The organism is Cedecea sp. Ae19-4, from assembly GCF_059801165.1.
This window is the reverse complement of sequence record NZ_JBCHWG010000004.1, coordinates 228,036-285,295: the sequence shown is the minus strand read 5'-3', so window position 1 is coordinate 285,295 and position 57,260 is coordinate 228,036. Positions and strand designations below refer to the sequence as shown.

The following is a 57,260-nucleotide window of genomic DNA, read 5'->3' as shown; positions in this document are numbered from 1 at the left end:
AAGCTGTCATATTACACATCCTGTGCTGACTGATAATTGAAATGGCGAGACTTTAGCCTCATTTGCGCATTTTTAATACAAGATGACGATGCTAAGGCAGAATAGGTGGCCTGAAAATCATTTATTTAAGAAGAAAGGAAAAAAGAGAATTTTGCCCGATCGGGTAAAAATGACACATGCCAGGCGCAGCGGCTGAACGCCGCTGCGCCTCTTAGTTTTAGTGACGAACGCCGTCGTCGTCTTCGTCCTGATATTCGTCGCCGTCTTCTTCACCCTCTTCGCCGTTCGGGTCTTCGAAGTAGGTGCCCCAGCCGTCGTATTCCACACCGAATTTCTCGGCCAGGTTCAGCAGTTGCTCAACCTGGGCACCGATCAGCTCAGCGTTCAGCGCGCATTCGCTCAGAATGTCGCAGCAGATGACGGTATCACCCTCTTCCACTTCCAGCTCTTCCGGGTCAGTCACTTCATAACCCAGCTTGAACGCTTCAACGGCCGCTTTCTCCAGCGTTTCGAAATCATCCGCAGAAAGGTGGTGTTCGATGGTGTACAGCGCGTCCGGGTCGCTCCCGTCGTCCAGCAGTTCTTCAATGATTAAACGTGTTTCTTCGCGCTGTTCTTCCAGCTGTTCTGGATTTGCCATGGCCCTTTCCTCAAATGTGTCGGCAGATACTCTCATTTTCACACACGCCGGGGTTTGCCTCCACCTTTCACCGCAAAGTTTTAACACACGGGGTTGCAATTGAATATTCATACATATAAATTGAATTTTAATTCAATTAAAGCTTGCACCCTGCGAGGAAAAAATGAGTCACTTCTATCAGAAAAACTTTCTTAAGCTGCTCGATTTTACCCCTGCTCAACTGAACGAATTGCTGACCCTGTCCGCCAAGCTGAAAAGTGACAAGAAAAAAGGAACAGAGATTCAGCACCTTACTGGTAAAAACATTGCGCTCATCTTCGAAAAAGATTCGACTCGTACTCGTTGCTCTTTCGAAGTTGCCGCTTACGACCAGGGCGCCCGCGTCACTTATCTCGGCCCAAGCGGCAGTCAGATCGGGCATAAAGAATCAATTAAAGATACCGCTCGCGTGCTGGGGCGCATTTATGACGGCATCCAGTACCGCGGCTACGGCCAGGATATCGTCGAAACCCTTGCCAGCTATGCGGGCGTACCGGTGTGGAACGGCCTGACCAACGAATATCACCCGACCCAGCTGCTGGCGGATTTGCTCACCATGCAGGAACACCTGCCGGGCAAAAACCTGAATGAGATGACGCTGGTGTACGCCGGGGACGCGCGCAACAACATGGGGAACTCCATGCTGGAAGCTGCCGCGCTGACCGGGCTAGATTTGCGCCTGGTGGCGCCTAAAGCCTGCTGGCCGGATGAAAAGCTGGTCGCCGAATGCAAAGCCATGGCCGAAAAGACTGGCGGAAAAATCACGTTAACCGAAGACGTTGCCGCGGGCGTTAAAGGGGCGGATTTCATCTATACCGACGTCTGGGTGTCGATGGGCGAAGCCAAAGAGAAGTGGGCCGAGCGAATCACCCTGCTGCGCCCTTATCAGGTCAACAGCGCCATGCTGGCGTTAACCGGCAACCCGCAGGTCAAATTCCTGCACTGCCTGCCGGCGTTTCACGACGATCAAACCACGCTGGGTAAACAAATGGCGCTGGAGTTCGATCTGCACGGCGGCATGGAAGTCACCGATGAAGTTTTTGAATCCTCCCACAGCGTGGTGTTCGACCAGGCTGAGAACCGGATGCACACCATCAAGGCCGTGATGGTCGCCACGCTGGCAAACTAGTTTCTTCGCTCCCAGGGCTTCTCCTGGCCCCTCGGCGGCTTTCCGCCCGAGGGGTTTTCTTTTCTCCCGCCTGGTTATTACTAAAAATGTTGCGCGTCTGATGCACGCCCAGCATTTTTTATGCACTAAAAGGACATAACCTCATCTCCCTCTCTTTTTATGCCCCACACAACAGTCTGTTTTCATTAAGATAAAAAGAATAAATCCGCTGCGCTCACAGTTTGCATGCACTGCATTAATAGCAAAATAAAAATAACTATTTTTCCGTGAACTTATCTTCACGGCATTAAACAGATTCCATAATGAATAATCATGCAAACAGAAAATAAAAATCAATGATAATCAATACATTGCGACATTCACCCTTAGGAATAAACTTACATATTTTTAACACACCAAAATAATTAAAAACGATTTATCGTATAATTATGCATTCATCAACCTCAGTTAAATCACCGTTCTCTGACAGCCATCAATTAATAACAAAACAAATAAAAACCACCTTGAGCGCGTGATAAATCTCACATTAAATGGTTGTGAAGAAATTAATATACGCCTCGAAGAAAACTTTACAGGTTAATAAAATCGCGACGCAATATTCATTGCGCCAATGGCACGTCTATCTCCGAATTAATGCAAAGGAATAGTCATGGACAAACATTATGTCGGCTCCGAAATAGGTCAACTACGCAGCGTGATGCTGCATCGCCCAAACCTCAGCCTGAAAAGACTTACCCCTTCAAACTGTCAGGAATTGTTATTTGACGATGTGCTTTCCGTTGAGCGCGCCGGTGAAGAGCACGACGTTTTTGCCAATACGCTGCGCGGCCAGGGCGTGGAAGTTCTGCTGCTAACCGACCTGCTGACGCAAACGCTGGACGTCAGCGATGCCAAGGCCTGGCTGCTGAACACCCAGATTTCAGACTATCGGCTCGGGCCGGCATTCGCCTCGGACGTTCGCGGCTGGCTGGCTGATATGCCACATCGCGAACTCGCCCGTCGCCTTTCTGGCGGGCTGACCTATGGGGAAATTCCGACACACATTAAAAATATGGTCGTGGATATTCATGCCACAACAGACTTTATTATGAAGCCGCTCCCCAACCATTTATTCACCCGAGATACTTCCTGCTGGATTTATAACGGCGTCTCTATTAACCCAATGGCAAAAGCCGCTCGCCAGCGCGAAACAAATAACTTAAGGGCCATTTATCGCTGGCATCCGGCATTCACCGACGGGAAATTCATTAAGTATTACGGCGACGAAAATATTAATTACGATCATGCCACGCTGGAAGGCGGTGACGTATTAGTGATTGGCCGGGGTGCGGTATTAATTGGCATGTCCGAACGAACCACCCCTCAGGGCATTGAGTTCCTCGCTGAATCATTATTCAGGCATCAACAGGCAACACGCGTGATTGCCGTCGAGCTACCGAAGCACCGCTCCTGTATGCACCTCGATACCGTCATGACTCATCTCGATCTCGACACCTTCTCCGTTTACCCGGAAGTCGTCCGCAAAGACGTGCAGTGCTGGACGTTAACCCCTGACGGCCACGGCGGCATCAAACGCCAGCAGGAAACCAGCCTGGTGAACGCCATCGAAAAAGCGCTGGGTATCGATCAGGTCAAGCTCATCACCACCGGCGGCGATGCTTTTGAAGCCGAGCGCGAACAGTGGAACGACGCCAACAACGTGCTGACCGTTCGCCCCGGCGTGGTCATCGGCTACGAACGCAATATCTGGACCAACGAGAAATACGACAAAGCCGGGATCACCGTCCTGCCTATTCCAGGCGATGAACTGGGCCGCGGACGTGGCGGCGCGCGTTGCATGAGTTGCCCGCTGGAACGCGACGGGATTTAAGGGAGGAAAGCATATGCAACAGAAACCCACTCTCGTAGTCGCGCTCGGCGGGAATGCCCTGCTGAAGCGTGGTGAACCGCTGGAAGCCGACCTGCAGCGTAAAAATATTGAGCTGGCGGCAAAAACTATCGCCCAGCTCACCCACGCCTGGCGCGTGGTGCTGGTGCACGGCAACGGTCCGCAGGTCGGCCTGCTGGCCCTGCAAAACAGCGCCTACCAAAACGTAAGTCCTTATCCGCTGGACGTTCTCGGCGCTGAGAGCCAGGGAATGATCGGCTACATGCTGCAGCAGGCGCTGAAAAATCATCTGCCTGACCGCGAAGTCAGCGTGCTGCTGACTCAGGTTGAAGTGGATCCGCAGGATCCGGCCTTTAGCAATCCGACCAAGTACATCGGCCCGGTGTACAGCAAGGAGCAGGCGGATGCGCTGGTACGTGACAAAGGCTGGTCGGTAAAAGCCGATGGCCAGTATTTCCGCCGCGTGGTGCCGTCCCCGCTGCCTAAACGCATCGTCGAGAGCGATGCCATTACGGCGCTAATCCAGCGTGACCACCTGGTTATTTGTAACGGCGGCGGCGGCGTGCCGGTGGTGGAGAAAGCCGATGGCTACCACGGGATTGAAGCCGTCATTGATAAGGATCTTTCCGCCGCATTGCTGGCTCGCCAGATAGAGGCCGACGCCCTGCTGATCCTCACTGACGCAGACGCCGTTTATCTCAACTGGGGCACGCCAGCGCAGCGCCCGCTCACCAGCGTGACGCCAGCCGAGCTTGAAAGCATGAGCTTCGATGCAGGCTCGATGGGGCCAAAAGTGTCCGCCTGCAGTCACTTTGTCGCCAGTTGCCACGGTATCGCCGGGATAGGTGCGCTGGAGGATGGCCCGGCAATTCTGGCCGGGGAGAAAGGCACGTTAATTCGGGAGCCGTGAAAGCCCCCTCACCCTAACCCTCTCCCCAGGGGGAGAGGGGATAAAACCGAGCCGCCTGCACTTCCTCCTCCCCTTGGGGAGAGGGGACAGGAAACGAAACAGAATCACCAGCATTTCCCCCCTCTCCCTTCCAGGGAGAGGGCCGGGGTGAGGGTAAAAAAACTTCTCATTCAAAGGATAACGAAAATGACTATCAACCTAAAAAACCGTAATTTCCTGAAACTCCTCGACTTCAAACCGGCAGAAATTCAGTACCTCATCGACCTGGCTCGTGAACTGAAGGCCGCCAAACAGGCCGGAACAGAGAAAAAAACGCTATGCGGTAAAAACATCGCGCTGATTTTCGAGAAAACCTCCACCCGTACCCGCTGCGCCTTTGAGGTTGGCGCGTTTGATCAGGGCGCGCTGGTGACCTATCTGGGGCCAAGCGGCTCGCAAATCGGCCATAAAGAATCCATGAAAGATACCGCTCGCGTGCTGGGGCGGATGTACGACGGGATTGAATACCGCGGTTATGGCCAGGACATTGTCGAAGAGCTGGGGGAATACGCTGGCGTGCCGGTGTGGAACGGGCTAACCAATGAATTTCACCCGACCCAGATCCTCGCCGACCTGATGACCATGCTGGAGCACGCTCCGGGTAAAAAACTGCAGGATCTCTCCTTCGCTTATCTCGGCGATGCCCGTAACAACATGGGCAATTCCCTGATGGTGGGCGCAGCCAAAATGGGCATGGATATTCGTCTTGTCGCGCCGAAAGCCTTCTGGCCTGAAGCGGCGCTGGTCGAGCAATGCCGCGCCATCGCCAAAGAAACCGGCGGCCGCATCATGCTGACGGACAGCGTGGAAGAAGGCGTTGCGGGCGTGGATTTCCTCTACACGGACGTTTGGGTTTCGATGGGCGAGCCTAAAGAAGCCTGGGCTGAACGCGTAAGTATCATGACGCCCTACCAGATTAACCAGAGCGTTCTTAATGCGACCTGCAACCCGAACGTCAAGTTCATGCATTGCCTGCCTGCCTTCCATAACGAACACACCAAAGTCGGCAAAGAGATCGAAGAAACCTACGGCCTGAAGGGGCTGGAAGTGACCGAGGAAGTCTTTGAGTCAGCACACTCCATTGTCTTCGACGAAGCCGAAAACCGCATGCATACCATTAAAGCCGTGATGGTCGCCACGCTCGGCGCGTAACGCTGTCGGGCAGTGGGACCCCCTCGCTGCCCGTATTGCCCTTGTGCTGCTTCGCGCAGCGGGAGAAAAGGAAATGGCCGATGTTACTCATGAAGGTGCCGCAGACACCTCCACAAGCAGTGAAAGAAAACTCGGACTCAGCGCGCTGGTGGCGCTGGTTATAGGCTCCATGATTGGCGGGGGCGTTTTCAGCCTGCCGCAAAACTTTGCTTCGGTAGCGTCCCCCGGCGCATTGCTGATCGGCTGGGCCATTACCGGCGTCGGCATGCTTTGCCTGGCGTTTATTTATCAGAATCTCAGCGCTCGCTGCCCGGATCTTGACGGCGGCGTTTACAGCTATGCCCGGGCCGGGTTTGGCGACTTTATTGGCTTTCAGTCCGCCTGGGGCTACTGGTTCTCCGCCTGGCTCGGGAACGTCTCTTACGCGGTGCTGCTGTTCAGCGCCATGAGCTTTTTCATTCCGGTGTTTGGCGACGGGAATAACCTGCCGTCGATTATCGGCGCCTCCATCGTGCTTTGGTTAGTTCATGCCCTGGTACTTCGCGGGGTGCGAGAAGCCGCCTACATCAACACCATCCTCACCGTGGTCAAGGTCATCATTCTGCTGGTCTTTATTGTCGCGGTGCTGATTGCCTTTCGGATTGGCGTGTTCACGGCGGATTTCTGGGGCCGCATGATGCTGGTCGAAGGATCTCGCCCGGAAATTTTCGACCAGGTTAAAAACACCATGCTGGTAACTACCTGGGTGTTTATCGGCATTGAAGGGGCAACCGTTGTTTCTGCCCGGGCCGCAAAACGTGAAGATATCGGTAAGGCAACGGTCATTGGTCTGCTGGGCGCGCTGGCGATTTACGTGCTGGTCAGCGTGCTGTCGATGGGGATCCTCGATCAGGCGAGCCTGGCCGGGCTGAAGAATCCGTCGATGGCCGGCGTGCTGGAAAGCGTGGTCGGGGCATGGGGAGCGAAGTTCGTTGCCGGAGGCGTGATTCTGTCCGTAGCCGGCGCGCTGCTGGCTTGGACGCTGTTTGCCGCAGAATTACCGCGTGTCGCGGCAATTGACGGCATTTTCCCTAAAATTTTCGCCAAAGAGAACGCCCGTCATTCACCTTCGTTTTCACTGTGGATCACCAATGGCTTAATTCAGCTCTTCCTGATCCTTACCCTGTTCTACGCCGCCGGCTACCAGGCGCTATTCTCCATTGCCACGGCGGCCATTTTACCTCCGTACCTGTTCAGCGCAGCCTACGGGCTGAAGCTGGCCTGGACCGGGGAGCGCTATGGACAGGGGGAATCACGAACCGGCGGCATCGTGCTTGGCCTGATTGCCACGGCTTACGGCTTCTGGCTTTGCTACGCCGCAGGCGATTCGATGTTGCTGAGCTCGCTGTTATTCACGCCGGGCATTCTGGTGTTCCTGTGGCAGAAAAAAACCCAGGGTCAGCCGCTGCTGAAAAGCTATGAACTGGCGATCGCCGTGGCCATTCTGGCTCTGGCCGCATGGACATTAAAACTGGTCATAAGTGGAAATTTACAGATAGCCTGACGCCATTAACGCCACGATTGTGGCGTTAAACGCTTCACCTCCATCCATTGGCAACATTTTAAAAAGATAAAATTAATAAAAATCATTTCTATCAATAAATTACGTTCATCCACCGTGCAATGAAAACGCACCGGCCATCACAGGAGTGTATAGAGATCATGAGGACATCCCGCCTCTCGTTCGAGAAAGAGCAGCGCCAGCTTGAACTGTGCCAACAGCTCATCAGCCACAAGAGTTATCACTCCCAGGAGCAACTGCGCCATGACCTGAAACAGCACGGCTTCGAAGCCATCAGTCAGTCCACCGTCTCCCGCCTGCTCAAGCTGCTGGGCGTTATCAAATTGCGCAATGCCAAAGGGCAAAAAATCTATGCTCTTAGCCCGCAGACTTTGCCCCAGCCCAACGCGGCGCGTTCGGTGGCCGAAATGGTGTTAAGCGTTGAGCACAACAGCGAATTTGTCATGGTGCATACGGTGTCAGGTTACGGCAAAGCGATAGCAAAAATTCTCGATCATCACGCCATCGCAGAGATTTTGGGCGTGGTCGCCGGCAGCAGCGTGGTCTGGATTGCGCCGCGTGAAGTGCAAAAAACGCCGCTGGTGCATCGCCGCATCATGCGTATGCTGGGACAGGCCTGAATGCACCGCAACCGATTGCAGCGCCCCTGAAAAAGTGTGATTTTAGCGCTTGCAGAGAACACTCACGCGCGTATAATGCGCCACAATTTGCCGGGAGGAAGCATGGTTTACTGTGTTCAAAAAAATGTCGCAGCTCGACGTCTGAAAGCAGACGCGGCAGGGCGTTTTTCTTCCCGTTGCACCGTCGAATGTCTAAATTCCCAAATTGCTAAGGCCCCTCGTTGAGGGGCCTTTTTTTTGCCCGTCGGCCCGAGAACAGGAGAGAAGCATGACTAACCCGCTCTATAAAAAACACATCATTTCCATCAATGATCTCAGTCGTGAAGAACTTGAACTGGTGCTGGCAACCGCGGCAAAGCTAAAAGCTAATCCACAGCCGGAGTTGCTGAAGCACAAAGTTATCGCCAGTTGCTTCTTTGAAGCGTCGACCCGAACCCGCCTCTCGTTTGAAACCTCCATTCACCGTCTGGGCGCGTCCGTGGTGGGTTTCTCCGACAGCAGCAACACTTCGCTGGGCAAGAAAGGTGAGACGCTGGCGGATACCATCTCCGTCATCAGTACCTACGTGGACGCCATTGTGATGCGCCACCCGCAGGAAGGCGCGGCTCGCCTGGCCACCGAGTTTTCCGGTGAGATCCCGGTGCTGAACGCCGGTGACGGCGCGAACCAGCACCCGACCCAAACCCTGCTGGATTTATTCACCATTCAGGAAACTCAGGGCCGCCTGGAGAACCTGAATATCGCCATGGTCGGCGACCTGAAATATGGCCGCACCGTGCATTCGCTGGCCCAGGCGCTGGCGAAGTTCAACGGCAACCGCTTCTATTTCATCGCGCCAACTGCCCTGGCGATGCCGCAGTACATTCTCGACATGCTGGATGAAAAAGGCATTGCCTGGAGCCGCCACGAGTCTATCGACGAAGTGGTGGGCGAGCTGGACATTCTGTATATGACCCGCGTGCAGAAAGAGCGTCTGGATCCGTCTGAGTACGCCAACGTTAAGGCGCAGTTTATCCTGCGCGCCGCCGACCTGGCCGGCGCACGCGGCAACATGAAGGTGCTGCACCCGCTGCCGCGCGTGGATGAGATCACCACCGACGTAGACAGCACGCCGCATGCCTGGTACTTCCAGCAGGCCGGGAACGGTATTTTTGCTCGCCAGGCGCTGCTGGCGCTGGTGTTGAATCGCGAACTGGTTTAAGTGAGAGGACAAGAAGATGACGCACGATAATAAATTACAGGTTGAAGCCATCAAGCGCGGCACCGTTATCGACCACATTCCGGCTCAGGTTGGCTTTAAGCTGCTGACCCTGTTCCAACTGACCGAAACCGACCAGCGTATTACCATCGGCCTGAATTTGCCGTCCCGTGAGCTGGGCCGCAAAGATCTGATCAAAATTGAAAATACTTTCCTGACCGACGAGCAGGTGAATCAGCTGGCGCTGTACGCTCCGCACGCCACGGTGAACCGCATCGACGAATACGAAGTGGTGGGCAAAAGCACCCCAAGCCTGCCGGATCGCATCGAGAAAGTGCTGCTGTGCCCGAACACCAACTGCATCAGCCACAACGAGCCGGTGGCTTCTTCGTTCGCCGTGAAGCAGCGCGCCGACGATATCAGCCTGAAGTGCAAGTATTGCGAGAAAGAGTTCGCTCGCCACGTGGTTCTGGTAGATTAACGACCACTAATGACAAGCAATTTCCCGTCCCTATAATGGGCGGAGTTTATATCCAATACTAAGGAGAAAGTATGTCACGTACGCTTAGCACGGAAAATGCACCGGCCGCTATCGGTCCTTATGTTCAGGGTGTCGATCTCGGGAGCATGATCATCACTTCCGGGCAGATCCCGGTTAACCCAAAAACCGGCGAAGTGCCGGAAGATGTAGCCGCTCAGGCTCGTCAGTCCCTGGAAAACGTGAAGGCTATCGTTGAGTCCGCGGGCCTGAAAGTGGGCGACATCGTGAAAACCACGGTGTTTGTGAAAGATCTGAATGATTTCGCGACCGTGAACGCCACCTACGAAGCTTTCTTCAATGAACATAATGCGACCTTCCCGGCTCGCTCCTGCGTTGAAGTGGCTCGTCTGCCGAAAGACGTAAAAATCGAAATCGAAGCTATCGCCGTTCGTCGCTAGTTCGCCGCCGCGCTTTGCTTCTGGCCCCGCTTTCACGGGGCCATTTCTTTGCTTACTTCACGGCAGCCCGCAACAGTTTTTCCAGCGGATACACCGCCGCAATCACCACTTCATCACGAGTCTGCGCCGCAGCATCCAGCTGAGCCTGAATGGCTTTCAGCTCGTCATCGCTGAGCGAACCTTGCTTCGCCACCAAATCCGTCAGCCTTAAGCCCAGCCCGGCGAGCTTGTCCACGTCTTCAGCAACCGGCTTGAGCGGTTTTAGCACGTAGTTGCCGTCGATCAGCGCCAATACGTCCGGGGTGTTGTTCTGCCAGCGAGTGAAGATATGGCGCAACGCTTCCGCACTGTTCCCGTCTTCCCTGTCGGCAATCAGTTTGTCCACCCAACCGTTAATCGCCCTGACCTGCCCACTTTCTGCCCCAAGCGCATCGGCAAAGCGGTTCAGCGGCTCAAAGTGGTTGTAATTCCCGGCCTGGAATTTCAGATGCTGGCGCGTGTAGTACTGCGCCGGCTCAATGGCCTGGGCGAGGATTTGCAGAGGCATGATCTCCGGTGTACCGGCGAGGCGAGTGAGCTGCGTAACGGACTCGGTATGCTGACGCAGGCCAACGGAGACCGTGGACCAGGCATCAATGGCCTGCATACGCTGGTACATATTGTCCACGTCTGTGACGTCTTTAGCCGACCACAGCCGCTCGGCTACGGCAAAAGTCCGCGGCCAGAGCTTGATATCCAGCAGCGGGGAGATCACGTTTTCCGCCCACAGCGCCGCTTCGCCGCCGAGGATATTGCTCATCTGCGCTTCGGTTGGGACCACAGGCTGTTTGCCATCCGGGATGCCCTCGAGCTTCTGCCCGATCGCCGGATAGCGCACGTTGCCCACCAGGAAGTAGCCGTTAAGCTTGTCGTTTTCCAGCGTGACTACCGGGCGCGTTTCCCCCATCCAGGTGTCTACCGTAAAGGTTACCTGAGTTGGGTTCAGCCATTTTACGTCATGAACTGCACGGCGGGATTTGCCCTTGAAGTCGATAAATCCGCGCCAGCCGCCGTCACTTTTCACCAGCGTAAAACTGCCTTCTACCGCACTGCCTTTCAGGCGAGGCATGCTGAAGAACCAGCTCTGTGCGCTGTCGGCCTCGCGGATGTGATCCACCCCGTTTAGCCCAACCGGCAGGACTTCATTGCGGTAATGGTAGGCGGTGGACTGCGGCTGATCGAGGTAAAAGCCCGTGGACAGAATGCCTTTGTAGCCGTTGGCCGCAATCGCCCCCAGCGAATCCTGCCCCTGCCAGGACTGGATCAAAATGTTCTTCGGCAGATCCGGGTGATAAATCTCATCCCAGCCCATCATCTGGCGCTTATGTTTCTCGAGGATCTTCTCCAGCCGCTGGTTGAAGTACGTTTGCAGCGCGTGAGAGTCCGCCAGGTTGTGCTGCCTCATAAATTGCTGGATGGCGGCGTTTTCTTTCCACTGGGTGTCATCCACCTCATCCCCGCCGATATGCAGGTAACTGTCCGGGAAAATGGCTGTAACTTCGCCAATCAGCGTATCAACAAATTTGTAGGCCGCTTCGTTTGCCGGGTTTAGCAGCGGCTTCAGGACGCCCCAGTTGCGCTCCATTTGGTAAGGCCCCGGCGCGCTCATCAGCTCCGGGTAAGCGACAGCCAGCGCGGAACCGTGGCCCGGCAGGTCGATTTCCGGCACCACGCGAATGCCCAGCGAGGTGGCATAGCGTACCACCTGTTTCATTTGCGCCTGAGTGTAGAACTGCCCGTCGCTCGCCAGCTGCTGCAGCTTTGGATAATGCGTCGACGCAAAGCGCCAGCCCTGATCGTCCGTCAGGTGCCAGTGGAAGACGTTCAGCTTGGCGGCGGCCATCCCGTCCAGCTGACGGAGAATGTCGTTCACCGGCATAAAGTGGCGAGCCGAATCAAGCAGCAGCCCGCGCCACGGGAAACGCGGGACATCTTTGATTTCGACATAAGGAATCGACGTGTTTTGCGGGCCATTTTGAATCAGCTGCAGCAAGGTCTCCATGCCGCGCATTGCCCCAAATCGCGTGTTAGCGGTGAGCTTCACGCCGTCCGCCGTCACGCTTAAGGCATAACTTTCGTCGCTGTCAGCTTTAGGCAGTGGATCAACGACTTGTTTAATTTGAATAGCAATCGTAGGTTTGGCCGGCTGTGTAGCCGCAGGCTGAAGCTGCCAGCCGGTTTGCAGGCTGATACGCTGCCGCCAGCGGTCAATAGCCCCCTCGAGCTTGTCGCCACTAATGGCAATAGACACGGCGTTAGTCAGCGCCAGGCTGCCCTGCGTGGCCGGGAGTTCGACCTGCTGCGGCCAGGGCATTAGCGGGAGATCCCCTGCGGGAGCGGCCTGCGCCTGGCAGGCAACGGCGATACCTGCGGCCAGCAGGCTGAAACGAAGCGATTTGAACATGGATAATCCTTTCACGTGACGGGCCAGAAAACAGCAAAAACAATCTGTTATCACGTGAAGGATTTTTCAGCAAGGCGGTGGCGAGACGTGGATCACATCTCGTCAATATTTGGATTACTGCCAGCCGTAACGGCGGCTATAGAAACCTTTTACCGCCTGAGTCAGCATCATGTAGCCTGCCAGGATGATCACCAGCAGCGGGAAGTAGCTCAGCGGCAGCGCCTGCAGGTGGAGATACTCCGCCAGCGGGGAGAACGGCAGCGCAATCCCGAGCGCCATCACCAGCAGCGTCATCACCATCAGCGGCCAGGCCGGACGGCTTTGCAGGAACGGAATGCGACGGGTACGGATCATGTGCACAATCAGCGTCTGCGACAGCAGGCCTTCCACGAACCAGCCGGACTGGAACAGCGTTTGCGCTTCCGGGGAATTGGCTTTGAAAATCCACCACATCACGCCGAAGGTCACGATATCGAAGATGGAGCTGAGCGGCCCGAAGAACACCATAAAGCGGCCCAGGTCGGCCGGATTCCAGCGCTGCGGCTGCTTGATTTGCTCATCATCGACGTTATCAAACGGGATCGCGACCTGCGAGACATCGTACATCAGGTTCTGAATCAGTAAGTGGATCGGCAGCATCGGCAGGAACGGCAGGAAGGCACTGGCCACCAGCACGCTGAAGACGTTGCCGAAGTTGGAGCTGGCGGTCATTTTGATGTACTTGAGCATGTTGGCGAAGGTACGACGGCCTTCAATCACGCCCTCTTCCAGCACCATCAGGCTTTTTTCCAGCAGGATGATGTCGGCAGCTTCACGGGCGATGTCCACCGCGCCGTCAACGGAAATACCGATATCCGCCGCACGTAACGCTGGAGCATCGTTGATGCCGTCGCCCATAAACCCAACCACATGGCCTTCACCGCGCAGCAGGCGAACGATACGCTCTTTGTGCATCGGCGTCAGGCGGGCAAACAGCGTGGTTTGCAGCGCCACGCGCGCCAGTTCGTCATCGCTCATCTCTTCGATGTCGCTGCCGATAATCAGGTCGCCGACTTCCAGACCGACTTCACGGCATACTTTCGCCGCGACCAGTTCGCTGTCGCCGGTCAGGATTTTCACCGCGATGCCGCTGGCTTTCAGCGCTTTTAACGCCGGAGCGGTGGTTTCTTTCGGCGGATCGAGGAAGGCAATGTAGCCTTCGAGGATCAGGTCGGACTCATCCACACGGCTGTAGTCTGCGCTGCGGGCTGGCAGGAATTTGGTGGCAACGGCAACCACGCGCAGACCCTGGCTGTTTAGCGAGTCGGTTACGCTGCGAATGCGCGCCAGCATCCCTTCACTGAGCGGCACAATTTCGTCCCCGTGGCGCACGTGGGTACAGACGTTGAGGATCTCCTGCAGCGCGCCTTTACAGATAAGCTGATGCACGTCGGCCTGCTCGGAGACCACAACCGACATGCGGCGACGGTCAAAGTCGAAAGGAATTTCATCTATTTTGTGCCAGCGGGCAACCGCCGTGCGGGCGTGATCGGCATCGACGCCTTCCAGTACCGCCACGTCGAGCAGATTTTTCAGGCCGGTTTGATAGTGGCTGTTCAGCCAGGCGGTATGCAGCACGCGATCGCTTTGCTCACCGAAGATATCGGTGTGGGTTTCCAGCACGATGCGGTCCTGGGTCAGGGTGCCGGTTTTATCGGTACACAGGATGTCCATCGCGCCAAAGTTCTGGATAGCATCCAGGTGTTTCACAATGACTTTTTGCTTCGACAGTTTGACCGCCCCGCGCGCCAGCGTGGAGGTCACAATCATAGGCAGCATTTCCGGCGTCAGGCCGACGGCAACGGAGAGCGAGAACAGCGCCGCTTCCCACCAGTCGCCCTTGGTGAAGCCGTTAATCAGCAGGACCACCGGCACCATCACCAGCATAAAGCGGATCAGCAGCCAGCTTACGCGGCTGATACCCCGCTGGAAGGCGTTAGGTTCGCTTTCCTGCTGGGTGACACGTCCGGCAAGCTGGCCGAACCAGGTGTTGCCGCCGGTGGCGATAATCATCGCCAGCGCGGTGCCGCTGACCACGTTGGTGCCCATAAAGCAGAGGTTGTCGCACTCCAGCGGGTTGTGCTGGTCATGTTGGCGGCTGACGGCAACTTTCTCGACCGGCAGAGATTCCCCGGTCAGCGACGCCTGGCCAACAAACAGGTCACGCGCCTGAATCACGCGCAGATCCGCCGGGATCATGTCACCTGCGGCAAGCTTAACGATATCCCCCGGCACCAGTTGGTCCAGCGGAACTTCGACATAAGCATATTCACCCTGTTCGTTGATCACACGCAGCACGGTCGCAGTGTTGCTAACCATCGCCTTCAGCGCATCCGCCGCGCGGGTGGAGCGGGTTTCCTGGATGAAGTTAAGCAGCGTGGAAATGACCACCATCAGCGCGATGACGCTGGCGCCAAACAGATCATCTTCCGTTGCGTAGGAGAAAATCCCCAGCGCCGTCAGCAGCAGGTTGAACGGGTTGCGGTAACAAACCCAGAGATGCACAAACCACGGCGCGGGCTGCTGCGCCGGGATCTGGTTCAGACCGTGGGTTTCACGCGCCTTTTCGACTTCGCGAGCGTCCAGCCCTTCCGGGTGGCTGCCAAACTCAACGTAGAGCTGCTCTTCGCTGGCGGCGGCATATTTCAGGCAGGCCTGGGTCAGCGTCGCCGGAATATCGGCGGCCTTCGCCACCACTTTCCCGTCAGGCATAGGATCGCGCTGCACCAGGCGGCGCGGCAGATGGCGGCTCAGCTGGGACATCAGCTGGCGTGTGAGGTTTTTGAATTGCATAAACGTCCTTAGCACCGTCTTGAGCGGTACCTAAGTTTCCTGCAGGCGCAACAAAGCTGCATCAGGCAGGAGAGCATCAACAAGCAGGGACGTAAAAGAGAGCGGTCGTCACTGCCTTACAAAACCGGTAAGGCAGCGGGCGTTAACCTGTGGCTTACCGGAAAATTCCTGTTACTTCAGGGTGAGGACTGGGATCGGGTTCCATGTCATCTCCGGTAGCGTTGAAAGAAAAATAGCATTACGCCTTCTGGCATAATGAGAATGCCAGGTATACTACGCCCGTAAAACTAAACCGTCTGTAAACCAGATTTTGCCCATATCGGGAACGGGATAGCGCGTTAAAACTTTACTCCTGATAAGTATATTCTAAATAATCCGGATTACAGGTTGGTGGCAAACGAGTGACAATCACCGCATTCGTGTCCCAAAGGGAACAGGGCTAGCCGCCATTGTCTAACCAGCCAATTTGCACCGTGACCGCCAGGGAAAAGAACAACCATGCAAAGTCGCCTTACCATCAAAGATATTGCCCGCCTGAGCGGCGTGGGGAAATCTACCGTTTCTCGCGTATTGAACAATGAAAGCGGCGTCAGCGCCCGCACGCGGGAACGGGTTGAAGCGGTAATGCAGCAGCATGAGTTTTCCCCCTCCCGCTCGGCGCGCGCGATGCGGGGCCAAAGCGATAAAGTCGTCGCCATTATCGTGACCCGCCTGGACTCCCTGTCGGAAAATCTGGCGGTGCAAACCATGCTGCCTTGCCTTTACGAGCAGGGCTACGATCCGATCATGATGGAAAGCCAGTTCTCACCAGAGATGGTTGAGGAGCATCTTGGCATGCTGCGCCGCCGCAACATCGACGGCGTGATTCTGTTTGGCTTCACCGGCATCAACGAGAAAGTGCTGCAGCCATGGCGTTCCACGCTGGTGCTGATGGCGCGAGACGCCAGCGGCTTCGCTTCGGTGTGTTATGACGATGAAGGCTCTATTCACATCCTGATGTCCACGCTTTATCAGCAGGGTCACCGGGACATCAGCTTCCTTGGCGTACCGCACGGCGACGTCACCACCGGTTACCGCCGCCACCAGGCGTATCTCGCTTTTTGCCGTGACCACGATATCGTTCCAAATGCCGCCCTGCCCGGCCTTGCCATGAAGCAGGGCTACGAGCATGTGGTTGAAGTTCTGACCCCGAAAACCACCGCCCTGCTGTGCGCCACTGACACCCTGGCGCTGGGCGCAAGCAAATATCTCCAGCAGCAAAACCGCAGCGATATTCAACTGGCGAGCGTGGGGAACACGCCGCTGATGAAATTCTTGCATCCTGAAATCATTACCGTTGACCCAGGCTACGCCGAAGCCGGTCGCGCCGCGGCTTTACAGCTGATCGGGCAGATTTCTCAGGGCCAACAGCTGCGGCAAATCGTCATCCCTAGTCACCTGCAATAAAGCCGCCCCTGATCGGGATTTTGTGATCTTCGCCCGGTTTCGGGAACGTTCCCATTTTCGCAAAATAGAAACCTGGCTACCCTTACAACAGGTCATTACCTCCTACCCAGGGTGTTACTTATGAGCAAAGTAAAACAACAAGACATCGACAAACTGATCGAACTGGTTGGCGGGCGCGAGAATATCGCCACCGTCAGCCACTGCATTACCCGACTGCGTTTTGTGCTGAACCATCCCGAAAATGCCCATCCTAAAGAGATCGAAAATCTGCCCATGGTGAAAGGCTGCTTTACCAATGCCGGCCAGTTCCAGGTGGTTATCGGTACCGATGTGGATGATTACTACATAGCGCTGATCGCCACGACCGGGCTGGACTCCGCCGACAAAGAGCAGGCCAAAACGGCGGCGCGTCAAAACATGAAATGGCACGAGCAGCTGATCTCCCACTTCGCAGAGATCTTCTTCCCGCTGCTGCCTGCGCTGATCAGCGGAGGCCTGATCCTGGGCTTCCGTAACGTCATTGGCGACCTGCCGATGAGCAACGGGGAAACCCTTGCCCAGATGTACCCGGCGCTGAAAACCGTCTATGACTTCCTGTGGTTGATTGGTGAAGCGATCTTCTTCTATCTGCCGGTGGGCATTTGCTGGTCTGCGGTGAAGAAAATGGGCGGCACGCCGATCCTCGGCATCGTGCTGGGCGTTACGCTGGTCTCCCCGCAGCTGATGAACGCCTACGAACTGGGCACCAAGATCCCGGAAGTGTGGAACTTCGGCTGGTTCACTATTGAGAAAGTCGGTTACCAGGCGCAGGTTATCCCGGCGCTGCTGGCCGGTCTGGCGCTCGGCTTCATCGAAACTCGGATGAAGCGCATCGTGCCGGATTATCTTTATCTGGTTATCGTGCCGGTTTGCTCGCTGATCCTGGCTGTTTTCCTGGCGCACACCGTCATCGGGCCGTTTGGCCGTATGATCGGCGACGGCGTGGCGTTCGCGGTTCGCCACCTGATGACCGGCAGCTTCGCCCCTATCGGCGCCGCGCTGTTTGGTTTCCTGTATGCACCATTGGTGATTACCGGCGTTCACCAGACCACGCTGGCCATCGACATGCAGATGATCCAGAGCCTGGGCGGGACACCGGTTTGGCCGCTGATTGCGCTGTCTAACATCGCGCAGGCTTCTGCGGTTGTCGGCATCATTATCTGTAGCCGCAAGCAGAATGAACGTGAAATCTCCGTCCCGGCGGCCATTTCTGCCTACCTCGGCGTCACCGAACCGGCTATGTACGGGATCAACCTGAAGTACCACTTCCCGATGCTGTGCGCGATGGTCGGTTCCGGCCTGGCTGGCCTGCTGTGCGGCCTGAACGGCGTGATGGCGAACGGGATTGGCGTCGGCGGTCTGCCGGGCATCCTGTCCATTCAGCCTAAGTTCTGGGGCGTCTACGCCATTGCAATTGTTATCGCGGTGATTGTGCCGATTATCCTGACCTCCATCGTCTACAAGCGTAAATTCCGCCAGGGCACGCTGCTGGTGGTGTAGTGAGATAAACCGGGGGCAGAAATGCCCCCTTTTCGTCAGAGCAAAGTGACTTTTTCTCGCTTTGTGGGTTATCAGCTGAAAATCAGCCCGTTGATTTTCCTTGTTTATTTTTGATGGCACTTACGGTTCTTTCTACTGCCAGAAGTTTGTCATCAGTTTATGGGGCAATTCCGCCCCTTCAGCTAGCAGGAACTCGCTATGAATATCACTCCTCCGTGGTGGCAGAACGGCGTCATCTACCAGATTTACCCGAAGAGTTTCCAGGACACGACCGGCAGCGGGACCGGCGATCTGAAGGGCGTGATTCAGCGTCTGGATTACCTCAAAACGCTGGGTGTAGATGCCATTTGGCTGACGCCGTTTTATGTGTCGCCTCAGATAGATAACGGCTACGACGTCGCTGACTACTGCGCGATAGATCCGACCTACGGCACGCTGGAAGATTTTGATTTGCTGGTGGCCGAAGCCCACAAGCGCGGTATTCGTCTGGTGCTCGATATGGTGTTTAACCACACCTCCACGGAGCACGACTGGTTCAAGCAGGCGCAGGATAAACACAGCCCGTACCGCGGGTTCTATATCTGGCGCGACGGCACGCCGGATATTCTGCCGAATAACTGGCGTTCTAAGTTTGGCGGCAACGCCTGGCAGTGGCAGGCGGAAACCGGGCAATACTATCTGCATCTTTTCGCGCCTGAGCAGGCAGACCTTAACTGGGAAAACCCGACGGTTCGCGCCGAGCTGAAGAAGGTTTGCGAGTTCTGGGCCAACCGCGGCGTAGACGGCCTGCGCCTCGACGTAATTAACCTGGTTTCAAAAGACCAGACGTTCCCGAATGACGTGCACGGCGGGGATGGGCGTCGTTTTTACACCGATGGCCCACGGGTTCACGAGTACCTGCGGGAATTCAGCCGCGATGCCTTTAAGCCGCTCGGCCTGATGACCGTCGGCGAGATGTCCTCCACCTCGCTGGATAACTGCCAGAAATATGGCGCTCTCGACGGCAGCGAGCTGTCGATGACCTTTAACTTCCATCACCTCAAGGTGGATTATCCTGGCGGTGAGAAATGGACGCTGGCAAAACCTGACTACGTGGAGCTGAAGTCAATCTTCAACCACTGGCAGCAGGGTATGCACAACGTGGCATGGAACGCGTTGTTCTGGTGTAACCACGACCAGCCGCGCATCGTGTCCCGTTTTGGTCACGAAGGCGAGCTGCGAACCACCTCCGCGAAGATGCTGGCGATGGTGCTGCACGGCATGCAAGGCACGCCGTACATCTATCAGGGGGAAGAGATTGGGATGACCAATCCGCATTTCTCCAGCATCGATCAGTACCGCGACGTGGAAAGCCTGAATATGTTTGCCGAGCTGCGAACCCTTGGACGCGACAGCAACACGCTGATGGCTATTCTTGCCAGTAAGTCACGCGACAACAGCCGCACGCCGATGCAGTGGGATGCGGGCAGTAATGCCGGCTTTAGCGAAGGCACGCCGTGGATTGGCCTGTGCGATAACTACCAGACGGTCAACGCCGCAGCGGCGCTGGAGGACAAAGAGTCGGTCTTCTATACCTACCAGCAGTTGATCAAGCTGCGTAAGGCAGAACCGGTGCTGACCTGGGGGAATTATCAGGATCTGCTGCCGGAGCACCCGCTGGTGTGGAGCTACAGCCGCCAACATGAAGGCCAGACGCTGGTAGTTGCCGCAAACCTTAGCGCAGAGGCGCAATGGCTGCAGCTGGAAGGGCACGAAGGTGAATGGGAAGTACTGATGAGTAACTACGCTGATGCCGCCCCTAAACCTGCGGAGATGAGCCTGAGGCCGTTTGAGGCGGTGTACTGGATTAAGCGTTAGTCTGATTACTGACAACCCCCAATGTCGCTTCTGACCCTCACCCTACCCCTCTCCCTGAAAGGGAGAGGGAATAGATTGAGTACTGCTTTACCCCGTTGTTTGCCCCCTCGCCCCTTTGGGGAGAGGGCCGGGATGAGGGGAAATCACCCTTTTAGCGCCTGAACCCGGCTCAGCCAGCCGTTAACGCCTTCGTCGATCAGCACTTCCGTAATCGTATTCGCCCCCTGAATAAGCGCAGGAGCCTGCCAGATCATACCGGTCTTATTCGCCATCGCGTGGAACGGCAGCAGCAGCTCTTCCACCGTGTAGCGGTTAGCACCTTCTGCACGATAAGCCTCCGCCTGGCCGCCCGTCGACGTCATGACCATCAGCTTTTTGCCGTGCAGCGCGGTGCCGTTAGTCCCGTAGGCAAAGCCAAAGGTTAGCACCTGATCCTGCCAGTCTTTGAGGATCGCCGGGGAGCTGTACCACCAGAACGGGAACATCAGCACAATCGCGTCATGTTCCACCAGCAGCGCCTGTTCACGCTCAACGTCAATCTGATGATCCGGGTACTCACGCTTAAGTTCGTGCACGGTGACGCCTGCGATGCTTTTCAGGGCCGTAACGCCAGCGCGGTTAATACGGGATTCTTCAGGGGCACGATGTGCCGCCAGCACTAATATTTTATTCATCTTTCAGACCTCATTTTTGGGATGAGGCTATCTTTTCAGATGACAGGACTTACCTGTAGTCCATAACATGGCACATCTGTTTCAACCAAAGGTTACAAGTATGATGCTTTCCGCTGACGTTCATCGGCTCATTCCCGCTTTTCTGGCGGCGGCAGACTGCCAGAGTTTTTCCGAGGCAGCCCGTCAGTTGGGCATTACGCCCGCGGCGGTGAGTAAAAGCATACGTCAGCTTGAACTGCGGCTGGGCATCGTGCTCTTTGTGCGCAATACGCACTTTGTGGTGCTGACCGAAGAAGGGACTGCGCTGCGTGAAGAGGTCGCTCCGCTGTGGCAGGCTCTGAACCAGGCGCTGGTTAATCCGGGGGCGGAACCTTCGGGGCTGCTGCGCGTCAGCGTGATCCCTGGCTTTGGCCGCCACTGCCTGATGCCGATCCTGGCCGAATTCCAGCGGCGCTATCCGCTGATTCGCTTTGAGATGTCGATGGAAGCCCGCAGCGTCAACCTCATTGGCGAGCGCATTGACGTGGCCATCGGCCACCGCACGGTAAGAGATAACCGCGTGGTGGCGCGCGAGCTGTATACCTCGAAAATGATTACGGCGGCGTCACCGGCCTATTTAGCTCAACACGGAACGCCACAAACGCCGGAAGATCTCGCGAAGCATCGCTGCCTCATCCACCGCAACTCCGGCACCGGGCGCCTTCAGCAATGGATGAATAACGAAACGCTGTTTGATGAGCCTTCAGCCTGGTTTATCTCCACCTCACCGGATTCTCTGATGGATGCCGCGCTGTCCGGCATGGGGATCGTTTATCTCGCCGACTGGTATCTCACCCGTCCCATCACCGAAGGCAAGTTAGTGCCGATTTTGCAGGGTTCAGCCCCCGAGCCGCAGCAGCTCTGGGTGAAGTATGCCGGAGGAAAAATCCCGCCAAAGACTCGGGTTTTTGTAGAATATTTATACGAAAAATTAATCGGATAATTTCCCTCCCATAGACAACGCCCGCCGTTTCTACCGCCCCCGATTTACTTTGTTCTGAATCAATAAAATCGCAAACATGTTTGATGCAAATCACTATATATAGAACTTAGAATGCATCCCGGCCCTACATGTTGTATTCATCGACTATTATAACGACAACGCCCTCAGGATAAGCTTGGGGATTATCTGTGGATAAAAAGGGCCAACTTTCGGGAAATTTTGGCAGGACAACTGGCTACGAGCTCCCGGAGATCCCCCTACATTTGTGGATAACCTAAAAATAAACGGAGAAATCATGACACCGCATGTGATGAAAAGAGACGGGTGCAAGGTACCTTTCACTTCAGAGCGCATCAGAGAAGCCATTCTGCGTGCAGCTAAAGCAGCGGGAGTCGATGACGCGGACTATTGCGCCACCGTCGCAGATATCGTCAGTCAGCAGATGGCCGGTCGCAGCCAGGTCGACATCGGCGAGATCCAGGTCGCCGTAGAAAACCAGCTCATGGCCGGAAACTACAAGCAGCTGGCGCGCGCCTATATTGAGTATCGCCATGACCGCGATATTGAGCGCGAGAAGCGTGGCCGCCTGAACCAGGAAATTCGTGGCCTGGTTGAGCAGACTAATTCCGCCCTGCTCAACGAGAACGCTAACAAAGACAGTAAAGTGATCCCCACTCAGCGCGACCTGCTGGCCGGGATCGTCGCCAAGCACTATGCCAAGCAGCACCTGCTGCCGCGCGACGTGGTGCTCGCGCACGAGCGCGGCGATATTCACTATCACGATCTCGACTACTCTCCGTTTTTCCCGATGTTCAACTGCATGCTTATCGATCTCAAAGGTATGCTGACCCACGGTTTTAAAATGGGTAACGCCGAAATCGAACCGCCAAAATCCATTTCTACCGCAACGGCGGTTACCGCGCAGATCATCGCCCAGGTTGCCAGCCATATTTACGGCGGAACCACCATCAACCGCATCGACGAAGTGCTGGCCCCGTTTGTGACCGAAAGCTTTAACAAGCACCGTAAAATTGCTGAAGAGTGGCAGATCCCCGACGCGGAGGGATATGCTCACTCCCGCACAGAGAAGGAGTGCTACGACGCCTTCCAGTCCCTTGAATACGAAGTGAATACCCTGCATACCGCCAACGGGCAGACGCCGTTTGTCACCTTTGGTTTTGGCCTCGGTACCCGTTGGGAATCACGCCTGATCCAGACTTCGATTCTGCGCAACCGCATCGCCGGCCTGGGTAAAAATCGCAAGACCGCGGTGTTCCCAAAACTGGTCTTTGCGATCCAGGACGGTCTGAACCATAAGTTCGGCGACGCCAACTACGACATTAAGCAACTGGCACTGGAATGCGCGTCCAAACGCATGTACCCGGACATTCTTAATTACGATCAGGTGGTGAAAGTCACCGGTTCGTTTAAAACGCCAATGGGCTGCCGCAGCTTCCTCGGCGTATACGAAGAAAACGGCGAGCAGATCCACGACGGGCGTAACAACCTCGGCGTGATCAGCCTGAACCTGCCGCGCATTGCGCTGGAAGCCAAAGGGGATGAAGCCACCTTCTGGAAACTGCTGGACGATCGCCTCCTGCTGGCGCGTAAAGCGCTGATGACCCGCATTGCCCGCCTGGAAGGCGTCAAAGCCCGAGTGGCCCCGATCCTCTATATGGAAGGCGCCTGCGGCGTGCGCCTGAAGGCCGACGACGACGTGTCTGAGATCTTTAAAAATGGCCGGGCGTCTATTTCCCTGGGCTACATCGGCATCCACGAAACGGTGAACGCCCTGTTCGGTAACCAGCACGTGTACGACAGCGAAGCCCTGCGAGAAAAAGCCGTTGCTATCGTGACTCGTCTGCGCGAAGCCACCGACAGCTGGAAGGCAGAAACCGGCTACGGCTTTAGCCTCTACAGCACGCCAAGTGAGAACCTGTGCGACCGCTTCTGTCGTCTGGATACCGCTGAGTTCGGCGTCGTGCTTGGCGTTACCGACAAAGGCTACTACACCAACAGCTTCCACCTCGACGTGGAGAAAAAGGTAAATCCTTACGACAAAATCGACTTCGAAGCACCGTATCCACCGCTGGCTAACGGCGGCTTCATTTGCTACGGCGAGTACCCAAACATCCAGCACAACCTGCGGGCGCTGGAAGATGTGTGGGATTACAGCTACAAGCACGTGCCTTACTACGGCACCAATACGCCAATCGATGAATGCTACGAGTGCGGCTACACCGGCGAGTTCGAATGTACCAGCAAGGGCTTTACCTGCCCGAAATGCGGTAACCACGATGCGGCGCGCGTGTCGGTTACCCGCCGCGTATGCGGTTATCTCGGCAGCCCGGACGCACGTCCGTTTAACGCCGGCAAGCAGGAAGAAGTTAAGCGCCGAGTGAAGCACCTGGGCAACGGGCAGATCGGTTAAGCCATAAAGCGAACTCCCCTCACCCTAACCCTCTCCCCTAAGGGGAGAGGGAACAGTCTGTGTAAATACTTACGCCGCGCGCTGGTTTTCTCCCTCTCCTGTGACAGAGGGCCAGGGTGAGTGAGACAGCTATGGCGTCAATTGAGATGCGAAAATGAATTATCACCAGTACTACCCCGTCGACATCGTCAATGGCCCCGGCACTCGCTGCACGCTGTTTGTCTCAGGCTGCGTGCATGAATGCCCCGGCTGCTACAACAAAAGCACCTGGCGCGTAAATTCGGGCATGCCGTTTACCGCAGAAATGGCCGATCGCATTATTACCGACCTGAACGACACCCGCGTTAAGCGCCAGGGAATCTCACTTTCGGGCGGCGATCCGCTGCATCCGCAGAACGTGCCCGAGATTCTAAAGCTGGTGCAGCGCGTGCGTGCCGAATGCCCAGGCAAGGACATCTGGGTGTGGACGGGATATAAGATTGATGAACTGAACGCCGCACAGCAGGAAGTGTTAGCGTTAATCAACGTGCTGGTGGACGGCAAGTTTGTTCAGGATTTAAAAGACCCGGCGCTTATCTGGCGAGGCAGCAGTAACCAGGTCGTTCATCATCTGCGTTAAATCAGGCTTCCCGATAGCCGGCGGGAAGCTTCACTGCAGCACATCATAGCGGTGTACGTTTCCCCATTCACACATCATATCCAACACCGGGATCAGCGACTTACCACGCTCTGAAAGGCTGTACTCTACCTTGGGTGGAATTTGCGGATATTCGTTCCGTATAATCAACCCGTCATTCTCCAGCTCTTTCAGCGTCAGGCTCAGGGTTCTGAACGAAATAGTCTCAATGCTGCGCTTGAGCTCGTTGAAGCGAATCACCGGCTTATGCTCAGCCAGCGCATAGAGAATGATCATTTTATATTTCCCATTCACCAGCGACAGCGTGTAGGCAAAGCCCGTGTCGCCCATAAATGCGCAAGAATCCGGCACAGCCTTTTCGCTCATAACACTATCCTTTGGTATAGTACATATCAACAATGACAGTATTGTACTTTAATTTAAAGCTCCCTATGATGCAAACATCAAACAAACGATAATGGACAGCGACCTCAAGAGGAATTAACCATGAAGACGTTAATTGTTGTTATTCATCCGAATATTAATGAGTCTAAAATTAATAAGCGTTGGATAAGTGAATTAGAAAATCATCCAGCGTTATATACCGTCCACAATCTTTATCAGGCTTATCCAGATGGCGTTATTGATGTGGAAAGGGAGCAGAAACTGATTGAACAACACGATAAAATTATTCTGCAATTTCCGCTGTACTGGTTTAATAGCCCACCGTTGTTAAAGCAGTGGCTGGATGAGGTCTTTACCTATGGCTGGGCCTACGGCTCTACCAGCGGGCATAAGCTCAGAGGCCGTAAGTTCGCGCTGGCGGTAAGCGCCGGTATTAAAGAGGCGGATTTTTCTCGTGATGGGCGCTATGAGCATTCGTTACAGGAAATACTTCTGCCGTTTGAAATGACCGCGAAATATGTCGAGGCGGATTATCAGCCCTTCTACGCATTTTATGGGGCTGAATATGAAGTTTCCGCCCAGCAGCTGGAAAATAGCGCCAAAGGATATATTGATTACCTGCAATCCTTTTAATATTTAGCCTTTAACACCTGACAGTTATCTTCTCAATAGTTTATTGAGCGGCATGCCTTTGCTATTAAAAAGCCACGTAATAATGTGGCTTTTATTTACAAAACCAACGTAAATAATGCCACATAAGCTCTCTGGAATAATTACTCCACGGCATAGTACTGAGCGCGTTCTCGTAGTTCGGCAGAATTAACAATCGTTACTCCTTCCCGAACGGGGTTGAACGCTTCAAAAAGCAGGGCTTTTGCCACGTCCAGCGATTCAATGGCTTTGAGATTGCCGGGCAGCATTTTAAAAATCGGCAGCATGACGACTTCGTTTAAGCGACGGGTTTGGCGATGTCCCAGCAGCATTGAGGGGCGGGCAATAGTCAGACGCGGCCAGGTTTGCGCTATCAGCGTATCTTCCATTTCACCCTTCACGCGGTTGTAGAAGAACGGCGAGCGGCTGTTCGCGCCCAGCGCGCTGACCACCAGCATCTGTTTTGCCCCAAGCCGCTGGCCCGTAAGAGCGGCGTCCACGACAAGTGTGTAATCGACCAGGATAAACGCCTCTTTGCTGCCGGCCTCACGAAGTGTTGTACCCAGGCAGCAAAAGACCGTATCAACCGGTTCCGTGACCTGCACGAACGCGTCTGACAGCTGTGGATCGTGTGGATTAACAACCTTGTTCAGCGCTACCGGCAGCGGGCGGCGGGTGGGCGCCACAATTGAGGTGATGCGCGAGTCCTGACTAAGCAGGCGGAGTAAATGGCCGCCCACAAGCCCCGTGGCGCCGACGATCAGAACACGACTCATACTGCCTCCTGAGAATGAATTTACTCGTCACGTAGCCAGTGTAGCTTTTTCCCGAAGCCGAGCGTGTTGTCCGTCATTTTTAGCTCATCCAGCCGAATTTCCCACATCGGGGCCGACATGACTTTGGCTATCGGGAAACGCTTCAGGTAGCGAATACGAAAGTCAGCCGCTTCTTCTGCCGCCAGCAGACGAATTTCCCCCCGGAACTGTACGCCCCGGATAAGCGCCACGGTTTTGGGCTGGCCGTTTATCGTCCCGGCGACCGGGGCCTGCTCCCCAATCAGCTCACCGTGGCGGGATGAAGTCTCGCTCAACAGATAAAAGGCCACGCGTTCAGGGTCGAAAATGTAAAACGCGTTCGCGCACCAAAGCGAGTGCCCACTGCCCACGCAGTAGCTGAGAACATGTTGTTTTGTCAGCCAGCGGCTGATGGCATTGAGTGATTCCATCGTCATCCTGAACAGTGTTACTCTGCGACAAATGTTAATTATGCGCCCGCCCTATGACTCCCTGGTATCTCTATTTAATTCGCTGCCCCGATAACCGCCTTTATACCGGCATCACCACCGACGTAGCTCGCCGCTTTGCCCAGCATCAGTCAGGGAAAGGAGCCAAGGCGCTGCGCGGCAAGGGGGAGCTGGATCTGGTATTTAGTCAGGTGGTGGGCAACCGGTCGCTGGCGCTGCGGGCCGAATACCGAATTAAACAGTTGAGCAAGGCCGAGAAAGAGAGGCTGGTAGTGGGCAAGGTAGCCCTTGAAGACCTGCTCGCAAGCCTTCAAGGGGAAACTCGCTAAACGGTGTTGAAGTGGTCAGAATATTCTACCAGGCCACTGACGCCGTTCAGGGCATCATCCGCCAGCGGATGAACCTGGAATGCCGCTTCGGTGCCAGGCCAGCGGCAGCGCAGATCGTAACGGGCCGCAGGCTGGAAGCCAAGATGACCATACATCTCCGGCGAACCCAGCGTGACCACGGCGGCATAGCCAAACTCATTCAGAGAATCCAGCCCTTCGTATACCAGCTGTTTGGCAATGCCCTGCCCGCGAACCGACTCATCTACCGCCAGCGGTGCAAGCCCCACCCACTGCAGCTCTTCGCCTTCTACAGCGACCGGGCTGAAGGCCACGTAGCCAATCACCTGCCCTTCATCGTCGGTGGCGACGAGACCCAGCGTTAACAGCCCGTCTTCCCGCAGTGCTTTCACCAGCTCAGCTTCACCCTCACCTTCAAAGGAACGGCGCAGCAGCGCGTCGATGCCGGGTGCATCAATGGGAATTTCTACACGAATTAACATGGCTCACCTATCGAATTACCTTCAGGGGCGGCGTTGTGTTTCAAACCCGCCTCAACAAAATCAGCCAGCTGTAATAGCAGGATGCGCAGCGGTTTAGGCATGGCATCCAGCTCAATGGCATCCATTAGATTCTTCACATATAACCCGAGTTCCGTGTCGCCTTCAATGACCAGACGACGCTGGAAAAACAGGGTATCAGGATCCTGCTTGCGAGCGGCGATCAGCAACAGATCGTTGGCCTCAGCGCTAAAGCTCACATCTGCAGGTGCATCGTCGCACACCAGCAGCTTATTGTCCTCAACGGAAGTAAACCACTTCAGGCCCAGATCGCGTACTTCAATACTTAGCCAGCGGCCTGCAAGAAAGTCCAGCTCGCCATCCTGCAGCGCCTGACGGAACTGCCAGCCCAGCACCTGCTCCAGGACCTGACGCTTAACGGCAAAAGGGGTTAGCTTGACCGGAACCCGCAGCAAAGAAGGACCAGCCTGAACCAGGCGAGAACGCAGTTTATCGAACACGGGTTTAACTCCTTTAAAAGATTTGTCGCTATTTTGCCATAACGACAATTCCCGATGGCGCGCCAAATCAACAATTCCGCAGGTTGCTGAGGGGCCGAATTGGCGGCGGCTACACTAAGCAATACGCCTTTCTCTGCCCCAAATCAAAAATTGTCGCCGACAGGTTAACTAAAATCCCGGTTCGTTAACAATTATGCTGCCCGTCCCTGTGCAGCGCGGGCACGTATTCATGCCCCCTATGATTCAGGATAAAATATGGAGTTGCTTTGCCCGGCCGGAAACCTTCCGGCGTTGAAAGCGGCCATCGATAACGGTGCAGATGCGGTGTACATCGGCCTGAAAGATGATACCAATGCGCGTCATTTTGCTGGTCTTAATTTCACCGAGAAAAAGCTGCAGGAAGCCGTCAGCTACGTGCATCTTCGCGGCCGTAAGCTGCATATTGCCATCAATACTTTTGCCCACCCGGACGGCTACTCCCGCTGGCAGCGGGCGGTTGATATGGCCGCCCAACTGGGGGCCGATGCGCTGATCCTGGCAGATTTAGCCATGCTGGAATATGCCGCTGAGCGCTATCCACACATCGAGCGCCATGTATCGGTGCAGGCTTCGGCCACCAATGAAGAAGCGATCCGGTTTTATCATCGCCACTTCGATGTTGCCCGCGTGGTGCTCCCGCGCGTGCTTTCTATTCATCAGGTCAAACAGCTCGCTCGCGTCACGCCAGTACCGCTGGAAGTCTTCGCTTTTGGCAGCCTGTGCATTATGGCGGAAGGGCGTTGCTATCTTTCGTCTTACCTTACCGGCGAGTCGCCCAATACCGTGGGTGCCTGCTCCCCCGCTCGCTTTGTACGCTGGCAACAAACGTCCCAGGGGCTGGAGTCCCGTCTCAACGACGTGCTGATTGACCGCTATCAAGACGGCGAAAATGCGGGCTATCCCACCCTCTGCAAAGGGCGTTATCTGGTTGACGACAGGCCTTACCACGCGCTGGAAGAACCCACCAGCCTTAACACGCTCGAACTGCTGCCGGAGCTGCTCGCCGCCAATATTGCGTCGGTGAAAATCGAGGGCCGCCAGCGCAGTCCGGCTTATGTGACTCAGGTGGCAAAAGTCTGGCGCCAGGCTATCGATCGCTGTATGGCCGATCCCAAAGGCTACCAGGCCCAACCTACCTGGATGGAGACCCTGGGATCTATGGCCGAAGGCACGCAAACAACGCTTGGTGCCTATCACCGCAAATGGCAGTAGGGAAAAGCATGAAATATTCATTAGGGCCGGTGCTTTACTATTGGCCAAAAGAGACGCTGGAAAAGTTTTATCAGGCCGCGGCGAAAAGCCGGGCCGATGTGATTTACCTGGGCGAAGCGGTATGCAGCAAGCGCCGGGCAACCAAAGTTAGCGACTGGCTGGATATGGCGAAAATGCTCGCAGGCCAGGGCAAGCAGGTGGTGCTTTCCACGCTGGCGCTGGTGCAGGCTCCGTCAGAATTGGGGGAACTGAAGCGCTATGTAGAAAACGGCGACTTTCTGATTGAAGCCAATGATATCGGCAGCGTGAATATGGCCGCCGAGCGCAAACTGCCGTTTGTCGCCGGGCATGCGCTCAACTGCTATAACGCCGTGACGCTGCGCCTGTTATTAAAACAGGGCATGACGCGCTGGTGTATGCCGGTCGAGCTTTCCCGCGACTGGTTAGCCAATATGCTCAACCAGTGCGATGAGCTCGGCATTCGTAACAAATTCGAAGTGGAAGTGCTGAGCTACGGCCATCTGCCGCTGGCTTATTCCGCCCGCTGCTTTACCGCCCGCTCCGAAGACCGCGCCAAGGACGAATGCGAAACTTGCTGCATTAAGTACCCCAATGGCCGGGATATGCGCTCTCAGGAGCAGCAGCAGGTCTTTGTGCTGAACGGCATTCAGACCATGAGCGGCTATGTCTATAACCTCGGCAATGAGCTGACGTCGATGAAAGGGCTGGTGGATATTGTTCGTCTGTCCCCCATGGGCTTAGGGACGCTGGATATTTTGAACGCCTTCCGCGCTAATGAGAACGGTAGCGCACCGCTGCCGCTGGCCAACCGCAGCGACTGTAACGGCTACTGGCGACGCGTCGCCGGGCTGGAGCTTCGGGCCTGATAATAGCTCACTTTGTTAACAAATTTGGTCATCGTTTAATGCACTATTAAAAGTGCAGCTTTTCTGGCCGGCGCGGTATTCCTGCGCCAGGCTGGAAGAAGACCTTCAATCTGATGACTACGCTGTAACTAAAGTGAGCGGTTATGACTGACAAAAATGTTGCTTTCTCGGTGCTGGATTTAGCGCCGATCCCTCAAGGCTCCTCGGCGCAGGAGGCTTTTTCCCACTCTCTGGATCTCGCCCGGTTGGCCGAAAAACGCGGCTACCATCGCTACTGGCTGGCGGAACATCACAATATGGTCGGTATTGCCAGCGCGGCAACCTCGGTGCTGATTGGTTACCTGGCCGCGAATACCACCACGCTGCATTTAGGTTCCGGCGGCGTGATGCTGCCGAACCATTCACCGCTGGTGATTGCCGAGCAGTTCGGTACCCTCAATGCGCTTTATCCGGGGCGTATCGATCTCGGACTTGGTCGTGCGCCGGGCAGCGATCAGCCGACCATGAGGGCGCTGCGACGCCATATGAGCGGCGACGTGGATAACTTCCCCCGGGATGTTGCTGAGCTGGTGGACTGGTTTGATGCCCGCGATCCGAACCCGCATGTACGCCCCGTCCCAGGTTATGGCGAAAAGGTACCGGTCTGGCTATTGGGCTCCAGCCTGTACGGCGCTCAACTAGCGGCACAGCTGGGCCTGCCGTTTGCTTTTGCCTCGCACTTTGCGCCAGATATGCTGTTCCGGGCGCTGCAGCTCTACCGCGAAAACTTCAAGCCGTCCGAGCGGATGGCAAAACCTTACGCGATGGTCTGCATCAATATCGTGGCGGCAGACAGCACCCGCGATGCCGAGTTCCTGTTTACTTCCATGCAGCAGGCTTTTGTTCGCCTCCGTCGCGGTGAAACCGGGCAGCTTCCGCCACCGGTGGAGAATATGCACCAGCTTTGGTCTGCCTCTGAGCAATATGGGGTTCAGCAGGCACTGAGCATGTCTCTGGTGGGGGATAAAGCGAAGGTGCGCCACGGCCTGGAGTCCGTTCTGCGTGAAACTGAAGCGGATGAAATTATGGTTAACGGCCAGATTTTCGATCACCAGGCGCGCTTACATTCGTTCGATTTGGCCATGCAGGTGAAAGAAGAGCTTTTAGGCTAACGTGGTGTGGGGCCCTCTCAGCTCGGAGGGCCCGTTAGTATTTATTTATAAACCGGCAGGACGTCGAAGGTAGACAGGATGTGTACCAGCGCATTACCCACGCCAAAGATCAGAATCAGGGCAATCATCGGCTTGCCACCCCAGACGCGGAATTTCGGGCTGCCGAAGCGTTTACGTGATTTTCTCGCCAGCAGCGCAGGGACAATGGCCGCCCAGATAGTCGCCGCCAGTCCCGCATAGCCAATCGCATACAGGAAGCCATTCGGCCACAGCAGGCCGCCGACAATCGGCGGGACGAAAGTCAGCAGCGCCGTTTTCAAACGCCCCAGTGAGGAATCGTCAAACCCAAACAGATCCGCCAGGTAATCGAACAACCCCAGCGTGACGCCGAGGAATGAGCTCGCCACCGCAAAGTTCGAGAACACCACCAGTAACAAATCTAGGCTTCGGCTGTTGAGCACGCCGCTCAGCGCCTGCACCAGCACGTCAATGTTGCCGCCCTTCTCCGCGATGCCAATAAACTCAGGGCGTGGAATATTCCCCATCGTTCCCAGCAGCCAGATGGTATACAGCCCCAGCGCCATCAGCGTGCCGTAAACCAGGCAGCGAATAATGGTGCGAGGATCTTTGCCGTAATACTTCATCAGGCTAGGTACATTGCCGTGATAGCCAAAAGAGGCCAGGCAGAACGGCAGCGTCATTAATAAATAGGGCGTGTAGGAGGCATTGCTCTCCGCCACGTTAAATAGCGTTACTGGCGTGACGTGCCCAAGCAGGCTGCCGAAGGTCAGGAAGAAAGTGATGACTTTGGCACCAAGCACAATGGCCGTCATGCGGCTAACCGCTTTGGTACTCAGCCAGACGATAAACGCCACAGCCAGCGCAAAGGCCAGCCCCGCCAGGCGAGCCGGCACGTCCAGCGACATCTCTGAAAACGTATGATGCAGGATGGAGCCGCTGGCAGAAATATAGGCGTAAGTCAGGATATAAAGCACAAACGCAATCGACAGGCCGTTGATCGCGTTCCAGCCGCGCCCCAGCAGATCTTTAGTGATAGTGTCGAAGCTGGAGCCGATGCGGTAGTTCAGGTTCGCCTCCAGGATCATCAGCCCGGAATGCAGCATGCAGAACCAGGTGAAGACCAGCGCAGCCAGCGACCAAAAGAACCAGGCCCCCGACATCACCACCGGGAGCGAAAACATCCCTGCACCAATGATTGTCCCACCGATGATCATCACCCCGCCAATTAACGAAGGCTTTGTGCCGGGGGCGGTTAACGTTGTCATATCGAATCCCTGAAAAACTGAGCACGACGAAATTGTCTTATGTGGTTCATTGTACCAGTACATGAGTACAAAAGGGATAAAAAAAACCCCGATTGCAATAACCGGGGCTTTTATCACTGCCGTTTAAAAGTAATACGGCAGATTATAGGTCAATTATGCATCACCGAAGCGACGACGAGCGGTTGCAGCTCCGTCTTCGCGACGCGGGCCACGGCCACCTTCACGGCGTTCACCGCTGAAGCTACGGCCAGCACCGGCACCAGCGCCTTCGCGACGTGGGCCACGACCGCCTTCACGACGCTCGCCGCCGAAGCCACGGCCACCGCCGTCACGACCGCCGCGGCGTTCGCCACTGCGCTCTGGACGAGGCTGCGCGTCACCCAGCAGTTGCATATTCATCGGCTTGTTCAGAATACGAGTGCGGGTAAAGTGCTGCAGAACTTCACCCGGCATGCCTTTCGGCAGCTCGATGGTGGAGTGGGTCCCGAACAGCTTGATGTTACCGATGTAACGGCTGCTGATGTCGCCTTCGTTAGCGATAGCGCCAACGATGTGACGAACTTCAACCCCATCATCACGGCCCACTTCAATGCGGTACAGTTCCATATCGCCAGCATCACGACGTTCGCGACGCGGACGATCTTCACCACCACGCTCTGGACGGTCGCCACGTGGGCCACGGTCATTACGGTCGCCGCGACGTTCGAAGCGATCGTCACGCTCTTTGAATTCGCGACGTGGGCGCATCGGTGCATCTGGTGGCAGGATCAGAGGACGTTCACCCTGAGCCATTTTCAGCAGTGCTGCAGCCAACGTTTCGATGTCCAGCTCTTCTTCAGCGGAAGGCTGAATTTTTGCCAGCAGGCCACGGTACAGATCCAGATCGCTGCTTTCCAGCTGCTGCTGAACTTTAGCGGCGAATTTAGCCAGACGACGCTCACCCAGCAGATCTGCGTTTGGCAGTTCTACTTCAGGAATCGTCAGCTTCATGGTGCGTTCGATGTTGCGCAGCAGGCGACGTTCGCGGTTCTCAACGAACAGCAGCGCACGGCCAGCACGGCCAGCACGACCGGTACGGCCGATACGGTGAACGTAAGACTCGGAGTCCATCGGGATGTCGTAGTTAACAACCAGGCTGATACGCTCCACGTCCAGGCCACGAGCCGCAACGTCGGTGGCGATCAGGATATCCAGACGACCATCTTTCAGGCGCTCCAGGGTCTGCTCACGCAGCGCCTGGTTCATGTCACCGTTCAGTGCGGCGCTGTTATAACCGCTACGCTCCAGCGCTTCAGCCACTTCCAGAGTCGCGTTTTTGGTACGAACGAAGATAATCGCCGCATCAAAGTCTTCTGCTTCCAGGAAACGAACCAGCGCTTCGTTTTTACGCATGCCGTAAACAGACCAGAAGCTCTGGCTGATGTCCGGGCGAGTAGTCACGCTGGACTGAATGCGCACTTCCTGAGGATCTTTCATGAAGCGACGGGTAATACGACGAATCGCTTCCGGCATGGTGGCAGAGAACAGCGCGGTCTGATGTTCAGCCGGGATCTGCGCCATGATGGTTTCAACGTCTTCGATGAAGCCCATACGCAGCATTTCGTCCGCTTCGTCCAGGACCAGACCTTTCAGGCCGGACAGGTTCAGAGTGCCGCGTTTCAGGTGGTCAAGCAGACGCCCTGGGGTACCCACAACAATCTGTGGTCCCTGACGCAGAGCGCGCAGCTGCACGTCATAACGCTGACCGCCGTAAAGGGCAACAACGTTCACGCCGTGCATGTGTTTAGAGAAATCCGTCATGGCTTCAGCAACCTGAACCGCCAGTTCGCGGGTCGGGGCCAGCACCAGGATTTGCGGTGCTTTCAGCTCAGGATCGAGGTTGTTCAGCAGCGGCAGAGAGAACGCTGCGGTTTTACCACTACCGGTCTGGGCCATACCCAGAACGTCGCGGCCATTCAGCAGGTGTGGGATACACTCAGCCTGAATGGGTGATGGCTTTTCGTAGCCCAGATCGTTCAGGGCCTGAATGATGGAGGCGTGCAGCCCCAGATCAGAAAAAGTGGTTTCGATGATATCAGTCATGTAGTACATGTGCCTCGTTGATGGCGGCCAGTCTACGTAACTCATCGTGAAATTGATCTGCAATTTTCATTGAAAAGTGTGAACCGGCTCAAATTTGATTGATTAACGAACAAAAACGCCCTCACCCGTGAAGGTGATGACTTTAGTTAAAAAGTTTATGGGACGATCGTTGTTCGTCAGCTATTGCTGGTCCGATTCTGCCAGGTCGTCTTGCTCCTGGCCCAAGAGCGCTAATTCCAACAATGCATAACGATGCTCAACGTAGTTGTGTACGTTGTTAGCAACCGCTAACTTGAACAGTGCCTTGGCGCTGTCCTTATCCCCCAGACTTAGGTAGTACTTACCTAAATAGAAGTTGGTTTCACTGAGATGCTCAGCGAGCGAGGTGTTATCCGTTGCGTCCGCCTTGAGGCGTTCCATTAGCTCTTTTTCGCTAATGTTGCCCAGGTAGAACTCGACAATATTCCATCCCCATTGCTCTCTATCCGATTTCTCGAGACGCTGTTGTAGCGCCACTTTGGCCTGTTTTTCGTCCAAATTGCGTTCAGCAATATAGAGCCACAGGCTACGGAAAGGATCGTTGGGATCGTCTTGATAAAACGCCAGCAGATCATCTTGCGCTAAACGATAACGACCACCGTAATAGAGGGCGATACCGCGATTTAAGTGCGCGTAGTTGTAAGTTGGATCAAGCTCAAGTACAGAATCAAACGCTTCATAGGCAGCATCAAAATTGCCTGCCTGCGTTAAATAAATGCCTAAGTAATTGAATACTTCAGGCATATCGGGACGGATGGCCAGCGCTTGTGAAAAATCATTCCGCGCCAGAGCCCTCAGACCGAGGCTATCATACAACACTCCGCGCTCATATAAAAGCTGTGCGCGTTCGTCATCGGTTAAAGCCCGACTGGCAAGTATTTGTTCCATGCGTGCCAGAATCACTTCCTGCTGCAGCGTAGGCTGCAATGGCACCGCTAATACTTCGTTCTTACGCCAGGCAGAGTTGCTGCATCCGGCCAGCGTGATAGCTGTCGCAACGAAACACCAGCGCAAAAAAGGCTTCATTTCCTACTCCCGAAGACAACAAATGGATGAACGTCCTGTCCCCCGGCTGCAAACGAGACATCCTGTCCCGTAACAAACAGCTCTCCATGTCACCATGGAGAGCTTAATTGGCAAACCTTACTCAGCTTCTGGCGCGGCTGGTGCTGCACCTTCTGCCGGAGACTGCTCGGTTGCTTCTTTAATGCTTAAACGGACGCGGCCCTGACGGTCAACTTCCAGTACTTTCACCGGAACTTCCTGACCCATCTGCAGATAGTCAGTCACTTTCTCTACGCGCTTGTCGGCGATTTGAGAGATGTGAACCAGACCTTCTTTACCGCCGCCGATAGCAACAAACGCACCGAAATCAACGATACGAGTGACTTTACCGTTATAGATACGGCCCACTTCGATTTCCGCGGTGATCTCTTCGATACGACGGATAGCGTGTTTCGCTTTGTCGCCGTCGGTCGCTGCGATTTTAACGGTACCGTCATCTTCGATTTCGATGGTGGTGCCGGTTTCTTCAGTCAGCGCACGAATTACAGCCCCACCCTTACCGATCACGTCTTTGATCTTGTCTGGGTTGATTTTAATGGTGTGAATACGTGGTGCGAACTCAGAAATATCGCCACGCGGTGCGTCGATAGCCTGCTCCATCACGCCCAGAATGTGCAGACGCGCACCCTTAGCCTGGTTCAGAGCCACCTGCATGATTTCGCGGGTGATACCTTCGATTTTGATATCCATCTGCAGCGCAGAGATACCTTCACGGCTACCGGCTACTTTGAAGTCCATGTCACCCAGGTGATCTTCGTCACCCAGAATGTCGGACAGAACAACAAAGTTGTCGCCTTCTTTCACCAGGCCCATCGCGATGCCCGCAACGGCGGCTTTGATTGGCACACCAGCGTCCATCAGTGCCAGAGATGCACCGCACACAGAGGCCATGGAAGAAGAACCGTTAGATTCGGTGATTTCAGAAACCACACGAACGGTGTACGGGAATTTGTCAGCTTCTGGCATAACGGCCAGAACGCCACGCTTCGCCAGACGGCCGTGACCAATTTCACGACGCTTAGGCGAACCTACCATCCCGGTCTCGCCTACGGAGTACGGAGGGAAGTTGTAGTGGAACAGGAAGCTGTCAGTGCGCTCGCCCATCAGCTCGTCCAGCGTCTGTGCGTCACGTGCAGTACCCAGCGTGGCGGTAACCAGCGCCTGAGTTTCACCACGAGTGAACAGTGCAGAACCGTGAGTGCGCGGCAGAACACCAGTACGCACGTCCAGACCACGAATCATGTCTTTTTCGCGGCCATCGATGCGCAGTTCACCAGCCAGGATGCGGCTACGAACAACGTTTTTCTCGATAGCGTGCAGAATGTCAGACAGTTCAGCGGCATCCAGAGATTCGTCTTCTGCGGTCAGCGTCGCGATAACGTCAGCTTTGATGACGTCAACCTGTGCATAACGCTCTTGCTTCTCAGTGATGCGGTAAGCATCGCTCAGACGGGATTCAGCCAGCGCGGCAACGCGCGCATTCAGCGCTTCGTTCACGGCCTCAGGCTGCCAGTCCCAACGTGGTTTGCCGGCTTCGGCAACCAGCGCGTTGATTTCTTTGATGACAACCTGCTGCTGATCGTGACCGAAGACAACGGCACCCAGCATCTGGTCTTCGCTCAGCAGTTCAGCTTCGGATTCAACCATCAGCACTGCGCTTTCGGTACCGGCAACAACCAGATCCAGCTTGCTGGTTTTCAGTTCTTCAGCGGTCGGGTTCAGCACGTACTGGTCATTGATGTAACCCACACGAGCGGCACCGATTGGGCCGTTAAACGGAATACCGGACAGGCTCAGTGCTGCAGAAGCACCGATCATGGCTACGATATCAGGGTGAACCTGTGGGTTAACGGAGACAACGGTGGCGATAACCTGCACTTCGTTGACGAAACCTTCAGGGAACAGCGGGCGAACCGGGCGGTCAATCAGACGCGCAATCAGGGTTTCCCCTTCGCTTGGACGGCCTTCACGACGGAAGAAGCTACCTGGGATACGACCAGCAGCGTAGGTACGCTCCTGATAGTTAACGGTCAGCGGGAAGAAGTCCTGGCCTGGCTTGGCTTTTTTCTGGCCAACAACGGTAACGAATACCGCGGTGTCATCCATGCTTACCATTACAGCAGCGGTAGCCTGGCGAGCCATCATGCCGGTTTCAAGCGTGACCGTATGCTGGCCATACTGGAATTTACGAACGATCGGATTCAGCAAAATAAGATCCTTTAAAATGACGGGCAGCACGTGGCTTCACGCGCCGCCGTTGGTACCCGACCTTCATCGCATCCTCGCGACTAATGACAATCCTAACCCGCTCTGACGGGTAAAGCCTCTCATTAGCCGCGCGAACCTCTGCAATAAAGATCACACTCAGCAACAATACATTAGTTTCCATAGAATTGCTGCCGTCTGGTTGAAAAAAGGGGCCCTTACAGGCCCCTTTTTCTGAAACTCGCAAGAACTAGCGACGCAGACCCAGGCGCTCGATCAGGCCAGTGTAACGTGCTACATCTTTACGTTTCAGGTAGTCGAGCAGTTTACGACGCTGAGAAACCATACGCAGCAGACCACGACGGCTGTGGTGATCTTTTTTGTGCTCTGCAAAGTGACCCTGCAGGTGGTTAATCTGTGCAGTCAGCAGTGCAACCTGAACTTCGGTAGAACCGCTGTCGTTAGTACCACGACCAAACTCGGAAACGATTTTAGCTTTAGCTTCAACGCTTAGAGACATTTTCAACTCCAACATTATAGATAAATAAACAGGGTGCCGATCTCTAATTCAGCAACCCCAGTGCACGCCTGAACCGTTTGTTAAACAATCGGCCAGCCGTTAAGCCGCGCTATTTTACCTGTAGCGCCCTTTTACCGCAAGGTAGCGGCAAAAGTCAGACGGGATATTCGACGACCAGACGACGCGGAGCAACCCGGCCCTCGCCATCGATTTCACCCATACCGATGAATTTCTTCTCTTCGCCTTCGGTGACGCGCACCAACCCTTCGGCCTGAACGCCTGCCACCCGAACTGGATTACCGTTTTTAAAGTAGACGGCAACTTCAGGCAGCAAATTCACCAGCGGGAAATCGGAGGCTGGGCTGTCCATCGGCATCAGCAGCGGATCCAGCATTTCCGCTGGCTCGCGCCCCTGCCGATGTGCCTGTTCTACCAGCTCATTAAGCTGCTCCAGAGTGACCATCCGCTCAATCGGATATTTACTTACAGCCAGACGACGCAGGAAGATAACATGCGCCCCACAGCCAAGTTTTTCACCGAGATCGTCAACGATCGTACGAATGTACGTTCCCTTAGAGCAATGGACTTCCAGCTCCAGTTCATCCCCTTCATGGCGAATAAACAACAGCTCGTACACCGTGATTGGGCGAGCTTCACGTTCAACCTCAATCCCCGCGCGCGCGTATTCGTACAGGGGCTTACCCTGATGCTTAAGCGCAGAGTACATCGATGGAACCTGCTCGGTATCCCCGCGGAAGCTCTCCAGCGCGGCAGCAAGCTGCTCGGTGCTAAAGTTAACCGGGCGCTCCTGAACCACAATGCCGTCGGCATCTGACGTGTCCGTGCGCTGCCCAAGTTTGGCAATCACGCGATAACGTTTGTCGGAGTCCAGCAGGTACTGGGAGAACTTCGTCGCTTCACCAAGGCAAATCGGCAGCATACCGGTCGCCAGCGGATCCAGCGCCCCGGTATGACCCGCGCGGTTCGCGTTATAAAGACGTTTTACTTTTTGCAGTGCGTCGTTGGACGAAAGGCCCTGAGGCTTATCGAGCAACAGTACACCATGAATATCACGACCGCGACGACGAGGACGACTCATCAATCCTCCTTGCTGTCGTCCGTATTCACGCGACGCTCGTCATCATGACGGATGACATTGGAAACCAGGTTAGACATGCGCATCCCTTCAACCAGCGAGTTATCGTAGAAGAAGGTCAGCTCAGGCACGATGCGCAGACGCATTGCCTTGCCAACTAAAGTTCGGATATAGCCCGACGCGTCCTGCAGAACTTTGATGCCTTCTTTGATGGCATCTTCGTCTTTGTCGTTCAGGAAGGTCACAAATACTTTGGCATACGCCAGGTCACGGGAGACTTCGACCCCAGAAACGGTAGTCATCATGCCCAGACGCGGGTCTTTAATTTCACGCTGCAGGATAATGGCAATTTCTTTCTGCAATTCCTGAGAAACGCGCTGCGGGCGACCAAATTCTTTCGCCATAATAATTTCTCCAGACAAAACGGGGGGCACACGGCCCCCCTAAGATAGTTGATGCGGTACGGCTATCAGGAGATGGTACGCTTGATCTCGATAATTTCGAAGACTTCGATCATATCGCCCACGCGCACGTCGTTGTAGTTCTTAACGCCGATACCACATTCCATACCGTTACGGACTTCGCTTGCGTCATCTTTGAAGCGGCGCAGGGATTCCAGCTCGCCTTCATAGATAACCACGTTGTCGCGCAGTACGCGGATTGGGTTGTGACGTTTCACCACACCTTCGGTAACCATACAGCCAGCAATCGCGCCAAACTTCGGTGATTTGAAGACATCACGAACTTCAGCCAGGCCGATGATCTGCTGTTTCAGCTCTGGAGACAGCATACCGCTCATCGCCGCTTTCACTTCGTCGATCAGGTTATAGATGACGGAGTAGTAACGCAGATCCAGGCTTTCTGCTTCAATCACGCGGCGCGCAGACGCATCAGCACGGACGTTGAAGCCAACCAGAATGGCGTTGGATGCTGCAGCCAGCGTTGCGTCAGTTTCGGTGATCCCACCCACGCCGGAACCGATGATTTTAACTTTAACTTCATCGGTAGACAGTTTCAGCAGGGAGTCGCTGATTGCTTCCACAGAACCCTGAACGTCTGCCTTCAGCACGATGTTCACTTCGGACACTTCGCCTTCGGTCATGTTGGCGAACATGTTTTCCAGTTTGGATTTCTGCTGACGAGCCAGTTTCACTTCACGGAATTTACCCTGACGATACAGAGCAACTTCACGAGCTTTCTTCTCGTCACGAACAACGGTCACTTCGTCACCCGCGGCAGGCACGCCGGACAGGCCGAGGATCTCAACTGGAATAGAAGGACCCGCTTCGGTCACTTCACGCCCCATCTCGTCACGCATCGCACGTACACGGCCGTATTCGAAGCCACACAGAACGATATCGCCTTTGTTCAGAGTACCTTCACGCACAAGAACGGTAGCAACCGGACCACGACCTTTATCCAGGAAGGATTCGATGACCACGCCGCTTGCCATACCTTTACGGACGGCTTTCAGCTCCAGAACTTCGGCCTGCAGCAGGATTGCATCCAGCAGGTCGTCGATACCGGTACCGGCTTTTGCAGAAACGTGGATGAACTGGCTTTCGCCGCCCCACTCTTCCGGCATGATGCCATACTGGGACAGTTCGTTTTTAACGCGATCCGGATCCGCTTCTGGCTTATCGATTTTGTTCACCGCGACAACTACCGGTACCTGCGCCGCTTTTGCGTGCTGGATAGCTTCGATAGTCTGTGGCATTACGCCATCATCGGCAGCAACAACCAGAACAACGATATCCGTTGCCTGAGCACCACGAGCACGCATAGAAGTAAATGCTGCGTGACCTGGGGTATCCAGGAAGGTAACCATTCCGTTGTCGGTTTCTACGTGGTAAGCACCGATGTGCTGGGTAATACCACCCGCTTCGCCGGAGGCAACTTTAGTAGAACGGATGTAGTCCAGCAGAGAAGTTTTACCGTGGTCAACGTGACCCATGATGGTCACAACCGGTGCACGGGTTTCTGCCGCAGCGCCGGTGTCACGGTCGCTCATTACCGCTTCTTCCAGCTCGTTCTCACGACGCAGGATAACTTTGTGGCCCATCTCCTCAGCAACCAGCTGAGCGGTTTCTTGATCGATAACCTGGTTGATGGTCGCCATTGCGCCCAGCTTCATCATCGCTTTGATGACCTGAGAGCCTTTAACGGCCATTTTGTTAGCCAGTTCAGCAACGCTGATGGTTTCACCAATCACAACGTCACGGTTAACGGCCTGTGCTGGCTTGGTGAAGCCCTGCTGCAGGCTGCTTGGCTTACGCTTACCTTTGCCACCGCGAACGGCTGCACGAGCTTCTTCACGGTCAGCTTTAGACTCGCCGTGCTTACCGCCAGCTTTTTTCTGACGCGGCGCTTTAGCTGCAGTACGACCACGACCACGACCGCCTTCAACTTCACGATCGTTTTCGTCTTCTGCCTGACGAGCGTGCTGGGAAGTGGTGACGTGATAGTCAGACTTATCGTCTTCCACCTTCTCCTGCTCTTCCCAAACGCCAGCGTTAGCTTCAGCCATTTTACGGGCTTCTTCCGCCACGCGACGGGCATCTTCTTCGAGTTTGCGACGGGCTTCTTCTTCAGCTTTACGCTTCAGTTCAGCAGCTTCCGCTTCACGGCGAGCCTTCTCGGCGTGGGCGGCTTTCGTCATTTCATCAGTTTGTTGATTGCTCACTTTGTCTTTTTCCGCAGCTTCACGTTTCGCTTTATCAGCGGCTTCGCGCTTAGCTTGTTCTTCAGCTTCACGCTTAGCTTTATCTTGTGCCGCACGTTTGGCAGCTTCCTCTGCCTCACGCTGGGCTTGCTCTTCCGCTTCACGCTGCGCCTGTTCTTCCGCAGCAAGGCGTTCTGCCTCTTGCGGATCACGTTTCACAAAGGTGCGCTTCTTGCGGACTTCGATTTGTACCGATTTACTTTTCCCACCGGTACCTGGAATGTTTAAAGTACTGCGCGTTTTGCGCTGTAAAGTCAACTTGTCTGGGCCTGAACCATGTTCGTGGTTCAGGTGAGCCAGCAGCGTTTGTTTCTCTTGCGCCGAAACGGAGTCATCAGCAGACTTCGGGATCCCTGCATCAGCAAATTGCTGTACCAGGCGGTCCACGGAGGTCTGAATCTCTGCGGCCAGCGCTTTTACGGTTACATCTGTCATGCTGTTCCTTCCTGCTACAGTTTATTACGCTTCGCCGCCAAACCAGCAAATGTTACGCGCTGCCATGATCAACTCGCCGGCTTTCTCATCCGTTAAGCCTTCGATATCAGACAGGTCGTCAACACCTTGCTCGGCAAGGTCTTCCAGCGAGCTAACACCACGAGCAGCCAGTTTAAAGGCCAGCGGGCGATCCATCCCTTCGAGGTTCAGCAGATCCTCAGTAGGTTTTTTATCGCCAAGGCTCTCTTCTTGTGCCAGAGCCAGTGTGGTGAGCGCGTTTTTAGCGCGATCGCGTAATGCTTCCACGGTATCTTCATCAAGGCCGTCGATTTCCAGCAGCTCTTTCATTGGCACATAGGCCAGTTCTTCAAGCGTGGAGAAACCTTCTTCGACCAACACGGTGGCGAAATCCTCGTCAATATCGAGGTATTTGGTAAAGGTATCAATAGCCGCATGCGCTTCAGCCTGATGTTTAGCCTGCAGGTCATCAACGGTCATAACGTTGAGTTCCCAGCCGCTCAGCTGTGATGCCAGGCGAACGTTCTGACCGTTACGGCCAATGGCCTGTGCCAGGTTGCCTGCCTCTACCGCGATATCCATCGTATGTTTGTCTTCGTCGACAACAATGGATGCTACGTCGGCCGGTGCCATTGCGTTGATAACAAACTGCGCCGGGTTGTCGTCCCACAGCACGATATCAATACGCTCACCGCCTAACTCAGTAGAAACCGCCTGAACGCGCGCACCGCGCATACCAACGCAAGCACCGACCGGGTCGATACGTTTGTCGTTTGTTTTCACGGCGATTTTGGCGCGAGAGCCCGGATCGCGTGCGGCGGCTTTAATTTCGATAACTTCTTCACCGATTTCCGGCACTTCAATGCGGAACAGTTCGATCAGCATTTCAGGTTTGGAACGGCTAACGAACAACTGCGCACCGCGAGCTTCAGGACGTACTGCGTAAAGCACGCCGCGAATGCGGTCGCCCGGGCGGAAGTTTTCACGTGGCAGCATATCTTCACGCAGAATCACAGCTTCAGCGTTGCCGGACATGCCTTCCGATTTCAGTTCAAGGGAGATATTGTCGCGGTTAACTTTTTTCACTACACCGGTAACAATCTCACCTTCCTGATCGCGGAACTGATCTACTACCATCGCACGTTCGGCTTCGCGAACCTTCTGCACGATAACCTGCTTCGCAGTTTGAGTGGTGATACGGTCAAAGGTGACGGACTCAATTTCGTCTTCAACGTAATCGCCGAGGCCGAGAGCCGGATCTTCAAACTGAGCCGCTTCGAGAGTGATTTCACGCGTAGGTTGAGTGACTTCTTCAACGATAACCCAACGGCGGAAGGTATCGAAATCACCGCTTTTGCGGTCGATCTCAACGCGAACGTCAATTTCTTGCTCGTATTTTTTCTTGGTCGCCGTTGCCAGCGCACTTTCCAGCGCTTCGAAAATCTTCTCACGCGGCAGCGCTTTTTCGTTGGAAACTGCTTCAACAACAGCCAAAATTTCTTTGTTCATCCTGGGTTTTCACCTCAATCCAAACTATTAAAAGTGGGGTACCAGGTTCGCTTTCTGGATGTTGCTCAGCGCGAACACTTCGTCTTTTCCTTCGACCGTTACCGTGATCATCTCACCGTCTACGGCTTTAATAATACCCTGCCATTTGCGGCGGTTTTGCACAGCCATACGCAATACAATGCTCACTTCTTCGCCGGTAAAACGAACGTAGTGTTCTGCGGTGAACATTGGGCGATCGAGGCCAGGTGAGGACACTTCCAGGTTATAGGCCACGGTGATGGGATCTTCGACATCCAGTACGGCACTGACCTGGTGACTGACATCAGCACAATCATCAACATTGATGCCATCTTCACTATCAATATAGATGCGCAGCGTAGACGTGCGGCCCCGAACGAATTCGATGCCTACAAGTTCATAGCCCAGTGCTTCGACCGGTGCTGAAATCATCTCTGTTAATTTTTGCTCTAATGTGGACAAGCCCACCCCCAAGACATAAAAAAAGGGCATATAGCCCAGTTATTCTAAAGTCAGATAACAAAAAACCCCGATAAATCGGGGCTTTATATAACTGAACCCTGTATGCCGCAACTGCGGCCCGGACACCGTCCAGGAGAATTTTTTTCTAAATTCTTCGCGAAGGCACCGAAACTGGTGTTCACAGTATATTTGAAAAAGAACTCTCAGGGAAAGTGGTTGCGGGGGCCGGATTTGAACCGACGACCTTCGGGTTATGAGCCCGACGAGCTACCAGGCTGCTCCACCCCGCGTCCGAAAACGTGGCAAATACTACGCCAGAATTGCATTAAATGCAAGAATTGCTAGGATTTGGTACCGAGGACGGGACTTGAACCCGTAAGCCCAATCGGGCACTACCACCTCAAGGTAGCGTGTCTACCAATTCCACCACCTCGGCACTCTTTGAACACGGTAACCTTCATGTCACCGCATTGAAGCTGACAAACTTACTGTGGGATATCGCTGCTCGGCTTGGTAGGTGCCGCTGGCGCAGTCTGCTCAGTTTGTGCTGGCTGACTTAAATTTTCCCACTCGCTTCCTTTACTGGTTTTGTTGGTGCTGAGGTTACCCAGAACCAGGCTCAGGATAAAGAACAACGTTGCGAGCACACCGGTCATGCGAGTCATGAAGTTACCAGAACCACTTGAACCGAATAACGTAGCGGAAGCGCCTGCTCCGAAGGAGGCTCCCATATCAGCGCCTTTACCTTGCTGCAGCATGATAAGACCTACAAGGCCTAACGCTACAATAAGGAAAACAACTAAAAGAGCTTCGTACATAATCAACCTGTTCCTTGCGGGGTTACCGCACGCCAATTGCTTCAAACCAGTTAAGCGGATACGTTTGTCATTACCCACTGAAGCGGGTGAGAATACTAACCAAAGCCAGACTGGTGCGCAAGGGCAATTTATTAACAATGCACTGACTGCGGAAAAAAACAGCAAACAAGTAATTTCCACCAAAGAAACAGGCGGCAACTGCCGCCTTTTCAATCAGTTTGCGAAGAAAAAATATTAAACGGCCTTCACTGCGTCTGCGATCTGATGAGCAAACGCGGTAACCTGGGCTTCATCTTCACCCTCGACCATCACGCGAATGAGTGGCTCCGTTCCGGATTTACGCAGCAACACCCGTCCACGGCTGCCCAATGCAGCTTCCACTTCAGCCGTAACGCGCTTAACCTCTTCGTTTTCAAGCGGATCGCCGCTGCCTGCGGTAAAGCGAACGTTAACCAGAATCTGCGGGAACAATTTCATTCCGCTGCAGAGATCGTGCAGGCTCATATGGTTACGAACCATTGCGGTAAGCACTTGCAAACCTGCGACTATGCCATCACCGGTGGTGGTTTGGTCCAGCAGAATGACGTGACCGGAGTTTTCAGCCCCAATTCGCCAGCCTTTCTCCTGCAGTTTTTCCAGAACATAGCGGTCGCCAACTTTCGCGCGGGCAAAAGGAATACCCAACTGCTTCAGCGCGACTTCAAGTCCCATATTACTCATTAGCGTACCCACGGCACCGCCGCGAAGCTGCCCCTGACGTAATCCTTCCCGGGCAACGATATAAAGGATCTGATCGCCATCGACTTTAAGGCCCTGGTTATCCACCATAATTACCCGGTCGCCGTCGCCGTCAAACGCGATGCCTAGATCGGCTTTTTCCGCCAGCACGCGCTCTTGCAGCATACGCACATCGGTCGCACCGCATTTTTCATTAATATTCACCCCATCCGGCTCACAGCCGATGGCAATGACTTTTGCACCCAGTTCACGCAATACATTCGGGGCAATGTGGTAAGTCGCGCCGTTGGCGCAGTCTACGACGATTTTAAGGCCATTAAGGCTCAGTTCGTTCGGGAACGTGCCTTTGCAGAATTCAATATAGCGCCCTGCTGCATCGACAATACGGCTGGCTTTACCCAACTCCGCCGAATCCACGCAGGTGATCTCTTTTTCCATCTCCGCTTCAATAGCTTCTTCGACCTCATCCGGCAGTTTAGTCCCGTCGATCGAGAAGAATTTTATACCGTTATCATAGAACGGGTTGTGTGAGGCGGAGATAACAATCCCGGCTTCAGCGCGGAATGTACGAGTTAAATAAGCAACCGCAGGCGTAGGCATTGGACCAGTAAACGAAGCAGACAACCCGGCTGCAGCCAGACCTGCTTCCAGTGCAGATTCCAGCATGTAGCCGGAAATACGCGTGTCCTTACCGATAATAATCTTACGCGAACCATGACGAGCCAGGACTTTACCCGCAGCCCAGCCAAGCTTCAGAACAAAATCAGGGGTAATAGGTGCATCGCCCACGCGACCACGGATACCATCGGTGCCAAAATATTTACGGTTACTCATAGTATTTGTTTTCCTTCACTGAAAGCGTAGCTTCGACCACGCGCATAGCTTCAACAGTCTCTTTTACGTCATGAACGCGAAGAATTTGAGCCCCCTGCATCGCAGCAATCACCGCGCAGGCAAGGCTACCGCTCAGGCGCTGATCCGGGCCAACATTAAGCAGTTGCCCGACCATCGATTTACGGGACATGCCTACCAGTAGCGGCATACCGTAGTGATGAAATTCCGAAAGGCGAGCCAATAACTGATAATTGTGGGTGAGATTCTTACCGAAACCAAAGCCCGGGTCGAGCAGCAATTTATCTTTTGAAATCCCTGCGGCTTCGCAGCGGGCAACGTGCTCCACAAAAAAGCGATTCACATCGGAAAATACGTCATCGTACTGTGGTGCCTGTTGCATCGTTTTCGGTTCGCCCTGCATATGCATCAGGCAAACAGGGAGCCCCGTTTCCGCAGCGGCAGCTAGCGCACCTGGTTCCGTTAAGGAACGAATATCGTTGATAAGATGCGCCCCTACTCGTGCAGATGCACGAATAACTTCGGCTTTTGATGTATCCACTGAGACCCAGACTTCAAACCGTTGAGCGATCGCTTCGACCACCGGAATAACGCGCTCAAGTTCTTCTTCTGTGCTCACCTCTGCCGCGCCAGGCCGGGTTGACTCTCCGCCAACGTCGATGATTGTCGCCCCGGCATTGATCATCGCATTTGCATGCTTGAGGGCCTCCACCAGGGAATTGTGCTGACCACCGTCGGAAAAGGAGTCCGGCGTGACGTTTAAAATCCCCATGACGTGAGGATGCGAGAGATCCAACGTGGAGCCTTGCGCGGTGAGTTTCATGCTTCTTCCTTTGCGTTCGTCTTAGGCTGTACAAAAACAAAAACCCCGGGGCAGGCCCGGGGTTTATAGATTACTGCAAAAACATCTGCGTGAGCGTCTTATTTGTCGCCCAACTGCTCAGACATCGTGTTGCCCGGATTTGGCGTACGCGGTTCATCAACCGGGCGTGGTGCATTCGGGGTACCGTTGTTGTCAGAGTTATTGCTGTTTTTGCTCGCATCTTCCCAACCTGCTGGCGGGCGAACTTCACGGCGCGCCATCAGATCGTCAATCTGCGGGGCATCGATGGTTTCATACTTCATCAATGCGTCTTTCATGGTGTGCAGAATATCCATGTTCTCATTCAGCAACTGGCGAGCACGGGCATAGTTGCGTTCAATCAGGGATTTAACTTCCTGATCGATGATACGCGCAGTCTCATCAGACATATGCTTCGCTTTTGCCACTGAACGGCCCAGGAATACTTCACCGTCTTCTTCCGCATACAGCAGCGGGCCAAGTTTGTCGGAGAAGCCCCACTGAGTCACCATGTTACGAGCCAGGTTAGTCGCTACTTTAATGTCGTTCGACGCACCGGTAGAAACATGTTCTGCCCCGTAGATAATCTCTTCAGCCAGACGACCGCCATACAGCGTGGAAATCTGACTTTCCAGTTTCTGACGGCTGGCGCTAATTGCGTCGCCTTCAGGCAGGAAGAAGGTCACACCGAGGGCGCGGCCACGAGGGATAATCGTTACCTTATGGACCGGATCGTGCTCCGGTACCAGGCGACCGATAATCGCATGGCCTGCTTCGTGATAAGCGGTCGATTCTTTCTGCGCTTCCGTCATCACCATGGAGCGACGTTCTGCCCCCATCATGATTTTGTCTTTCGCTTTCTCGAATTCAACCATCGACACCACACGCTTGTTACCGCGAGCAGCAAACAGCGCAGCTTCGTTTACCAGGTTAGCCAAATCGGCACCAGAGAAGCCAGGTGTACCACGAGCGATAATTGCGGCATCGATGTCCGGTGCAAGCGGTACGCGACGCATATGAACTTTCAAGATTTGCTCACGGCCACGAACATCTGGCAGACCCACGACAACCTGACGGTCGAAACGACCAGGACGCAGCAGCGCAGGGTCAAGCACGTCAGGACGGTTAGTTGCCGCAATAACGATGATCCCTTCGTTACCTTCAAAGCCATCCATCTCAACCAGCATTTGGTTCAGGGTTTGCTCACGTTCGTCGTGACCACCGCCCAGACCAGCACCACGCTGACGACCTACGGCATCGATTTCATCGATGAAGATAATACAAGGTGCCGCTTTTTTGGCCTGTTCGAACATGTCACGCACACGGGATGCACCAACACCAACGAACATTTCAACAAAGTCAGAACCGGAAATTGTGAAGAACGGTACTTTCGCTTCGCCAGCAATCGCTTTTGCCAACAGCGTTTTACCCGTACCCGGAGGGCCGACCATCAGGACGCCTTTCGGGATTTTACCGCCCAGTTTCTGGAAGCGGCTCGGCTCACGGAGGTATTCAACCAGCTCACCCACCTCTTCTTTCGCTTCATCACAGCCAGCGACGTCAGCAAAGGTGGTTTTGATTTGGTCTTCCGTTAGCATGCGCGCCTTGCTCTTACCGAACGACATGGCACCTTTGCCACCGCCGCCCTGCATTTGACGCATAAAGAAGATCCAGACCCCAATCAGCAGCAGCATTGGGAACCAGGAAATGAAGATAGTTGCCAGCAGACTTTGCTCTTCAGGCGGTTCGCCCACAACTTTCACGTTCTTGGTAATCAGATTATCAAGCAGCTTGGGATCATTAACGGGGATGTAAGTCGTGTATCGGTTACTATCTTTCTTGGTAACGTTGATTTCACGTCCGTTGATGCGCGCTTCGCGAACCTGGTCCTGATTAACTTCAGACAGGAAAGTGGAGTAATCCACCCTACGGCCATTTGACTCGCTGGGCCCAAAGCTCTGGAATACAGACATTAGCACAACGGCAATGACCAGCCAGAGTATTAGGTTTTTCGCCATGTCACTCAAGGGATTAACCTCATATTACAACTGTGTTAACAAACAGCGTCAGGGTACTATAGTTTGCGCCCGGTCGCTACAATGTACACTTCACGTGAGCGGGCACGAGAAGAGTCCGGTTTACGAACTTTAACCGTCGTAAACAGGGAGCGAATTTCTCGCAGGTATTCATCGAAACCTTCGCCCTGAAACACTTTCACTACAAAACTACCGCCCGGCGCCAGCACGTCCCGACACATTTCCAGTGCCAGTTCAACCAAGTACATAGCGCGGGGAATATCGACTGCCGGTGTCCCGCTCATGTTTGGCGCCATATCTGACATGACAACCTGCACTTTACTGTCACCAACACGTTCCAGCAGGGCCTTGACGACTAATTCATCACGAAAATCGCCCTGAAGGAAGTCCACACCAACGATAGGATCCATTGGTAAAAGATCGCAAGCGATGATTCGCCCCTGATTCCCGATTTGCGTCACGACATATTGTGACCACCCGCCAGGTGCAGCACCAAGATCAACAATAGTCATTCCTGGCTTAAAAAGTTTGTCACTTTGCTGTATTTCATCAAGTTTAAACCAGGCACGGGACCGCAACCCCTTTTTCTGTGCCTGTTGAACATATTTATCGCTAAAGTGTTCCTGCAGCCAGCGACTGGAGCTGGCAGAACGCTTCTTACCTGTCATCTCAATATCCAACTTTGTTCATCGTGAATAGCAGGCTAACTAACAATCAGCACAGCCGATTTGGCGATACACTGGAGATGGCGGTAGAATGAACCGTTTTCAATCCCAACGTAAGCAAAAAATACGATGAATCTGAGTACTAAACAAAAACAGCACCTAAAAGGTCTGGCCCATCCGCTCAAGCCGGTGGTTATGCTTGGCAATAATGGTTTGACCGAAGGGGTACTGGCCGAGATTGAACAAGCGCTTGAGCACCATGAATTAATCAAGGTGAAGATCGCAACGGAAGATCGCGAAACCAAAACCTTAATTGTGGATGCCATCGTGCGGGAAACCGGCGCCTGTAATGTACAGGTCATCGGTAAAACGCTGGTGCTCTACCGCCCTTCTAAAGAGCGTAAGATTTCTCTGCCGAAATAAGCAGAGGTGTGCAAAATGCCACGCTATGTTCGTTGATAAAAGGCCGCTATGCGGCCTTTTTCTTTTCTTTACAATACGCCAACCCTTTAGCCAGCGTAGTAAAAATTACAAATATTCTACTTTTAAGATTTCGAATTCGACATCACCGCCCGGCGTGCGAATTACGACAACATCGTCGCATTCCTTGCCCACAAGACCGCGAGCAATAGGCGAGTTTACAGAAATAAGATTCTTTTTAAAATCAGCCTCATCGTCGCCAACGATGCGATAAGTAAGCTCTTCATCACTGTCCAGGTTCAATACTGTTACGGTAGTACCAAAGATCACACGGCCGTTATTTGGCATTCTTGTGACGTCGATCACCTGAGCATTAGAAAGCTTCGCTTCGATATCCTGGATGCGGCCTTCGCAAAAGCCCTGTTGCTCACGCGCGGCATGATATTCAGCGTTTTCTTTCAGATCGCCATGCTCGCGAGCTTCAGCAATCGCAGCAATGATTTCAGGGCGACGAACGGACTTCAGGAAATCCAGTTCTTCGCGGAGTTGTTCAGCGCCACGTAAGGTCATCGGAATAGGTTGCATTTGTTATACCTCTTAAAATCAGTCCTCTGCAGCAGGGTAAACACCGTGCTGGCTTAAGAGCATGGCCGGTAACGCAAGTCTCTCCGGCAACAAATAAAAGAAAACCGACCCGGGGTAATGACTCCAGGTCAGTAACAGTTTTCAAATTGACCGGTATTTTACCCTGGAGTTCCCTGAGGGTCATCGTTTACTTTGCACCATAATGCACCGTAGTATGGCGGTCACGTTTCCAGGCCGTTACCGCGAGATTATGCGATTTTTGAGATTTGTCATTGGGTTGACCGCTGCCGTAGCCATCAATGTTCAGGCTGCGAACGTTGAAGAGTACACCTCCCAGTTGCCTGACGGGGCGAACCTGGCGCTGATGGTACAAAAAGTCGGTGCGACAAGCCCGTTCATTGATTATCACAGCCAACAAATGGCTCTGCCTGCCAGTACGCAGAAAGTGATTACGGCGCTAGCGGCGCTCCTTCAGTTGGGCCCGGATTTTCGTTTTACCACCACGCTGGAAAGCCGTGCTCAAATCGATAATGGCGTACTTAACGGCGATCTTATCGCTCGTTTCGGCGGAGATCCTACGCTAAAGCGTCAGGATATTCGCAACATGGTTGCCGAATTAAAAAAAGCGGGCGTCCAACAGATTAAGGGCAACGTGCTGGTCGACACGTCTATTTTCGCCAGCCACGATAAAGCACCGGGCTGGCCGTGGAACGACATGACACAATGCTTCAGCGCACCACCCGCCGCCGCCATCGTGGACCGTAACTGCTTCTCTATTTCCTTATACAGTGCGCCAAAAGCTGACGATTTAGCCTATATCCGCATTGCTTCGTACTATCCGGTCGTGATGTTTAGTCAGGTCAGAACGCTGGCCAAAGGTTCTCCTGACGCTCAATACTGCGAACTGGATGTTGTCCCGGGCGATCTCAACCGCTATACGCTTACCGGCTGCCTTACACAACGTGCCGATCCGCTGCCCTTAGCCTTTGCCATTCAGGATGGTGCAAGCTATGCAGGTGCCATCATTAAAGATGAACTGAAGCAGGCAGGGATCAGCTATAGCGGAACACTACTGCGCCAGACTCAACCCAACGAACCGGGCACTGTGATAGCCAGCAAACAGTCAGCCCCGTTGCATGACCTGCTTAAAATCATGCTCAAGAAATCCGACAACATGATTGCCGATACCGTATTCAGGACCATCGGACATAACCGGCTGGGTGTTCCTGGCACCTGGCGGGCAGGTGCTGATGCTGTACGCCAGATATTGCGCCAAAAAGCGGGCGTAGATTTGGGGAACAGTATTGTCGTCGATGGTTCAGGCCTTTCGCGTCATAACCTGATTTCACCGGCCACAATGATGCAGGTGCTGCAATACATCGCGCAGAACGATAATCAGCTAAACTTTATCTCCATGCTGCCGCTCGCGGGCTACGATGGCTCTCTGCAGTATCGTGCCGGCCTACATCAGGCTGGCGTGGATGGGAAAGTGTCGGCGAAAACGGGTTCATTGCAGGGTGTTTATAATCTGGCTGGCTTCATCACCACGGCAAGCGGGCAGCGCATGGCCTTTGTGCAGTATCTCTCTGGTTATGCCGTTGAACCAGCGGACCAGCGTAATCGCCGCATCCCGTTAGTGCGCTTCGAAAGCCGGCTTTACAAAGACATTTACCAGAATAACTAGTTATGAAACTGCTTATTGTTGAAGACGATTTACTGTTACAGGAAGGTCTTGCGCTGGCGTTAGGAGGGGAAGGCTACGCGCTGGACTGCGCCGCGACGGCTGCGGAGGCTGATGCCTTGCTGCAAAGCGGTGAATACAGCCTGATCATTCTCGACCTGGGGCTCCCGGACAAAGACGGTGCCACGCTGTTGAGTCAATGGCGTCGGCGTGGGGTAAAAAATCCGGTGCTTATCCTGACGGCTCGTGACGCGCTTGAAGACAGAGTAAATGGTCTGGACTCCGGCGCGGATGATTATCTGGTTAAGCCTTTTGCGCTTGCAGAACTGCAGGCGCGTGCGAGAGCGCTTATCCGTCGCTACCAGGGACACAGCGACAATCTGCTTCAGGAAGACGATTTAACCCTCAATTTGCAGACTCAGCAGGTGCTGCTCGCCAATCAGGCTGTAGAAATTACGCCCAAAGAGTTTGCTCTTCTGACACGCCTGATGATGCGAATCGGCCAGACGGTCCACCGTGAAACGCTACAGCAGGATATTTACAGCTGGCAGGACGATCCCGGCTCCAACACCCTTGAAGTACACATTCACAACCTACGCCGAAAATTAGGCAAAGACAGAATCAAAACCGTGCGCGGCGTTGGCTACCGGCTGGAAAGCCGCTCATGAACAGCATGCGCCGGCGCCTGATGATCCTGCTGGCGCTTATTCTTCTTTTCTTCCAGTTGATTAGCGTTGTCTGGCTGTGGCATGAAAGCCGTGAGCAGATTGGTTTTTTGGTGAGTGAAACGCTCTCCGCAAAAGCCCGAAACCAGCAGGTCGAAAAAGAGATTCGTGAAGCGATTGCTTCCCTGTTGGTGCCTTCTCTGGTCATGGTTGCCTTTACGCTGTTTTTCTCTTTCTGGGCAATTACCTGGATAACCCGCCCGCTGAATCAGCTGCGTTCAAGCCTGGCTAACCGCTCAGCCGACAACCTCACTCCCCTGCCTATGTTTTCCGACATGGACGAAATGGTGGCCGTAACCAATTCCCTCAACCAGCTGCTTGGCCGGCTGGATCATACGATTCAACAGGAGCGCTTATTCACTGCCGATGCGGCCCATGAACTGAGAACACCGCTTGCTGGTCTCAGGTTACATCTGGAATTGATGGTAAAAAATGGGGTAGCGCAGGCCCCGATGCTGCTAACACGTATAGATCAGCTTATGCATACCATTGAACAGCTCCTGATGCTTTCGCGCGCCGGGCAAGTTCTGGCCAGCGGGCATTACAATACGCTGGTCTGGAGTGACGACATCATTGCGCCGCTTAAAATGGAAATGGAAGAGTTGGCGGCACAGCGCTCGCAAAAGCTAATCTGGCCTGCAGCATCCGCTCTGACCGTGCAAGGTGATGCCGTGCTGCTGCGTTTAATGTTGCGTAACCTGCTGGAAAATGCCTCCCGCTATAGCACGGAAAAAGGCGAAATTCATATAGCATTGACGGAAAAAGAGGGTGGAACGCTCTTGAGCGTGGCCGACAGCGGCCCGGGCATTAAAGACGAATATCTTCAACAAATCACGGAACCCTTCAGGCGTATGGATCAGCGCTATGGCGGTAGCGGACTGGGTCTGAACATTGTGCAGCGGATTATTCAGCTTCACCATGGCCGCCTGGCGTTGGGCAATCGTGTGGAAGGCGGCTTGCAGGCTGACTGCTGGCTTCCGAACAGCATCCAATAAAAAAGGCCGGGAGCACCGGCCTTCTTCGTTGAAACTTACTTCTGGTAGATAATTTCGACGCCTTCGTCGTCTTCATCATCCCAGTCGTCATCCCAGTCTTCTTCTGCTTCAGCTTCCATTTCATCGAGCTGCTGGCGATGGTAATCATCCCACATAAACTCGACTTTCTCTGGCTGCTTAGCGACCTCAGCCGCCGTAATCGGGTTCTCGATGATAAAGGTCATCACATCCCAGCAGAGATCTTTCACGCCCATCTGACTGGCAGCGGAGATCAGGTAGTATTTATCTTCCCAACCAAGCGCTTCGGCAATGGCTTTCGCTTTTTCTTCGGCCTGCGCTTTATCCATCAGGTCGATTTTGTTAAACACGAGCCAGCGAGGTTTTGACGCCAGGCTTTCGCTGTATTTCTCCAGTTCGCCAACGATGATGCGGGCGTTTTCAACCGGGTCAGAGCCATCGATAGGTTCAATGTCAATGAGATGCAGCAATACGCGGCAGCGCTCAAGGTGCTTAAGGAAGCGAATGCCCAAACCAGCGCCGTCAGCGGCGCCCTCGATAAGCCCCGGGATATCCGCGACAACGAAGCTCTTTTCATTGTCCATACGAACAACGCCCAGGCTTGGCACTAGCGTAGTAAACGGATAATCAGCCACTTTTGGCTTCGCTGCAGATACCGCGCGGATAAAGGTAGATTTACCCGCATTTGGCATACCCAACATACCGACATCGGCCAGCAGCATCAGCTCTAGCTGCAGATCGCGTTTTTCACCCGGAGTCCCCATCGTTTTCTGACGTGGGGTACGGTTTACGGAGGATTTAAAACGGGTATTACCCAGACCGTGCCAGCCGCCTTTGGCAACCATCAGCTTTTGACCATGCTGCGTCATATCGCCCATGGTTTCACCGGTGCCCTGATCGATCACTCGGGTACCCACTGGTACCTTTACAGTGACGTCATGCCCACGTTTACCGGTACAATCGCGGCTTTGGCCGTTCTGGCCACGCTCTGCGCGGAAGGCCTTTTCAAAACGATAATCGATAAGCGTATTCAGGTTCTCGTCGGCTTCAAGCCATACGTCACCACCGTCACCACCATCACCACCGTCCGGGCCGCCTCTCGGGATATATTTTTCACGACGGAAGCTAACGCAGCCGTTACCGCCATCACCTGCTACGACCAGGATCGTTGCTTCATCAACAAACTTCATCTTACTTCTCCGTAAATCATTCGCCCGAACGCTGCACCGGCGTGACCGTTTCGGTTTTATGCCAGCGCCCCCAAAGGCGGTGGCCAATCGCGGAATACATCGCACCAGCCACAACCACGAGAGCCCCGATATAACCCACAAGGTTAAGCATCGGTATGGCGAAATACTCGGGCCAGGCCTGAGACAGCAGGTCTGAGAACAGCAACGTAAATAACGGGGTTAGCGTAATGATGGCGCTAACCTGGGAGGCCTGCCAGCGCGCCATCGCCTCAGCGAGCGCGCCATAGCCTACCAGCGTATTCAGACCGCAGAAAACCAGACATGCCAGTTGCCAGCTACTGAGCTGGAAAATCACACCAGGTTTTGCCA

The 57,260-nt window shown here is 54.4% G+C and carries 54 protein-coding genes and 2 tRNA genes (2 of these 56 cut by a window edge); 25 read left to right on the top strand and 31 right to left on the bottom strand.

The window, feature by feature from the left end; translation table 11 throughout:
- A protein-coding gene (locus AAIE02_RS22525) for a LysM peptidoglycan-binding domain-containing protein (protein WP_498533275.1) crosses the window boundary here: on the bottom strand, positions 1-10 show its start. The gene continues 758 nt to the left of window position 1, outside the view; 10 of the gene's 768 nt are visible here — the first part of the coding sequence; the start codon lies at positions 8-10; its stop codon lies off the left edge, out of view.
- 207 nt (positions 11-217) lie between these two features.
- On the bottom strand, positions 218-640 hold the full coding sequence (gene rraB / locus AAIE02_RS22520) for a ribonuclease E inhibitor RraB (protein ID WP_008460771.1): 423 nt from the start codon (positions 638-640) through the stop codon (positions 218-220).
- Positions 641-803: 163 nt separating this feature from the next.
- On the opposite strand from rraB, the gene argF (AAIE02_RS22515) reads away from it, so the two are divergent.
- The 9 genes from argF (AAIE02_RS22515) to ridA all read left to right on the top strand — a co-directional run bounded on the left by argF (AAIE02_RS22515) (position 804) and on the right by ridA (position 10,115).
- Complete coding sequence (argF, locus tag AAIE02_RS22515; RefSeq protein WP_166995068.1) at positions 804-1,808, top strand: ornithine carbamoyltransferase; 1,005 nt, start codon at positions 804-806, stop codon at positions 1,806-1,808.
- Between the two features lie 649 nt (positions 1,809-2,457).
- Complete coding sequence (gene arcA / locus AAIE02_RS22510; protein WP_008460769.1) at positions 2,458-3,678, top strand: arginine deiminase; 1,221 nt, start codon at positions 2,458-2,460, stop codon at positions 3,676-3,678.
- Positions 3,679-3,691: 13 nt separating this feature from the next.
- Entirely contained in the window at positions 3,692-4,606 is a 915-nt protein-coding gene (locus tag AAIE02_RS22505; protein ID WP_166877851.1) for a carbamate kinase, read from the top strand.
- A gap of 186 nt (positions 4,607-4,792) precedes the next feature.
- Positions 4,793-5,797 carry an ornithine carbamoyltransferase gene (gene argF, locus AAIE02_RS22500; RefSeq protein ID WP_498533274.1) on the top strand — a complete coding sequence of 335 codons (1,005 nt, stop codon included), beginning with the start codon at positions 4,793-4,795 and terminating at the stop codon, positions 5,795-5,797.
- 73 nt (positions 5,798-5,870) lie between these two features.
- The gene (gene arcD, locus AAIE02_RS22495; protein ID WP_008454716.1) at positions 5,871-7,340 is read left to right on the top strand and encodes an arginine-ornithine antiporter; all 1,470 of its coding nucleotides are present in this window, start codon (positions 5,871-5,873) and stop codon (positions 7,338-7,340) included.
- Between the two features lie 158 nt (positions 7,341-7,498).
- Positions 7,499-7,978, top strand: coding sequence for an arginine repressor (locus AAIE02_RS22490; protein ID WP_008454718.1), 480 nt, complete (start codon positions 7,499-7,501; stop codon positions 7,976-7,978).
- A gap of 268 nt (positions 7,979-8,246) precedes the next feature.
- Positions 8,247-9,179: an aspartate carbamoyltransferase gene (gene pyrB / locus AAIE02_RS22485; RefSeq protein WP_166995050.1), complete on the top strand. Its 933-nt coding sequence runs from the start codon at positions 8,247-8,249 to the stop codon at positions 9,177-9,179.
- A 16-nt stretch (positions 9,180-9,195) separates the two neighbouring features.
- Positions 9,196-9,657, top strand: coding sequence for an aspartate carbamoyltransferase regulatory subunit (gene pyrI / locus AAIE02_RS22480; RefSeq protein ID WP_008454720.1), 462 nt, complete (start codon positions 9,196-9,198; stop codon positions 9,655-9,657).
- A gap of 71 nt (positions 9,658-9,728) precedes the next feature.
- Entirely contained in the window at positions 9,729-10,115 is a 387-nt protein-coding gene (ridA, locus tag AAIE02_RS22475; RefSeq protein ID WP_008454721.1) for a 2-iminobutanoate/2-iminopropanoate deaminase, read from the top strand.
- A 52-nt stretch (positions 10,116-10,167) separates the two neighbouring features.
- Here the strand turns inward: ridA and AAIE02_RS22470 are convergent, their stop codons facing one another.
- Positions 10,168-12,558 carry a beta-N-acetylhexosaminidase gene (locus tag AAIE02_RS22470; protein WP_498533273.1) on the bottom strand — a complete coding sequence of 797 codons (2,391 nt, stop codon included), beginning with the start codon at positions 12,556-12,558 and terminating at the stop codon, positions 10,168-10,170.
- Between the two features lie 114 nt (positions 12,559-12,672).
- Complete coding sequence (gene mgtA, locus AAIE02_RS22465) at positions 12,673-15,390, bottom strand: magnesium-translocating P-type ATPase (RefSeq protein ID WP_166995046.1); 2,718 nt, start codon at positions 15,388-15,390, stop codon at positions 12,673-12,675.
- Between the two features lie 498 nt (positions 15,391-15,888).
- On the opposite strand from mgtA, the gene treR reads away from it, so the two are divergent.
- From treR to treC, 3 genes are all read left to right on the top strand, one after another.
- Positions 15,889-16,836 (top strand): trehalose operon repressor TreR, encoded by a 948-nt coding sequence (gene treR, locus AAIE02_RS22460; protein ID WP_008454725.1) that lies wholly within the window; start codon positions 15,889-15,891, stop codon positions 16,834-16,836.
- A gap of 120 nt (positions 16,837-16,956) precedes the next feature.
- Positions 16,957-18,375: a PTS trehalose transporter subunit IIBC gene (treB, locus tag AAIE02_RS22455; protein ID WP_498533272.1), complete on the top strand. Its 1,419-nt coding sequence runs from the start codon at positions 16,957-16,959 to the stop codon at positions 18,373-18,375.
- Positions 18,376-18,573: 198 nt separating this feature from the next.
- Positions 18,574-20,232 (top strand): alpha,alpha-phosphotrehalase, encoded by a 1,659-nt coding sequence (gene treC / locus AAIE02_RS22450; protein ID WP_498533271.1) that lies wholly within the window; start codon positions 18,574-18,576, stop codon positions 20,230-20,232.
- A 143-nt stretch (positions 20,233-20,375) separates the two neighbouring features.
- Here the strand turns inward: treC and AAIE02_RS22445 are convergent, their stop codons facing one another.
- Positions 20,376-20,906, bottom strand: coding sequence for an NAD(P)H-dependent oxidoreductase (locus AAIE02_RS22445; protein ID WP_166995042.1), 531 nt, complete (start codon positions 20,904-20,906; stop codon positions 20,376-20,378).
- Between the two features lie 100 nt (positions 20,907-21,006).
- On the opposite strand from AAIE02_RS22445, the gene AAIE02_RS22440 reads away from it, so the two are divergent.
- The 3 genes from AAIE02_RS22440 (at position 21,007) to nrdG (ending at position 24,938) form a co-directional block, all read left to right on the top strand.
- On the top strand, positions 21,007-21,888 hold the full coding sequence (locus AAIE02_RS22440) for a LysR family transcriptional regulator (RefSeq protein ID WP_008454738.1): 882 nt from the start codon (positions 21,007-21,009) through the stop codon (positions 21,886-21,888).
- A gap of 295 nt (positions 21,889-22,183) precedes the next feature.
- On the top strand, positions 22,184-24,319 hold the full coding sequence (gene nrdD, locus AAIE02_RS22435) for an anaerobic ribonucleoside-triphosphate reductase (protein ID WP_498533270.1): 2,136 nt from the start codon (positions 22,184-22,186) through the stop codon (positions 24,317-24,319).
- A 154-nt stretch (positions 24,320-24,473) separates the two neighbouring features.
- Positions 24,474-24,938, top strand: a complete 465-nt coding sequence (gene nrdG, locus AAIE02_RS22430) for an anaerobic ribonucleoside-triphosphate reductase-activating protein (RefSeq protein WP_498533269.1) — start codon at positions 24,474-24,476, stop codon at positions 24,936-24,938.
- A 30-nt stretch (positions 24,939-24,968) separates the two neighbouring features.
- Here nrdG and AAIE02_RS22425 read toward each other — a convergent pair whose 3' ends face one another.
- Positions 24,969-25,322, bottom strand: coding sequence for a winged helix-turn-helix transcriptional regulator (locus AAIE02_RS22425; protein WP_166877814.1), 354 nt, complete (start codon positions 25,320-25,322; stop codon positions 24,969-24,971).
- 120 nt (positions 25,323-25,442) lie between these two features.
- On the opposite strand from AAIE02_RS22425, the gene AAIE02_RS22420 reads away from it, so the two are divergent.
- Positions 25,443-25,973 carry an NAD(P)H-dependent oxidoreductase gene (locus AAIE02_RS22420; protein WP_498533268.1) on the top strand — a complete coding sequence of 177 codons (531 nt, stop codon included), beginning with the start codon at positions 25,443-25,445 and terminating at the stop codon, positions 25,971-25,973.
- A gap of 140 nt (positions 25,974-26,113) precedes the next feature.
- Here the strand turns inward: AAIE02_RS22420 and AAIE02_RS22415 are convergent, their stop codons facing one another.
- Positions 26,114-26,767, bottom strand: coding sequence for an NAD(P)H-binding protein (locus tag AAIE02_RS22415; protein WP_498533267.1), 654 nt, complete (start codon positions 26,765-26,767; stop codon positions 26,114-26,116).
- Positions 26,768-26,787: 20 nt separating this feature from the next.
- On the bottom strand, positions 26,788-27,216 hold the full coding sequence (locus AAIE02_RS22410; RefSeq protein WP_039298129.1) for a YhbP family protein: 429 nt from the start codon (positions 27,214-27,216) through the stop codon (positions 26,788-26,790).
- Between the two features lie 53 nt (positions 27,217-27,269).
- On the opposite strand from AAIE02_RS22410, the gene AAIE02_RS22405 reads away from it, so the two are divergent.
- Positions 27,270-27,563, top strand: a complete 294-nt coding sequence (locus AAIE02_RS22405) for a GIY-YIG nuclease family protein (RefSeq protein WP_336708962.1) — start codon at positions 27,270-27,272, stop codon at positions 27,561-27,563.
- Here the strand turns inward: AAIE02_RS22405 and AAIE02_RS22400 are convergent.
- Complete coding sequence (locus AAIE02_RS22400; protein ID WP_008454760.1) at positions 27,560-28,063, bottom strand: GNAT family N-acetyltransferase; 504 nt, start codon at positions 28,061-28,063, stop codon at positions 27,560-27,562. The genes AAIE02_RS22405 and AAIE02_RS22400 overlap by 4 nt on opposite strands.
- The gene (gene ubiT, locus AAIE02_RS22395; protein ID WP_039288056.1) at positions 28,057-28,581 is read right to left on the bottom strand and encodes a ubiquinone anaerobic biosynthesis accessory factor UbiT; all 525 of its coding nucleotides are present in this window, start codon (positions 28,579-28,581) and stop codon (positions 28,057-28,059) included. Before ubiT ends, AAIE02_RS22400 begins: the two co-directional genes overlap by 7 nt.
- A 255-nt stretch (positions 28,582-28,836) precedes the next feature.
- Here ubiT and ubiU point away from each other — a divergent pair, with 255 nt between their 5' ends.
- The 3 genes from ubiU (at position 28,837) to AAIE02_RS22380 (ending at position 31,870) form a co-directional block, all read left to right on the top strand.
- Positions 28,837-29,832 (top strand): ubiquinone anaerobic biosynthesis protein UbiU, encoded by a 996-nt coding sequence (ubiU, locus tag AAIE02_RS22390; protein ID WP_008454763.1) that lies wholly within the window; start codon positions 28,837-28,839, stop codon positions 29,830-29,832.
- A gap of 8 nt (positions 29,833-29,840) precedes the next feature.
- A complete protein-coding gene (locus AAIE02_RS22385; RefSeq protein ID WP_498533266.1) occupies positions 29,841-30,719 on the top strand; it encodes a U32 family peptidase in 879 nt (292 codons plus the stop codon).
- A gap of 143 nt (positions 30,720-30,862) precedes the next feature.
- Positions 30,863-31,870 (top strand): luciferase-like monooxygenase, encoded by a 1,008-nt coding sequence (locus tag AAIE02_RS22380; protein WP_498533265.1) that lies wholly within the window; start codon positions 30,863-30,865, stop codon positions 31,868-31,870.
- 41 nt (positions 31,871-31,911) lie between these two features.
- Here the strand turns inward: AAIE02_RS22380 and mtr are convergent, their stop codons facing one another.
- From mtr to secG, 14 genes are all read right to left on the bottom strand, one after another.
- Positions 31,912-33,156 carry a tryptophan permease gene (mtr, locus tag AAIE02_RS22375; RefSeq protein WP_008454767.1) on the bottom strand — a complete coding sequence of 415 codons (1,245 nt, stop codon included), beginning with the start codon at positions 33,154-33,156 and terminating at the stop codon, positions 31,912-31,914.
- 153 nt (positions 33,157-33,309) lie between these two features.
- Positions 33,310-35,238 (bottom strand): DEAD/DEAH family ATP-dependent RNA helicase, encoded by a 1,929-nt coding sequence (locus tag AAIE02_RS22370; RefSeq protein WP_008454769.1) that lies wholly within the window; start codon positions 35,236-35,238, stop codon positions 33,310-33,312.
- Positions 35,231-35,308 (bottom strand): protein YrbN, encoded by a 78-nt coding sequence (gene yrbN / locus AAIE02_RS22365; protein ID WP_099458804.1) that lies wholly within the window; start codon positions 35,306-35,308, stop codon positions 35,231-35,233. Before yrbN ends, AAIE02_RS22370 begins: the two co-directional genes overlap by 8 nt.
- A gap of 110 nt (positions 35,309-35,418) precedes the next feature.
- Entirely contained in the window at positions 35,419-36,303 is an 885-nt protein-coding gene (nlpI, locus tag AAIE02_RS22360; protein WP_008454770.1) for a lipoprotein NlpI, read from the bottom strand.
- 117 nt (positions 36,304-36,420) lie between these two features.
- Entirely contained in the window at positions 36,421-38,550 is a 2,130-nt protein-coding gene (gene pnp, locus AAIE02_RS22355; RefSeq protein WP_008454773.1) for a polyribonucleotide nucleotidyltransferase, read from the bottom strand.
- 247 nt (positions 38,551-38,797) lie between these two features.
- Complete coding sequence (gene rpsO, locus AAIE02_RS22350; RefSeq protein ID WP_008454776.1) at positions 38,798-39,067, bottom strand: 30S ribosomal protein S15; 270 nt, start codon at positions 39,065-39,067, stop codon at positions 38,798-38,800.
- Between the two features lie 154 nt (positions 39,068-39,221).
- Positions 39,222-40,166, bottom strand: a complete 945-nt coding sequence (truB, locus tag AAIE02_RS22345) for a tRNA pseudouridine(55) synthase TruB (protein WP_336982907.1) — start codon at positions 40,164-40,166, stop codon at positions 39,222-39,224.
- A complete protein-coding gene (gene rbfA / locus AAIE02_RS22340; protein WP_008454782.1) occupies positions 40,166-40,567 on the bottom strand; it encodes a 30S ribosome-binding factor RbfA in 402 nt (133 codons plus the stop codon). Before rbfA ends, truB begins: the two co-directional genes overlap by 1 nt.
- Before the next feature lie 65 nt (positions 40,568-40,632).
- A complete protein-coding gene (infB, locus tag AAIE02_RS22335) occupies positions 40,633-43,320 on the bottom strand; it encodes a translation initiation factor IF-2 (RefSeq protein WP_166877795.1) in 2,688 nt (895 codons plus the stop codon).
- A 24-nt stretch (positions 43,321-43,344) separates the two neighbouring features.
- Positions 43,345-44,847, bottom strand: a complete 1,503-nt coding sequence (gene nusA, locus AAIE02_RS22330) for a transcription termination factor NusA (protein ID WP_008454785.1) — start codon at positions 44,845-44,847, stop codon at positions 43,345-43,347.
- 27 nt (positions 44,848-44,874) lie between these two features.
- Positions 44,875-45,327, bottom strand: coding sequence for a ribosome maturation factor RimP (rimP, locus tag AAIE02_RS22325; protein WP_008454786.1), 453 nt, complete (start codon positions 45,325-45,327; stop codon positions 44,875-44,877).
- Between the two features lie 213 nt (positions 45,328-45,540).
- A tRNA-Met gene (locus tag AAIE02_RS22320) sits at positions 45,541-45,617 on the bottom strand.
- 59 nt (positions 45,618-45,676) lie between these two features.
- Positions 45,677-45,763: transfer RNA gene (locus AAIE02_RS22315), tRNA-Leu, on the bottom strand.
- A gap of 49 nt (positions 45,764-45,812) precedes the next feature.
- Positions 45,813-46,145 carry a preprotein translocase subunit SecG gene (secG, locus tag AAIE02_RS22310; protein ID WP_038478508.1) on the bottom strand — a complete coding sequence of 111 codons (333 nt, stop codon included), beginning with the start codon at positions 46,143-46,145 and terminating at the stop codon, positions 45,813-45,815.
- Between the two features lie 64 nt (positions 46,146-46,209).
- Between secG and AAIE02_RS22305 the strand changes: the two genes are divergently transcribed.
- Positions 46,210-46,383, top strand: a complete 174-nt coding sequence (locus AAIE02_RS22305) for a hypothetical protein (RefSeq protein ID WP_157141373.1) — start codon at positions 46,210-46,212, stop codon at positions 46,381-46,383.
- Here the strand turns inward: AAIE02_RS22305 and glmM are convergent.
- The 4 genes from glmM to rlmE all read right to left on the bottom strand — a co-directional run bounded on the left by glmM (position 46,380) and on the right by rlmE (position 51,280).
- Positions 46,380-47,717, bottom strand: coding sequence for a phosphoglucosamine mutase (gene glmM, locus AAIE02_RS22300; protein WP_008454789.1), 1,338 nt, complete (start codon positions 47,715-47,717; stop codon positions 46,380-46,382). The genes AAIE02_RS22305 and glmM overlap by 4 nt on opposite strands.
- The gene (folP, locus tag AAIE02_RS22295; protein ID WP_498533264.1) at positions 47,710-48,558 is read right to left on the bottom strand and encodes a dihydropteroate synthase; all 849 of its coding nucleotides are present in this window, start codon (positions 48,556-48,558) and stop codon (positions 47,710-47,712) included. The genes glmM and folP overlap by 8 nt, the downstream gene beginning before the upstream one ends.
- Positions 48,559-48,656: 98 nt before the next feature.
- Positions 48,657-50,594: an ATP-dependent zinc metalloprotease FtsH gene (gene ftsH / locus AAIE02_RS22290; protein WP_008454792.1), complete on the bottom strand. Its 1,938-nt coding sequence runs from the start codon at positions 50,592-50,594 to the stop codon at positions 48,657-48,659.
- A gap of 56 nt (positions 50,595-50,650) precedes the next feature.
- Positions 50,651-51,280 carry a 23S rRNA (uridine(2552)-2'-O)-methyltransferase RlmE gene (gene rlmE, locus AAIE02_RS22285; RefSeq protein ID WP_008454794.1) on the bottom strand — a complete coding sequence of 210 codons (630 nt, stop codon included), beginning with the start codon at positions 51,278-51,280 and terminating at the stop codon, positions 50,651-50,653.
- Positions 51,281-51,406: 126 nt separating this feature from the next.
- On the opposite strand from rlmE, the gene yhbY reads away from it, so the two are divergent.
- Positions 51,407-51,700, top strand: a complete 294-nt coding sequence (yhbY, locus tag AAIE02_RS22280) for a ribosome assembly RNA-binding protein YhbY (RefSeq protein ID WP_008454796.1) — start codon at positions 51,407-51,409, stop codon at positions 51,698-51,700.
- Positions 51,701-51,805: 105 nt separating this feature from the next.
- Here yhbY and greA read toward each other — a convergent pair whose 3' ends face one another.
- The gene (greA, locus tag AAIE02_RS22275) at positions 51,806-52,282 is read right to left on the bottom strand and encodes a transcription elongation factor GreA (protein WP_008454799.1); all 477 of its coding nucleotides are present in this window, start codon (positions 52,280-52,282) and stop codon (positions 51,806-51,808) included.
- Positions 52,283-52,532: 250 nt separating this feature from the next.
- On the opposite strand from greA, the gene dacB reads away from it, so the two are divergent.
- Genes dacB through pmrB form a run of 3 tightly spaced genes read left to right on the top strand, consistent with a single transcriptional unit; the run spans position 52,533 to position 55,683 of the window.
- Positions 52,533-53,966, top strand: a complete 1,434-nt coding sequence (gene dacB / locus AAIE02_RS22270) for a serine-type D-Ala-D-Ala carboxypeptidase (protein ID WP_039305873.1) — start codon at positions 52,533-52,535, stop codon at positions 53,964-53,966.
- A 2-nt stretch (positions 53,967-53,968) separates the two neighbouring features.
- Positions 53,969-54,631: a two-component system response regulator PmrA gene (gene pmrA, locus AAIE02_RS22265; protein ID WP_008454804.1), complete on the top strand. Its 663-nt coding sequence runs from the start codon at positions 53,969-53,971 to the stop codon at positions 54,629-54,631.
- Positions 54,628-55,683 carry a two-component system sensor histidine kinase PmrB gene (gene pmrB / locus AAIE02_RS22260; protein ID WP_498533263.1) on the top strand — a complete coding sequence of 352 codons (1,056 nt, stop codon included), beginning with the start codon at positions 54,628-54,630 and terminating at the stop codon, positions 55,681-55,683. Before pmrA ends, pmrB begins: the two co-directional genes overlap by 4 nt.
- A 35-nt stretch (positions 55,684-55,718) precedes the next feature.
- Here pmrB and cgtA read toward each other — a convergent pair whose 3' ends face one another.
- Together cgtA and AAIE02_RS22250 are read right to left on the bottom strand one after the other, a co-directional pair.
- Positions 55,719-56,891, bottom strand: coding sequence for an Obg family GTPase CgtA (cgtA, locus tag AAIE02_RS22255; protein WP_008454808.1), 1,173 nt, complete (start codon positions 56,889-56,891; stop codon positions 55,719-55,721).
- Positions 56,892-56,907: 16 nt separating this feature from the next.
- Positions 56,908-57,260, bottom strand: the end of a protein-coding gene (locus tag AAIE02_RS22250; protein WP_166877779.1) for a DMT family transporter. It continues 613 nt past the right edge of the window; only the last 353 of its 966 coding nucleotides appear in the window; its start codon lies beyond the right edge, outside the window — the gene reads right to left on this strand; its stop codon occupies positions 56,908-56,910.

Bases quoted from the DNA above. Each gene is read 5' to 3' on its own strand.
- ridA (WP_008454721.1), top strand. From the start codon at position 9,729: ATGTCACGTACGCTTAGCACGGAAAATGCACCGGCCGCTATCGGTCCT.
- AAIE02_RS22400 (WP_008454760.1), bottom strand. From the start codon at position 28,063: ATGTTAATTCGTGTAGAAATTCCCATTGATGCACCCGGCATCGACGCG.
- pmrB (WP_498533263.1), top strand. From the start codon at position 54,628: ATGAACAGCATGCGCCGGCGCCTGATGATCCTGCTGGCGCTTATTCTT.
- rbfA (WP_008454782.1), bottom strand. From the start codon at position 40,567: ATGGCGAAAGAATTTGGTCGCCCGCAGCGCGTTTCTCAGGAATTGCAG.
- mtr (WP_008454767.1), bottom strand. From the start codon at position 33,156: ATGACAACGTTAACCGCCCCCGGCACAAAGCCTTCGTTAATTGGCGGG.
- argF (WP_498533274.1), top strand. From the start codon at position 4,793: ATGACTATCAACCTAAAAAACCGTAATTTCCTGAAACTCCTCGACTTC.
- AAIE02_RS22410 (WP_039298129.1), bottom strand. From the start codon at position 27,216: ATGGAATCACTCAATGCCATCAGCCGCTGGCTGACAAAACAACATGTT.
- arcD (WP_008454716.1), top strand. From the start codon at position 5,871: ATGGCCGATGTTACTCATGAAGGTGCCGCAGACACCTCCACAAGCAGT.
- AAIE02_RS22470 (WP_498533273.1), bottom strand. From the start codon at position 12,558: ATGTTCAAATCGCTTCGTTTCAGCCTGCTGGCCGCAGGTATCGCCGTT.
- AAIE02_RS22505 (WP_166877851.1), top strand. From the start codon at position 3,692: ATGCAACAGAAACCCACTCTCGTAGTCGCGCTCGGCGGGAATGCCCTG.
- secG (WP_038478508.1), bottom strand. From the start codon at position 46,145: ATGTACGAAGCTCTTTTAGTTGTTTTCCTTATTGTAGCGTTAGGCCTT.
- pyrI (WP_008454720.1), top strand. From the start codon at position 9,196: ATGACGCACGATAATAAATTACAGGTTGAAGCCATCAAGCGCGGCACC.
- treR (WP_008454725.1), top strand. From the start codon at position 15,889: ATGCAAAGTCGCCTTACCATCAAAGATATTGCCCGCCTGAGCGGCGTG.
- infB (WP_166877795.1), bottom strand. From the start codon at position 43,320: ATGACAGATGTAACCGTAAAAGCGCTGGCCGCAGAGATTCAGACCTCC.
- AAIE02_RS22445 (WP_166995042.1), bottom strand. From the start codon at position 20,906: ATGAATAAAATATTAGTGCTGGCGGCACATCGTGCCCCTGAAGAATCC.
- yhbY (WP_008454796.1), top strand. From the start codon at position 51,407: ATGAATCTGAGTACTAAACAAAAACAGCACCTAAAAGGTCTGGCCCAT.
- rlmE (WP_008454794.1), bottom strand. From the start codon at position 51,280: ATGACAGGTAAGAAGCGTTCTGCCAGCTCCAGTCGCTGGCTGCAGGAA.
- truB (WP_336982907.1), bottom strand. From the start codon at position 40,166: ATGAGTCGTCCTCGTCGTCGCGGTCGTGATATTCATGGTGTACTGTTG.
- AAIE02_RS22415 (WP_498533267.1), bottom strand. From the start codon at position 26,767: ATGAGTCGTGTTCTGATCGTCGGCGCCACGGGGCTTGTGGGCGGCCAT.
- nlpI (WP_008454770.1), bottom strand. From the start codon at position 36,303: ATGAAGCCTTTTTTGCGCTGGTGTTTCGTTGCGACAGCTATCACGCTG.
- rraB (WP_008460771.1), bottom strand. From the start codon at position 640: ATGGCAAATCCAGAACAGCTGGAAGAACAGCGCGAAGAAACACGTTTA.
- arcA (WP_008460769.1), top strand. From the start codon at position 2,458: ATGGACAAACATTATGTCGGCTCCGAAATAGGTCAACTACGCAGCGTG.
- AAIE02_RS22490 (WP_008454718.1), top strand. From the start codon at position 7,499: ATGAGGACATCCCGCCTCTCGTTCGAGAAAGAGCAGCGCCAGCTTGAA.
- AAIE02_RS22425 (WP_166877814.1), bottom strand. From the start codon at position 25,322: ATGAGCGAAAAGGCTGTGCCGGATTCTTGCGCATTTATGGGCGACACG.
- pyrB (WP_166995050.1), top strand. From the start codon at position 8,247: ATGACTAACCCGCTCTATAAAAAACACATCATTTCCATCAATGATCTC.
- glmM (WP_008454789.1), bottom strand. From the start codon at position 47,717: ATGAGTAACCGTAAATATTTTGGCACCGATGGTATCCGTGGTCGCGTG.
- AAIE02_RS22405 (WP_336708962.1), top strand. From the start codon at position 27,270: ATGACTCCCTGGTATCTCTATTTAATTCGCTGCCCCGATAACCGCCTT.
- AAIE02_RS22385 (WP_498533266.1), top strand. From the start codon at position 29,841: ATGAAATATTCATTAGGGCCGGTGCTTTACTATTGGCCAAAAGAGACG.
- AAIE02_RS22380 (WP_498533265.1), top strand. From the start codon at position 30,863: ATGACTGACAAAAATGTTGCTTTCTCGGTGCTGGATTTAGCGCCGATC.
- yrbN (WP_099458804.1), bottom strand. From the start codon at position 35,308: ATGAAAATTGCAGATCAATTTCACGATGAGTTACGTAGACTGGCCGCC.
- treC (WP_498533271.1), top strand. From the start codon at position 18,574: ATGAATATCACTCCTCCGTGGTGGCAGAACGGCGTCATCTACCAGATT.
- pmrA (WP_008454804.1), top strand. From the start codon at position 53,969: ATGAAACTGCTTATTGTTGAAGACGATTTACTGTTACAGGAAGGTCTT.
- folP (WP_498533264.1), bottom strand. From the start codon at position 48,558: ATGAAACTCACCGCGCAAGGCTCCACGTTGGATCTCTCGCATCCTCAC.
- AAIE02_RS22370 (WP_008454769.1), bottom strand. From the start codon at position 35,238: ATGACTGATATCATCGAAACCACTTTTTCTGATCTGGGGCTGCACGCC.
- treB (WP_498533272.1), top strand. From the start codon at position 16,957: ATGAGCAAAGTAAAACAACAAGACATCGACAAACTGATCGAACTGGTT.
- nusA (WP_008454785.1), bottom strand. From the start codon at position 44,847: ATGAACAAAGAAATTTTGGCTGTTGTTGAAGCAGTTTCCAACGAAAAA.
- rpsO (WP_008454776.1), bottom strand. From the start codon at position 39,067: ATGTCTCTAAGCGTTGAAGCTAAAGCTAAAATCGTTTCCGAGTTTGGT.
- AAIE02_RS22440 (WP_008454738.1), top strand. From the start codon at position 21,007: ATGATGCTTTCCGCTGACGTTCATCGGCTCATTCCCGCTTTTCTGGCG.
- dacB (WP_039305873.1), top strand. From the start codon at position 52,533: ATGCGATTTTTGAGATTTGTCATTGGGTTGACCGCTGCCGTAGCCATC.
- argF (WP_166995068.1), top strand. From the start codon at position 804: ATGAGTCACTTCTATCAGAAAAACTTTCTTAAGCTGCTCGATTTTACC.
- ftsH (WP_008454792.1), bottom strand. From the start codon at position 50,594: ATGGCGAAAAACCTAATACTCTGGCTGGTCATTGCCGTTGTGCTAATG.
- mgtA (WP_166995046.1), bottom strand. From the start codon at position 15,390: ATGCAATTCAAAAACCTCACACGCCAGCTGATGTCCCAGCTGAGCCGC.
- nrdD (WP_498533270.1), top strand. From the start codon at position 22,184: ATGACACCGCATGTGATGAAAAGAGACGGGTGCAAGGTACCTTTCACT.
- cgtA (WP_008454808.1), bottom strand. From the start codon at position 56,891: ATGAAGTTTGTTGATGAAGCAACGATCCTGGTCGTAGCAGGTGATGGC.
- nrdG (WP_498533269.1), top strand. From the start codon at position 24,474: ATGAATTATCACCAGTACTACCCCGTCGACATCGTCAATGGCCCCGGC.
- AAIE02_RS22420 (WP_498533268.1), top strand. From the start codon at position 25,443: ATGAAGACGTTAATTGTTGTTATTCATCCGAATATTAATGAGTCTAAA.
- ubiU (WP_008454763.1), top strand. From the start codon at position 28,837: ATGGAGTTGCTTTGCCCGGCCGGAAACCTTCCGGCGTTGAAAGCGGCC.
- greA (WP_008454799.1), bottom strand. From the start codon at position 52,282: ATGCAACCTATTCCGATGACCTTACGTGGCGCTGAACAACTCCGCGAA.